Below are 56,668 nucleotides of genomic sequence, written 5' to 3'. Positions count from 1 at the left end.
TTCAGACGATCAAAGCTTCTTTGTAACGCCTGCTTGACGGCGTCAGACGTTTTCAGACTCATCACCGCCCATAAACGCCCTGACAGCTCATCGATCCTGAACAGCTTTTCAAAGTTGGAAGGATTGAGGTTCACCTCTTTCAGACGAATGGGGAAACTGACTTCAACCTGCATCATCAAGTCAGTGAACCCTCGATACTCCCGCATAATGTTCTGGGAGTTATGCACGACGGTCTCCACCTCCGTGTTGTCCGGCGGAAAGCCAATTCCCTTACGCTTCAACAGCTCCTCGAAATTACTGCCGCTCTGCACGCTGATGCTGTAACCCTTGCCGTAGATATCCTCCCAGCTTTTCGCCTGTATATCCTCCCGAGCGCTGAGTTTATAGAGATATACGTCATAGGGGGCCACCCAGCCCAGCCAGTGGAATCTGGCTTCCCGCTCCGGGGTGCGCGACAGCGAAAAAAACACCACGTTCGGTTCACTCTCCGCCAATAACATGGCCCGTTTCCAAGGCGCGAACATGATGCTGCTCTCTATGTCATTGTCTTTGGCGACATCCGCCATCACCTCTTTCATAAAGTCGATGACAAATCCGGTGTACTCGCCGTGGCCGGTCATCACCTGCAAGGGCGGAAACTCCTGGGTCACCAGCAATACCTTTTCTTTCGCCATCGCGACGCCCATCATTGCGGCCAAAGCCAACACCAAAAGTAATCGTTCAATTAGACGCCTCATCAGGAATCCTTAAATAGAATGTAAGCCGCGCAGGGCTACGCTTTACTGAGTATAGCCTCCGTCGCCGTCCTCCACTGCGTCTCTTACTCCCGTTTGCGAACTGCGGCAATTCGCATACACTTAATCTATTAGCGGATTGTCATGATGACATAACGGGAGAGGCTCAAAGTCTCTTGCAGGATATGTTTTTCACTCGCACGGCCGTCTAACCATGAATACCTTTCTCTGGCGCTTCTTGATTCTCTGGTGGGCCTTGAGCCTGCCGCCCTCCGTTCACGCCGCCGACGCCAAGCGCATCGTTCGCCTCACCAATGGCGAATGGCCGCCCTATGTATCTCAGGAACTCAAGTATGACGGCGTGGTGTCGTTGATCGTCAAAGAGGCCTTCGCCAGTGAAGGCTATGAGGTCAAATTCACGTTTCTTCCCTGGAAACGCGCTCTGCAAAGCGCACAGGACGGCGAGTGGGACGGCACCATCCTGTGGGCCTATCGCGAAGAGCGCACCCAGCATTTTCTATACAGCGACCCTATCTCCAGCACTCAATATGTGTTTTTTCATCTGCGTAACGCAGAGTTTGACTGGAATGATTTCAACGATCTGAAAAAATATCGGTTCGGTCTGACGCTGGGCTACAACTATAACGATCAATTCATGGACATGGTGCGCAACGAGGAAATCCCCCATGACTACGCCAGCGACATCGTCAGCAGCTTCAAAATGATGTTCAAACACCGGGTGGATGTGGTGCCGGAAGATGTCGAAGTGGGTTACTTCATCTTGTCCAGCGAATTCGCCCCTGGCGTCGACCGTATGGTCACCAGTCATTTGAAGCCGCTGTCCGAGGAAAAGCACTATCTCCTGATGTCCCGGCGCATTCCTGACGCCAATGAACTCATTGAGGCCTTCAATCGCGGACTAAAGAAGATGCGCTCAAGCGGACGTCTGGAGTCTCTGTTTGAGAAATCCCGCATGGGCGACTTCATTCAGAAAAAATAGTCTTACTGCACGGTTTCCTTACAGATCTCTCCCAGCCTGCGCACCGCCGCCAGGGCTCGCTCATCAAAAGGCCAGCCTGCGTTCAGTCTGATGCAGTTACGATAACGCTCTGTAATAGAAAAAACCGTCCCCGGAGAAATACTCACGCCTTCCTGCGCCGCCTGTTGAAACACTCGCCAACCATCGTACTGCGGCGGTAACGCCACCCACAGCACATAGCCGCCTTCCGGCTGCGTCACTGTTGAGCCGTCGGGAAACGCCTGCAGCACCGCCTGACTCATGGCGTCCACCTGACGCGCGAGACTCAACCGCAGCGTACGCAAATGGCTACGATACTCACCGCAATATATGAAGTCCGCCAACGCCGCCTGCAATGGCAGATTAATACTGATCGTGAGCGCCCGGCGTCGTTGCAGCGCCGCCTCCCGCCAACGTCCAGGCGCGCACCAACCCAGCCGGTACGCTGGCGTCAGCGTTTTCGATACGGAGCCGCACCAAAACACCCAGCCCTTTTCATCCCAGGATTTAACCGGCAGCGGTCGCTGACGGCCGAAGCCGCATTCGCCGAAAATATCATCTTCTATCACGGGACATTGGTACGCCGCCGCCCAGGCGGCAATGTCCTTTTTATCCTGCGCCGACAGGGTAAAGCCGAGCGGATTATGGTTATTAGCGCTTAGCAAACAGGCTTTCACATCCGGTCGCGCCATCGCCGCCCGCAGTCGTTCAGGGTAAACGCCTCGGTAATGCAACGGTATCTCCAGCACCTTGCGTCCCAGGCTTTCTATCACTTGCAACAGTCCACTGAAACAAGGGGTCAAAACCGCCACCGTTTCTCCAGGTTGCGTACACAACTGTAACCCCAAACTCACCGCATCCATGCCGCCATTGCAAATCATCAGGTCGTCCGGCGAGAAAACCATGCCGTCTTCTTTGAAATGCCCCGCCAAGGCCTCCCGCAACCCCACGTCGCCTTGCGCGGGACCATAATGGAACAAACGCTCGCCCAGGCGCCGGGAAGCCCGGACCAGACTGCGCTGCAGCAAGTCGGAAGGAACCAGTGAAGGCGCTAACAGGGAAACCCCGAAAGGCGTAGAATCCCGACGGCCGGACACAGCCTGCACTTCTTCGATCGCCCCAATGTTAGCGACCCGCGCAGCGCGCCCGGTGAAAACCGGCAGTTCCGGCCCCACCGGAGGCGTTTCTTTGCGCCTCACGTAAAAACCGGATTGCGGCCTGGCTTGTACAAAACCTCCCGCCTCAAGCAAACGATAACATTGCAGCGCCGTCGTCAGACTGACTTCTCGCTGACGGCTGAAACGTCGCACCGAAGGCAGCCGTTCTCCCGGCTGCAGGCGACCGCTATGGATATCTTGCATCAGGCTTTCCGCCAGGGCTTGGTATAGCGCCGCCAAATTGTACTCTTTTTGGTGAAATTAATTGTCACTGTTATGCTTCCACGGTCGCTCCGATAATGCAATCCGCATCAAGCACGAATACAAGGAGCGCCGCCATGCCGCAACTACATGACGACTTTCACGACCTGGACAGACTAAGCGCGGACGTTCGCCAATGGTGTCTGGACTTCATCCGTTCGGCCGATGACCGCCCAGCGGCCATGATCACTGACATAACTCCCCCTGCACTGGACGCGCCAGAGTTTGGAGAGGGCGCGGAAGCGGCCGTCGCGCGCTTTATCAAGGAGGTCAGCCCTCACCTCTCCGCCGCCATTGGGCCCAAGTATTGGGGCTTCGTCACCGGCGGGGTGACTCCAGCCGCGCTGCTGGGAGACTGGATCGCAGCAGCGGTGGACCAGAACCTCTCCACGCCAGGAGATTCCATTGCATCTGCGCTGGAAGTACAGACCATTGAGTGGCTGCTTGACCTTTGCGATCTGCCGGACAGCTTTTCCGGTTGCCTGACCACCGGCGCCACGGCTTCCAATCTGTTGGGGATTCTCTGTGGCCGCCAGTTTGCGGGTCAAAGACAAGGTGTGGATATCGCGGCGGAGGGATTATCCGGCGTCGCGGTGGACGTGTTTTCCGCCACGCCCCACGCCAGCGCCTTGAAAGGCCTGGCCATCGCCGGACTGGGACGCAACAGCCTGATCCAGATAGCGCGGCTCGCTGACAGCGAGGCCATGGATGTGGGGAATCTGCGTATCGCTCTGGAAAACAGCGACAGCGCGGGAAAAATCGTGCTCGCCAGCGCGGGCACCGTAACTGGTACGGATTTTGACGACCTCGACGCCATCGCGGACCTGTGTGAGCAGCATGGAGCCTGGCTGCATGTGGATGCTGCTTTCGGATTATTCTCACGCTGGCTGGAGGACCGTCGCGATTGGACCAGAGGGCTGGAGCGCGCTGACTCTATCACCTCCGATGCGCATAAATGGCTGAATACGCCTTACGATTGCGGTATTTTCTTCTGTCGCCACCTTTCACTTTTACAGGCCAGTCTTGAAGTGCCTGCGCCTTATCTAGCGGTAGACAGCACCACGCCATCGTTCATGAATCTGGGTATCGAGAATTCGCGACGCTTCCGCGCTCTGCCCTTGTGGATCAGCCTGCTGGCTTACGGCAAGGCCGGTTTCCGGCGCATTGTGGAAGATAATTGTTCGCAGGCGGAGCAACTGGCGCAGTGGTTACAGCAATCACCCGACTATGAATTACTCAAGCCGGCCAAGCTCAATGTAGTCGTATTTCGCCCACGGGGAATGAATGACGCCGACGTCCCAGACTTTTTGCAGCACTTAAACGCCACTGGCGAAGTCTTCATGACGCCGGGACAGTGGCGGGGACGCAGCGCTATCCGCGCCGCTTTCAGTAACTGGCGCACTACGTCGGCTGACGTCGATTGTGTCTGCGCCTTGCTGGAAAGGATCGTCCAGCGGTAATAGAAGTCCTAGACGCCTATGGCCCTTAAACCTGATAGCGGGTCATACGTTTGACGAAGGGCGCCAGGGAAAAGCCCAGCTGCGGCGATAACCTTTTCGCCGCGGAGGTCAGTTGTTTTTCCGCAAAAGCCACGGCGGGCTTGCCCGCCAGGATAATCCAGTTACCTTCCTGAGTGGCGCATAAGTAGACACTGCGAAAGCGTCGCCCCAGCTCCGCCAGCATGACTTTCTCCAGACGATGGTCCACCCAGCAGTTCATCACCAGCCAGCCGTCGTCGCTCAGAAGGCGGTCGCTCTGCTCAAGGAAGGCCGGCTGCAGCAGACGGCCGTCCAGTCCATCCCCAGTAAATACGTCGCATAGAAGTAAGTCCGCAGAATGCGCCGGCGCCGTCTCCATGTATGAAGCGAAATCAGCAATGAGGATCTGCAGCCGTTCATCCCGCGGCAATTGGAAGAAACGTTGTGCGACCCGCACCACTTCCCCCCTTAGCTCCACCGCCTGCAAATGCAGGTCTGGAAGACGGTGATACAGGCTGTTGATCAAGCTTCCTCCCCCCAGCCCCAACATGACCGCTCGCCTTGGTTCATGCAGCAGCAGGCACAACAGCATGGCGCGGGTGTAGCCGTGCGCCAGCAAAGAGGGGTTGTCTTTCAACAGGCAACTCTGCTCGTCATTCGAACCAAACCCGAGGTAACGCTTCTGGCCATCATCAAAAACCTGGATGCAGCCGAATTCATCATGAGTGCGGAATATTTCTTTACCGGGAATCGCCATAAAAGCCTGCCTGGCGCTATTTCTATCTAAAAAATCGCGCAAAGTGTAAGGCGCGCCGGGGACAAAAAACAGTAGTCAGCGCCCTGCGCGAGCACAGCCCAACGGGAGATTACCTGTAGCGTTATCTCCCTGTAACGCCTTTCGCCCCGTTTTGATACGCCCAGCACGGCTGGCGCCCCACATCAATACGTAGATATACAAAAAGTACATATAGGTATACGGCATTTCGATTGACCAAGTTCGCGCCTCTCTCCACACTCGTTGTCCAATGACTGGCATGATGCGTAATAAACAACAACTTAAAACTGATGCTGTACCATCACAGAGGCCTTCTGCGCTCTGAAAACGGGTCAGCCTCGTAACCAGTCCGCTATGGAAAAAAGAATAAAACCATTGAGGACATCAACATTAAGACGAGAGGATTTTATGAGTTTTAAATCTCGCACAGGGAAAATTTTTTCCGCCTTAACGCTGACACTTTCTCTGCTGGGAGCGCCCATCGCTCAAGCTGACACAACACTTCGAATCGGCAACCAGGGTGAGCCGGCGTCACTGGACCCTCATTTCCTCAGCGGTGACTGGGAGAACCGCATCGCTGGGGATCTTTTTATGGGCCTGACGACCGAAGACCCTGAAGGCAACGCCATCCCCGGCGCAGCAGAAAGCTGGACCATCAGCGACGACGGACTGGTTTACACATTTAAAATTCGCGATCACAAATGGAGCGACGGTCAACCCGTCACCGCACAGGATTTCGAGTACGCCATGCGTCGCATTCTGCTGCCGGAAACCGCCGCGGAATACGCATCCCTGCTGTACATCATCAAGAACGGCGAAGAGCTGAACACCGGCAAGGCCAAACCGGAAGATCTGGGCGTGCGCGCACTGGACGACAAAACGCTGGAAATCACGCTGAAAGGGCCTGCGCCCTTCCTGATCAGCATGCTGACCCACTACACCGCCTTCCCTGTGCCCATGCATATCGTTGAGAAGTACGGCAAGGACTGGACTAAGAAAGAACATATCGCCACCAATGGCCCCTACAAGTTAGTGGAATGGTTGCCGAACACACACGTCAAAGTCACCAAAAGCGAAAACTTCTGGGATGCGGCGAACGTCAAAATCGACAACGTCATTTTCTACCCTCAGGAAGACGCAGCGGCGCTGATCAAGCGTATGCGCGCTGGCGAGATCGACTGCATCTATAAGTTCCCTTCCGGTCAGATCGACTGGCTGCGTGAGAACATGCCGGAAGAGACCAAAATCGCGCCATACCTCGGCACTTACTATTACCCTATCAATACCCAGCGCGCGCCGTTCACGGATAAACGCATCCGTCAGGCGCTATCCATGGCTATCGACCGCGAAATCATCATGGACAAGGTGCTGAAAACCGGCGAGCTGCCCGCCTACAGCATGGTTCCTCCCGGCACCAGCAACTACAAAGAGCCTTCCTACGTCAGTTGGAAGAGCATGCCAATGGCTGACCGCATCACCAAAGCTAAAGAACTGATGAAGGAAGCGGGTTACGGCGACGGCAAGAACCTGAAAGTACAGTTACGCTATAACACCGACGACAACCACAAGCGTATCGCTATCGCTGTCGCGCAAATGTGGAAAAAAATCGGCGTTGAGACGGAATTGTTCAACAGCGAAGTCAAAGTCCACTACGCAGAACTGAAACAGGGCAACTTCGAAGTGGCTCGCGCCGGCTGGGTCGCCGACTACAACGATCCGCAAAACTTCCTGTTCCTGCTGGAGAGCACCTCCAAGTCTCTCAACTACGGCAATTACGACAAACCTGAATACGATAAGCTGATGGAAGAAGCTTATCTTGAGTCCGACCTGAAGAAACGCGCGCAGATCATGGGCCAAGCGGAAGCGATCGCCATGGAAGACACGCCTATCATTCCTATCTACTACTACGTGTCCAAAAACCTGGTCTCCACCAAGATCAAAGGCTGGAAAGACGCTATCAACGATACCCACCGCACTCGCTGGTTAAGTATCGAGAATTAATCGCTAAACCTTTTCGCGGAGGCGCCCCTGCGGGCGGCCTCCGCTCAGCCTATTCTGCGAAACCGTTATGTTGAACTATTTCATTCGGCGGGTGTTGGCGTCTATTCCAACCCTGCTTATCGTTATTACTATCGCTTTTTTCATGATGCGGATCGCACCCGGCGGTCCCTGGGACAAAGAACGTTCGCTGCCTCCTGAGATCGAGGCGAACATTATGAAAGCCTATGACATGGACAAGCCCCTGGTGGAGCAATATTTCATCTACCTCGGCAAGATCCTGGTGGGCGATTTCGGCCCCTCCTACAAGTTTCGCGACTTCAGCGTCACCGACCTGCTAATGAGCGGCTTCCCGGCGAGTCTGCAAATAGGCGGTATGGCGATCATCCTCGCGGTCATATTCGGCACTTTATTCGGAGCGATGGCCGCCTTGCGCAAAAACAGCGCAGCCGATTACTCCGTGATGACCATGGCCATGACCGGCATCGCCATTCCCAATTTCGTCATGGCGCCGGTGCTTACCCTGATTTTTGGCGTGTACCTGTCCTGGTTGCCCGTCGCAGGCTGGGGCGACGGTTCATTCCAATACAAAATTCTACCGGTGCTCGCCCTGGCGTTGCCGCAAATCGCTTACATTGCGCGACTGACCCGCGGCAGTATGATTGAAGTCCTGCACTCCAACTATATTCGCACCGCCCGCGCCAAAGGTCTGCGCGAGCGTCTGGTGCTGCTGCGCCATGCTCTGAAAGGCGCCATGTTGCCCGTGGTTTCTTACCTTGGTCCCGCCACCGCCGCCGTCATCACCGGTTCAGTCGTCATCGAAACAATCTTCGATATCCCCGGCATCGGTCGCTACTTCATCCAGGGCGCTCTTAACCGGGACTACCCCCTGGTAATGGGAACCGTCATTTTCTACGGCGTGCTCATTATCGTTCTGAACCTCATTGTCGACATGCTGTATGGCCTGCTCGACCCCAAAGTCCGTCTTCACGACTGATGGGAGGCGCAGATGAATCAATCCCAGGATCAAGCAATGTACAGTCAGAAAAGTAAACTCGCCGCCATGATGCCCAATGCGGAAAACGCCATTGAGGGCCGCAGTTTGTGGCAGGACGCCAGACGCCGTTTGTTTCAGAACAAAGCGGCTGTGGTGTCTATGGTGATTCTCGCCATCATCGCATTCATGGCCATTTTCGCGCCTTACCTGAGTCCGCACCCACTCGATGAAATCTATTGGGACAGCATTCAGGCCGCCCCGGATTACGCCAACGCGCACTGGTTCGGCACCGACAGCAGCGGACGCGACCTGTTTATCCGCGTTCTCTACGGCGCCCGCGTGTCTTTGATGGTGGGCATTCTCGCCACCGGCGTGAGTCTGATTATCGGCGTTACCTATGGCGCCATATCCGGTTATTTCGGCGGCAAGGTGGATAACCTGATGATGCGCTTCGTCGACATCATGTATTCCCTCCCGTTCATGTTCTTCGTCATCCTGTTGATGGTGGTGTTCGGCCGCAACATATTCCTTATTTTCGTCGCCCTGGGGGCGGTGGAATGGCTGACCATGGCGCGTATCGTGCGCGGCCAGACGCTGTCCATCAAACGCAAGGAATACGTGGAAGCGGCGCACGCCGGCGGCGTCAGCAACCTGAAGATTATCTTCCGTCATATCATTCCGAATGTTCTGGGCCCGGTGATCGTCTATGTGACTCTGACGGTTCCCCAGGTCATTCTGACCGAAAGTTTCCTGTCGTTCCTGGGCTTAGGGGTGCAGGAGCCGTTGACCAGCTGGGGCGTGCTGATTTCCGAAGGCGCCAAGCTGATGGAAATGGCTCCCTGGATGCTGATTTACCCGGCTATCTTCCTGGCCACCACCCTGTTTTGCTTCAACTTCATCGGCGACGGGCTGCGTGACGCGCTCGATCCCAAAGACAGATAACGACGGAGACTTTAAACATGCATCCCTTATTGGACGTAAGCTATCTCTCAACCAAGTTCAGCACCCCCGACGGGCAAGTGAACGCGGTTAATGAGGTCAGCTTTCAATTGTTTCCCGGGGAAAGTCTGGGAATAGTGGGAGAGTCCGGTTCCGGCAAGACCCAGGTCTTCATGTCCATCATGGGACTGTTGGCGGAAAACGGTAAAACCTCCGGCAGCGTCCGCTTTAAAGGACAGGAACTTCTCCTAATGTCCAAAGAAAGGCTCAATGAGGTTCGCGGGAGCGATATGTCATTGATATTTCAAGACCCAATGACGTCACTGAACCCTTTCTTAAAAGTATCTAAGCAGCTTACGGAAGTACTGATTGAGCACACCGGAATTTCCATGCAGGAAGCACGGGAACGTTGCATCGAAATGCTGAGCAAAGTGGGAATACCTGAACCTATCAAGCGATTCGATATGTACCCACATGAGTTCTCTGGTGGGATGCGTCAACGGGTGATGATCGCCATGGCGCTGTTATGCCAGCCGGATCTTTTGATTGCGGACGAGCCCACAACGGCGCTGGACGTCACTATACAGGCGCAAATTCTCAAATTAATGAATGACCTAAAGCGAGAAATGAACACCGCCATCGTTATGATTACCCATGATCTGGGCGTTGTGGCGGGTTTGTGTGATCGCGTGTTGGTCATGTATGGCGGCCGCATCGTAGAGTCTGGAACCGTTCGGGAAATCTTTTATAACCCCAAACACCCTTACACCATGGGGCTGCTGGCTTCTATGCCACGGCTGGATGGCGCAGGACATACCTCCTTACAAGCCATACCCGGACAGCCGCCTAACCTGCAGAATCTCCCTAGGGGATGTTCTTTCCACCCACGCTGTCCATACGCTCAAGACCGCTGCAAGCTTGACCATCCACCACTACGTAAAGTAGGGGATAATCGATTAAGCGCCTGCCTTCTGGAGTCGTTTTCATGACACAAGTATCTTCTATTCAAACAAACTCCGAGGCTAACGCAGTCTCCAGTGGCAAAACGATCCTGACCGTTAACAACCTGAAAGTGCATTTCCCTCTCGGCAGCGACGGTTTTTTCAAGAAAAACGACCGCTTTGTCAAAGCGGTCGACGGCGTATCCTTTGATGTGCGCGAAGGGGAAACACTGGGCATTGTGGGCGAATCCGGCTGCGGCAAGTCCACACTGGGGCGGGCCGTGTTGCAGTTAATCTCGCCCACGGACGGCAAGGTCGTCTGGCTGGGACAGGACATCGCGGGACTGGACAGCAAAACCATGCGTCCCCACCGCAAGTCCATGCAGATCATTTTTCAGGACCCGCTGGCCAGCCTTAACCCCCGTCGCACCATCGGCGATATCATCGCCGAGCCGTTGATGACTTTTTATCCGAAGCTCAGCAAGCAAGAGCGTCGCGACAAAGTCAAAGCAATGATGGACAAAGTGGGCCTGCTGCCGCAGATGATCAACCGCTATCCGCACGAGTTTTCCGGCGGACAATGTCAGCGCATCGGCATTGCGCGGGCGATGATTCTGCAACCCAAGTTGATTGTTTGCGATGAACCGGTTTCGGCGCTGGACGTGTCAATTCAGGCGCAGATCATCAACCTGCTGACAGAACTGCAAAATGAATTCGGCATGTCGCTGCTGTTCATCAGCCACGATCTGTCGGTCGTGCGCCACGTGAGCCATCGGGTGATGGTGCTATATCTGGGCAAAGTAATGGAGCTCGCGGACAAGGACTCGATCTATCGAGACCCCAAACACCCCTACACCAAAGCCCTGATTTCCGCCGTGCCCATTCCCGACCCGGATATCGAACGCCAGAAAGAACAGGTCGTTTTGAAGGGCGACCTGCCCTCGCCGATCAACCCACCCAGCGGCTGCGTCTTCCGCACCCGTTGCAACTACGCCGAGAGCCGCTGCGCGGAAAAGATCCCGGTGCTTGAACATACCGGCGCGGACCATCAGGTCTCGTGCCTGAAATGGAAGGAAATCACCGACTAATCTTGTGGTCCCCGCTTCCACTTCCCCAAGCAGAAGCGGGATTTCCAACAAGTCCTGCAACAAAAGTTTATTCCACTCTCGCCGGCGTCGTAGTTTGACCGCCGGCTCTTTTTTTCAGGCGTCCCACTCAGAACCGCCACCTTAGCTGCACAGAATTCATCCCCCCACCCCATACCGCGCCATTTTCTTTAATAACCCCTGTCTTGTAAGTCCTAATTGCGCGGCGGCCCGGGTTTTGTTGCCTTGTTGTTCGCTCAGGGCCTGTTGGATCAGGTGGATCTCCAGTGAGCTGACTTGTTCATCCAGCGTGTCGCCTTTGATTGGGGCCGCAGGGGCGGAGGCGGTTCCGCTGATCAGGTTGACTTCCTGCATGGTCAGTACGTCTCCCATACAAATAGCGGCGGCGCTTTCCAGGGTATTCTTCAGTTCACGAACGGCGCCAGGCCAGGGTTGCGCGCAGAACCAGCGCATGGTTTCTCCATCCACTTGTAACTCGCGCCCACTCTTGCGCGCCACTCCCTGCAGAAAGTGTCGCACCAGCAAAGGAATATCAGAGCGCCGTTCCTGCAATGGCGGCGTCATCAAGGTGAGGCCCTTGATGCGATAGTACAGATCGTCGCGGAAGCCGCCCTCCTCCACCGCTCTGGGCAGGTTTCGGTTAGTAGCGCTGACCAGACGCACGTCTATATGCTCCACTTCCCGACTGCCAACCGGGTAATAACACCCCTCCTGCAGCACCCGCAACAGCTTCACCTGCATGGGCAGAGGCATTTCCCCTATCTCGTCGAGAAATAGCGTGCCTTTATCCGCCAGAAACAGCAGTCCTTTGCGATCTTTATCAGCGCCAGTAAAAGCGCCTTTTTTATAACCGAATAGCTCACTTTCCAGCAGCTCGCCGGGAATCGCGCCACAGTGGACGGAAATAAACGCCTCTCCCGAACGTTGACTGAGTCGGTGCAGCGCTTGAGCGATCACTTCTTTACCGGTGCCGCTGGGGCCTTGAATCAGCACCGGCACGTCGGTGGGAGCGATACGCCGGACCAACTCGCGCAAAGAGTCCATGCTGGCGCTGGCGCCGATCAGCCCCAAGTCATCGGATTCAGTCGGACGCCTCACCGCCCGTCGCAAGCGCTCGACCTCTTTCGCCAGCCGCCGCCGCTCAATGGCCCGTTGCACCACTACCCGCAACATATCCGGGTCGACGGGTTTGCCTATAAAGTCCCAGGCGCCCGCCTGCATCGCTTTAATCGCCAGTTCCTTTTCGTCATGCCCCGTCAGCACCACCACAGGCGTATCCGCGTACAAAGCAATCAGTTGCAGCCCCTCTTCCGGCAGGAATGTCGGCGGTAGCGCCAAGTCCTGCAGCACCAGATCAAAATCCTGCTCGCTGAACACTCGCCGCGCGGACTCCGCATCGCCACAACTGCTGACCTCATATCCTGCTTGCTCCAACCATAATGCGCACAGCTCGCAAAATGCGCTTTCGTCATCCACTATCAAAATTTTCGCTGCGCTCATGCTGTTTCCTTTTCATTGTGTTCAAGAGGGAGCTGGATCATAAAGCTCACCGGCCACCCTTCCTCATCGCTATGCCAGACATCGCCGCCGTGAGCATCAACAATACGCCGGACGATCGCCAACCCCAGCCCGCTACCACCGGCTCGTTTACTGACGAAGGCCTGAAACAGGCGCGGTTTCATCTCGTCAGGCACCGCTGGACCATTATTATGAATCGCAATCAGCGCCCCGCGCTCATCCTGTGCAAGCGCCACCAAAATCTTGCCTTGCGGCGACTGCCTGACAAAGGCCGCGGCGTTATCCAACAGGTTGATCAGCACTTGCTGCAAACGTTGCGGATCAACGGACAGCCAGATTTCATCGGCGGCCTGCAGCGCTATTTCCACCTCATGCAGTTGCCGAATCTGCGCCACGGTGGCGGCAGTCAATGCACACAGGTTGGTTGGTTTCAGGTCCAGGCGAATCTGTCCGGCGTAGGTGAGCACGTCCTTGATCAGCAGTTCCGCCCGCTCCACCTGCTTAGAGATGTGTTCGCGGATACGCGGGTCGGTCTGCGCCGCCGCCATGGTGATGATGTTAAGAGGGTTGCGGAGTTCGTGGGCGATCGCCGCCGTCAGCCCGCCCAACTCCACCAGGTGCTGCTGTTCCAAACGTTTGCGCTCCGCTTCAGCGAGCAGCAATGAACGTTCCAGCGTGGCGCAGGCGGACGGCAACAGCTTCGCCATAAATTCCGCCAGGCGCTGATGAGACGGAGCCACATCCTCCCACCCCTGCAAATGGCAATCCCACTGATCGCGTTTTTCACAGACAAACACAGGCCCCTGCGGGCAATCAATACGGTCGTCAATGTTTACACTGACCGCCACACCGCTCTTTTTTAACCAGAGCTGCTCCGCGGTCTGACGCAGCTCTCCCCAGCCCCTGACCCCATTGAGCCGGGTAACCCATTGATCCAACGTGGACTTATCCAGCACCGCCCCCGGATATACGAGGCGATCAGCAAACTCTTTGGCGGGACCGTACGCCAACCAGGCGAATACCAGCAAAATGCCGGAGTACACCACTAACTGACTCAAGGGCGCCTGCGCCAGTTCCGCCAGCCCCAAAGGGGCCAGAAGCGCCAGAATCAGCGACATGGCCAACATGCTGGTGGCGAGCAGCGCCAGCCAGATTACCGCCTGATTCACCCAGCGATTCACCTCCACCAGACGATAGCGCACCACGCTATACACCACCAACACAGCGTAACTGGGCAACGCCAGCATGGCGTAGGGGAACAGGTTGATATCCAAAGAGGGGAAAATAAAACTGGTGGACAGCGTAAACCCCCAACCGCCGGTAATGAACATGGCGGTGATGGAGCGCCGTAAATTACCTTTGCTGCGACGAAACGCCATTAACAGAAGCAAATGCCCGACAACGCCGATCGCCACGGTATACGCCAGATTCAGCCATCCCGTGAAAGCCAGATGAAAAAAGCTGTCGAACTGCATCCAGGGGGAGATATAGCCGCCGCCCGTCAACCAGCTGGCCAGCACAACCGCCACCGCCGTGAAATAAAATAAAGGGGCCAGTTTTCTGAGCTGTTGCGGCAACCCCAAAGGATCGCCCAGCCACAGCAGCACGAAATGCAGGAAGGCGGTCGGCATCAATGGGTTGCCCAACAGGATCAGAACGCCTGCCGCCTGATGATCTTCCAGCACCAGAATATGCCCAAAACACCAGATTGCCATCGACAGGCAAAACCCGGACAATGCTTTTAGCGCGGGTTCTTGCCGGCGCCGCGACCATAACCATAGTGAAACGCCTCCGGCGGACAACACCGTGGTCCACATGGAAACGGAAAACAGTTGAATCGTATTCATTTCCCCAAGCGTAAACTTCGTTTACGCCAGCCTCCCCAAAAACAGTAAACGAAGTTTACACCCACAACGATAAATTAGAAAAAAATTGCCGCATATCAAGGCGTCCCGGGCCGTTTTGTGATTGGCGCGTATGTTGCTCTTACTTCTGCATAGCGAAATTCATTCCCAAACCACGCCCCTGCAACAAATGCAGTCCGCGTCAGAAAGCGTGGCGAAATCAAAGTTGTGAAGTCATAAAACATTTGAAGTAATAAGAGTTAGGAGTATTCGTATGAGCGCCTGGTTAATCGATCTGCTTTCCGTTTCCGCCGTCATTCTGTTAGCTTGTGGCATGACCCTCGCCCCAGTGCTGCAACGCAATCGACGTTCCCGCAAAGCCGCGCTCAGAACCTCACGCCTACAATTCGAGGGAGGAGAGCAAAATGCCTGATCCCGCGTTACTGTCACGCATCCAGTTCGCATTCACCATTAGTTATCACATCATATTTCCCACTATCACCATCGGGCTTTCATTGTATTTGGCCTTGATGGAAGGGCTTTGGCTCAAGACTCGCCGTCAGGTGTACCTGCAACAGGCGCGTTTTTGGCAGAAGCCCTTCGCCATCACCTTCGGCATGGGCGTCGTTTCCGGCGTCGTGCTTTCTTATGAATTCGGAACCAACTTCAGCCGTTTTTCAGAAATTGTCGGTCCGGTATTGAGCCCCCTGTTGACCTATGAAGTACTCACCGCCTTCTTTCTGGAAGCGGGCTTCCTCGGCATCATGCTGTTCGGCTGGAAGAGGGTCTCGCCTCGGGTGCACTTCATGGCGACCTGTGTCGTCTGCGTCGGAACCATGATTTCCGCCTTCTGGATACTCGCGGCCAACTCCTGGATGCACACCCCGGCTGGCTATGAAATCGTTGACGGCGTGTTCCATCCGACCGACTGGTGGGCAGTGATATTCAACCCCTCTTTCCCCTATCGTCTGACCCATATGCTGCTGGCCAGCTTCCTGTCCGCCTCCTTGCTGTACGCCGGCGTCAACGCTATTTATCTACTACGGAAACAACACACCGAATTCGCCAAAAGCGGTTTTTCCGTCGCCATGTGGGCGATTCTGGTTCTGGCGCCGCTGCAGATTCTGGCCGGCGACATGCACGGATTGAACGTACATGAGCATCAGCCAGTAAAAGTCGCGGCGATGGAAGCAGTATGGGAAACCGAACAGGGCGCGGGGTTCAGGCTATTCGCCCTGCCAAACCAAAAAGAAGCCAAGAATGACTTCGAGATCGTCATCCCCAAGGCCGCCAGCCTGATTCTGACTCATGACATCAACGGCGAAATCGCCGGACTGGATCAAGTGGCGCCGGAAAACCGGCCGCCCGTCGCCGTGGTGTTCTTTTCCTTCCGCATCATGCTGGCGCTGGGCGGTCTCATGCTATTGTTGGGCGTATTGGGCTTTTGGGCCCGCCGTAAGGGCCGTCTGTTCGATCACCGCCTGCTGCTGAACTTCTCTCGTCTAATGATTCCCGCGGGCGTCATCGCCACCTTGGCGGGCTGGTACGTGGTCGAGGTCGGTCGTCAGCCCTGGCTGGTGCAGGGACTGGTGCGCACCATGGATGTGACGTCGCCGCTGCCTGCCTCGCAAGTCTTGTCTACGCTGATTCTGTTTGTTGTTGTGTACTCTCTGCTGTTCGGCGTCTATCTGTACTTCATGCGCAAATTGATCCGCCAGGGGCCCCCTGACGTCACCAGCGCAGCTCAGGACGAAGATCTGCCCACTACGCTAAACCCCGCACATTAAGGAGGATCGCCATGGACTTTGCGCTTATCTACCTGTTACTTATCGCCATCGGCGTTTTGATGTATGTATTGCTGGACGGCTTCTCCCTGGGCGTAGGCATCCTCTCCCCTTGGCTTAGCAAAGCGGAAGACCGCGCTATCGCCATGAAAAGCCTCTCCCATCTCTGGGACAGCAACCAGACCTGGCTGGTGTTCGGCGGCGTCGTTTTGTTCGCAGGTTTTCCGAAAGCCTATGCGACAGTGCTGTCACAGTTATACCTGCCCATCATTCTCATGCTGATCGCGCTGATCTTCCGCGGCGTAGCGTTTGAATTTTACTTTAAGTCCCATACCAGTCGCGGTTGGTGGGATTTCAGTTTCAGCTTTGGCTCCACCTTGGCGACGTTGAGTCAGGGCATTATTCTCGGATCTTTGGTGCAGGGTTTCTCCCTCACGCCTCAGCCCTCCGAGCAAATCGCCTGGTTTACGCCATTTTCACTGATGACCGCCGTCGCGCTGGTCTGCGGCTACGCCCTGCTCGGCAGTTGTTGGCTGGTGCGTAAAAGCTCCGGGCGCTTGCAAAGTTCCGCAAGGCGCATTGGCGTCCTCAGCCTGCTTGCAGTCATGTTCTTTCTGGCGCTGGTCAGCGTCTGGATGCTGCTCGCCCAGCCGCAAGTATTCCAGCGCTGGTTGACCTGGCCCACTGGCCTCCTGCTGGCTCCGGTGCCTTTGCTAAGCGCCTATGTGGGGCTCCGTCTATGGCAAATGCTGCGCAGCGGCGCAGGCAGCGACCTGAAGCCTTTAGGACTGGCCATGGCGCTGTTCGGGCTAGCCTTCATCGGTCTGGCCGCTGGCATGTTCCCCTACATCATTCCAGGCCAGCTCACTATTTGGGAGGCCATCGCCCCTGAGCGCACCACCAGCTTCACTCTGGTAGGCATCATGCTGTTCCTGCCTATTATCATCGCTTACAACATCTACAACTATCGGGTGTTCAGCGGGAAGACCAACACACAGGATGGCTACTGATGAAAAAATGGCGTCAGGCGCGCAACGCCATACTGCTCTATCTGGCGGGAGTCGCCGTTCTGACGCTCGCCGCCGGCGTAGTGCGCATGGCTATGCAGACATTGTTTACTTAAAAACTGAGTATTTGGCGGAGCTGAACGATGAATGAGTCTGAGTGACTCTAAATACGACAGCATGGTTGCAGTCATCGCTTTTTTCGGTTTTTCCTGCGCCCTCGCCGGCACTGCCTGCAGCGCTCTGACCATGCTATTGCTCAGATTAATGAAACGTTAGCCCCCCATTCAGGCCTTATCCGACACAGCCGTGAGCCCGGCTCGCTCATGGCTTTCTTACTACGACAAACTCCTCCGAAACCCGCCGCTTTTCCATGTAAGCCTTACAAATCATTGGAATAATTACCCCAATACACCCTCAATCAATACTGCTTATTCCCCCGTCAACTTTCCCTGATTCGAAGTGCGCCAAGGGCTTCGACAAATCGGCACGCGTTCTGCAATCCAGTTTCAGGCAGCCGCGCAAAATTGTTAGCGCGGCGTTGAACGCAATCTGTGAGTTAATAGAACTAAAAAGGAAAAGTAGCCATGAAACACTTAATTACCGCCATCAGTCTAATCGCCATCGCTCCCGCCGCTTACTCCGCGCCGGATGTAGGCGTCCAGGAGTTCTCCATTTCCGGATCAGGGTCCAGCGACAAAGACTTTGACAGCAATATCTTCTCCATGGACGGCTCCTACGGACAGTACCTGTCCCCAGAGGCCGAAATAGGCGTGCGTCAGTCGGTCAGCGTCTCTGACACAGAGGGAGAAGAAAGCGTCTGGAACGGCTCAACCCGTTTCTTCTACGACTACCACTTTGGCAAAGACAACCTGAGACCTTACCTCGGCGCCAACCTCGGGTACATCTACGGAGAATCTGTGGATGAAAGTTTTATCGCCGCCCCTGAAGCTGGCTTGAAGTACTACGTGGCGGAGAATACTTTCATCGTCGGACAGGTGGAGTATCAGTTCTTATTTGAGGACGCAGATGAGGCGGACAACCGCTTTAGCGATGGCGTTTTCGTCTATGGCGTCGGTATGGGCTATAACTTCTAATTACCGTTATGGAAGTATTTCTCACCGAATATCAAGGGCAGTTGTGGGTGCTGATGCATGTCTGCATCGCCCTTGTCCTAGGCGGCGCCATTGGCTTTGAGCGGGAAATGAAAAAGCGTCCCGCCGGGTTTCGCACCCACATGCTGGTGGCCGCCACCGCGGCCCTGTTTACGGACTTAGCGACGCTGCTGACGTCATCCATAGACGACAGTCTCACCTCCACGGTCAATGCGGACCCAACCCGGGTGATCGTCGCTATCGCCACGGGCATCAGCTTTCTCGGCGCCGGCACTATCTTCCGCAGTGAGGATGGCGTCACCGGCCTCACCACCGCAGCCACGTTACTGATGGCCAGCGCGCTGGGGGTAGCGGCGGCGCTGGAGCAATACGTGCTGGCCGTTGGCCTGACTATTATTGTACTGATTGTCCTACGGACTCTGGGATGTCTCAGCGATCGTTTGACGAACAACAACAATGGTAAAGGACACTGACGTGAGCGATCAGTTCGCAAGGAGGATATGATGAACAGCAATATGCGCAGTGGCGTCATTTAAACGCCACTGCGACGTCGCTATGCCCGCGCCTTGGCGACTGCATAGGTTTCACTGAAACCGAGCAGAATACTGCCGCCCTCTCCTATATCAATCTGCAGAGAAGCGCTGCTTGGGCCATGTGGCGCTTCGGCCAGGCGCTTTGGGCAAAAAATAGAGATGTCATGAGGTTTGCCGGTATCCAGCACGCTGAGCTGGAAAACATCGTCGCGTTCATCATAGTCCAGACTCTGCAAAGGCAAATTCTGGAACTTCATTTCCCTGTGTCCCCGCGTCGTCGCCTGCTCCAGCCCTTCCTCACGAAAAGACACCAACCAGCCATGATGCTCATGACTGAATTGCCGACAGTATTCAGCCCAATTGGTTTTCTCCAAGGGATGGGGCTCTCCGTCTGGGCTTGTCGCTTCCTGCGCCCAAGCAGCCTTTAAGATTTCGATGACTTCCTTATCCGATGTCTGTCCAAAATCCGTATAACAACCGCCAATAGCGTAAAACGGGTCCGGCGTCGCCAGACACACGACCTCATCGACGATGGTTTTTAACTCCTCAACTGTTTCTCGGGGCGAAACAGGTATCACCGCCACGATAGATTCAGGCTGCATCAGTCGTAACGCTGCGACGCCGGCTTTCATAGTGGCTCCGGTGGCCATACCATCATCCACGACAATCACACAGCGGCCTTTAATCTCCGGCATCGGTCTGTCGCCGCGATAGGCTTGTTCTCGCCGGTGCAACTCCTTCTGTTCTCTTTTCCGAACACTGGTAATTTCTTCTTCACTGATTTGATGGACGTTTACGACATCTTCGTTCATGACAATTGCCCCGCCGCTGGCGATAGCGCCCATCGCTAACTCCGGATACCTGGGGGCGCCAAGCTTCCGCACCAGTAACAGATCCAGCGGCGCCGCCAACGCAGCGGCGATTTCCCGGGCGACAGGCGCTCCGCCTCTGGGTAGAGCCAATATCAGCAGGTTATTACGGGAGCGATAGGAATTAAGGGACTGCGCCAGCATCCGGCCGGCGGTAGAGCGATTCTTGATCGGGAGTTCCATGCTTATCCCCCTCGTGTATGGATAGACTGTATGCCGATAAACCAAGAAAGCGAGCTACGCCTGCGGCCCAGCCGCTTCTGACAATAACTGTAACTCTCTCAAGCATAGTCTGCACAAGGTAAGGACAATTTTTTATCAGTGTTCCTTCGCAACGGACGCCAACAGGGCCTGCAATTGCTCTCGATCATTGGCGGAGAATCCGGCGGCGAATGCAATCGTCACCGACTCCAATGGATATTTCTTTACTAACTTAGCTGCGCCGGTATAAGGGTCATGGGAGTCCTCCTCACTTGCTACAGCCGCGGTCTGACGTCGCGCATTTCTACGCAAGCCGCCCCAAATCAACAGACAGGGAACCGCCAACGTCAGAAAGCAGGCCAGACCCGTCAGGGAATACGCCGCCGCCGATCCCAACATCGGCTGCAACACCGTGACCAGCGCCTTAAACTGAAAAGCCAGACCGCCAAGAATCAGAGCTAAAACCAGCAACCATATTCCCAAAGCAGTCAGCACATAGAACAGCAGCCATCGCACAGCGTCTTTCATGGTAGGTTCCTCCATGCCGAAAATAACAAGGCCGCCAATGCGGCCTCACTACACTCGCTCAATGTGAGCAGGGGGTCCTGGTATTCAGGAGTGCTTTCTTGAATCCAGCACCTTCGCCATCACCAATCCCAGTACAAAGCTCATCAGCAGGCTCAAAAACGGACGCTCGCCGATTTTTTCCTCCGCCGCGTGCACCGCTTTATTCGACTTCTCACTGACAGCGTTGACTGCTTCGCCTGCGCGCGCCTTAGTGTCGTTGTATACGCCCGCAGACAGTTTAGCGATGTCTTTGCGTAACGCGTCCAAGTCACGTTTGAGGTTGGCGTAATCGGGATTTTCAGTTCTATCGCGAGCAAATGCTTCTTCTCTGACACTCATTTTCGGTCTCCTTGTTGGTTAGCAGGCGCCGCCTTGATGGTCGCCTGTCTGCAACAGGGAGTTGGCAATTATCATGCCGACCGCTGAAACACCGCTTTCATCGGGGGATCGCTGCAATAAGCTCACTGGTATGAACAAACCAGCTCGCTGAACAAGGTAATTTTTGCAAAGCCGTTCGGTAAAATTGCATATTTTGCAAAGCCGATTGCCTATAACGTCGTATTAGAGCGAAAGTTTATTGCCACTACGCCGCTCTTCGACCAAGCTTAGGGTATTCCCGAGCCTTTTCTGGACCCGTCCAAGAGGGCGCAGTGGAAACTTCCGGTTGCCTTCACATGCATTCATATCGGGGGGGTGAAATCATGGTTGATACTATCCACGACAACACCAGCATTTCTTCTATTGTTCGGGAGGCTCCCGCCACTGAACAACCCGCCAGATTTAAAGAGCTCACGGAAATCGCCTTCGCCAGGCCATTGGAAACGCTCAGTTCCGAACAGCTTCGTGAGCTGCAGATCGCTTTGCACAGACTGGGCTATCCAGTCGGAGAAATCGATGGCCTCTATGGCCCCAAAACACGCAGCGCCTGGGCGGAGTTCAAAGTTGACGTGTTTCCCGGCAATCCAGCGCTGGTCGGCCCCCAATCCCTGGCTGAGCTGATCCGACGCGCCACGGAGTGCTACGAGTCCGCACGCTACGACTTTTCCAGTACGCAGCACGTCAAACATGCCATTTGTGACGAATGTAAAAAACAAGGCATAGGACTGCCGCAACAAATCGCCTACGTGCTGGCGACGGTGCAATGGGAAACGGCGCAAACCTTCGAGCCTGTCAAGGAAGCCTTCTGGTTAAGCGAGGAATGGCGCAAACATAACCTGCGCTATTACCCCTATTACGGCCGCGGCTATGTTCAACTCACCTGGGAGAATAACTACCGTAAATATCAGCAGCTCCTGGGCGCGCCGCTGGTGCAGGAACCCGACCTCGCCATGCAGCCGGAAATCGCCCTGTTTATACTAACTCATGGCTTCATGACCGGCGCTTTCACCGGCCACAAAATCTCGGACTACATCAACGAGAACAAGAAAGACTTCCTCAACGCCCGCCGCTGCATCAACGGACGCGACCGCGCCCATGAGATAGCGGAAATAGCGCGGGGGTATTTAGCTGGCGAGACGGTAAGTGGCGGCGGATAGCTGGAGAAAACCGTATCAAACCGCTGCGCGTAACTGTTTTTTCAATATGGCGCGGGCTCGAATAATCCAGCGCCACTCTTTAAAAGGGCCGTTGATATCATCAGGACAACAAAAGCTGAAATACTCACACAAGGAAAAGTGTGGGTTAAGGTTCGGGTTTGGGATATGTCTTGCGAAAATGGCTTTCGCCAGTTTATTAAGATCAGATGAAACTCGTAATCCATGAGGGACGAAAAAAAGAACCAAACCCGCCAGTAGCCATCCGCTATAGTGACCGGAATACAGCTTGTACCCAGTGGAGAAAAGCAAAACAAATACAATTAGCAGCAATAGGTTCGCAATCACTTTGCGCTCATGCAAAGCTTTGAGCCTCAAGCAAAATGCCGCCCCCTGGAATTCTGCGCCAAAAGCCTCAATCTCCCTTAGAATTTTGTTCCGATTGAAGAAACGATTGTCGGCAGAGAATACGTCATATTTATGATAACTGAGCACCTCTCCAAACAACTTCATTCCCAGGCTACGCATCAGAGGGAGCAGTGTCGTGAGATCCTGAGTCGGCGCTATAAACCGCACATACTGTTTATCCAACTCAGTCCCGTCAATTCTTTGCAGTGCTTCAAAAAACAATCGGGAACCATCGCCATGAAGGGTCCATTCAATCTCTTGTCCTTTTTCTTGCGCATCAAGAATCGCATCGGCAAGCAGTGCTGACGCCTTTTCAATAAAGGCCTCTTGAGATGTTTTGAGCTTTCCCTCCGACTTCGCATACAAAAAAGGCGGCAGGTAAAACAACTCATAGTCAGGGCCTATGACGTCCTCGCCTTTGGCCCTCCAATTGAAAGGGGCGCAGGTTCTTGGCGCCTGTTGACTGATAACCATGTCCATTCCCATGTTCATGCCATTTATCAGCACAGAGGAACCGCGAACTTTATCCACACGCTCTCCTGCAATGCGGCCCTCTTTCGCTTGATGGATGAGATAAAAGCCTGGCGTGGCGTTAATCAAATCAAAGGAGTCAGCTTCTCTATCCAACATCTCTCTTTCCGTTTAGACAAATGACGAATAACGCCATACAACACACCATACAATACGAGAGGAGCCACAAAACCACCAACCCCCATGGCGAAAAAAGACCATTTATCATTTGATTGGTCCATACTGTCGTCAAAGAGTTCGGTGAGAGGCAGACTAAAGGCGACCCCTAAGAAAATCAGTATGCTATACGCCAACACCAGTGCGTCAAAACCAAGTTGACGCAGCTTCAGGTAAAGTTGACGCACACCCTTCAAAAACGGTTTACTCCTGATCTCAATCTGACTTAACAATTCCACAGCGTCAGCACTTTTTCTATTCGCCGCAAGCATCCAGAATATATGGCTTCGCGCTTCTTCATACTTATTCAACTGAATACAAATTCGCGCCATCAACATCAGCGCCCGCTGATTAGTCCCTTCCAGACGTAATGCGCGCTCGCCATAGAAATAAGCCTGCTCCCATTCTGAGCTGTCGCAATAACACTCCGCCAGGGCGTAAATGAGAGCAAAATCATTTGGGCGCTCAGACAACAGCGCCTTCAACGGCGCCAGAATATCTGCCCCCTGCTGCAGGCGATCCAGCCGAAGAGAAGCAATTTGATAGGCGGTAGTTTGAGGCTCTAATTCCAAAGCCAGCTCAATATGCCTGCGAGCGGCGTCATAGTGTTTGCCAGCTTCAGAAGCGGCCGCAGCAGCGTAATGGCAAAATGCGCTGCGACGATCTTCCGCTACGCCACGCTGGGCTTCCACTCGCGCCGCCAATATCCGGTTTTGCGGAATAAGGCATAACGCCAAAAGTGCATGTCCTTCAGCCGATAGCGCTGAATCCAGTATATCTTTCAGCTGCCAAGTAGCTTTTTCATAATCCAGATAGCAATAGCTGCGCCATGCTTTGCTGAGGCTTCTATCGAGCTTCATATTATCCCCATGAGAACAAGGCGCCCTATTTCTGAGAAGTGGTCAGGCGCGTCCAAAGCCCCCACAACCATAGCAAGAACTCCAGCGGCGACTAAATCAAACTCATTGTCTTTGTCCTTGTACTTCGATCTATCGCACCATTGATTTCGCGACACAAAGAGATAAACAGTAATGCACAACTTCCATGTAACCAACGCTAAAAGACATCCCTCATACCCTCGAGAATCTGGAGCAAGCAGGGGCAACAGCAACCCTGCAAGCAGGTAGCTACCTATAACGCCTATCACCACAGCAGCCAGTTCCCTGATATAGCGCGGATTACCTGCGATCCATCCCCCTAGAATAAACAAGGGCCAGCCAAGCCACACGCCATTCACAAGAAAAGCAATCAAGGGAGTTATCGGGTTAGCGATCAAATACGCAAAATAGTACTTGTGGGCCCCGTGACCTTCATCCGCAAGTTTATAGTCGCTCATTGTCGTCCCCTGCCTTTGTTCCGGTCATTGTCGCCGGCCAATCAGTCTTTCGCAGGAGCGGAAATCTTCCCGATTCTGTCTCACTGGGTTGGTAATAAACGCTGTCGAAAAACTCCGCCATATTTTGTTTGACCAGTTCCATAAAATTGGTGTCTTTGGTATCACTGGGACCTTTTTGAGAAGAAAGCTCCACCGAAACCTGAAGCAGATGCTCACTTGTCAGCGGAAGCAGATAGAAAAGTCGCCGATAGGCGCCTGGAATACGCACCTCATAGTGAAACCACGTCAGCCCGTTAGCCTCTTTTTCCATCAGTTCATCCATGGTCATGGGGTACTGAAGCTGCTGTCCCGAATACACCTTGCCCGCTTCAAAGCGTATTACCTTATGCATAGATTTTTTCGGTAAATAGACAGTCGCATACAGCTCCCGCCAATCATCCGCACACCTTCTTAGTAACCACCGCTTCAGCGACTCAGCGCTACGAAAGTCAGTGTCGCTATTCCTGCAGGGCAACCGACATAGCTTCATCTCCAGCAGCGCCTCTCCCACAACGCCTTCATGATCGCAATAGCCCCACCCGGCATAAACAATGGACAGCCTTCTGACCGGAACATCGTCCAGCCTCGTCAGTAAAGTATCGTTGTAAATATCCGCTTGCCTGGAGATAAAGTACGATTTTCGCTGCTCGCCCCGCGGGTTCGTCTGAGAGGCCGAGCTTACTGGCAGCGAAAAGCTCATTGTGCTCCGAGACAGCAGGATTTCATGCACTGGCGCAGACTTGAAATCAGGCCCCGACAGACTGGATCGGGATCCTAAACGCAGAACAGATTCGCTTTGCCGGGGTGCGCCTTTTCGCCGTGCGCGGTTAAACCACTTCATCCGCCCTCCTGTCCGCAACATGGGCGTCCGTTCTGGCGTATGGGGAATATATGACCCGCATTTCGCGCATCAGATTTCGGATATCGAGAGGGATGATATCTTCAAAGTTCAGGTTGGGGTTGAAATAGTCAGGGGTTTGGTCGTCGAGATAAAAAGTAAAGGAGACAACATGACTGGGTGTAATTGCCGCGTGAGCGACAACGTGGCCATGATCATGAGGTTTATAGGCTTCATATATCAGCCAGGGAACGCCATTGATTAGACAAGTAAGCAGTTCCTCTGGTCGTCTGGGACGTCGCCAAAGCCTCAGGTCTTCGACAATACTCTGTCCCGCAAGCTCTCTTCCGTAAACAGCCTTAACCAGTTTGCCAAACGCTTTTTCCGGGCTTTTGTGACTATTCCGCGCCCCTAGATTCAGTTCCTCAAGGCGTTCGGCAATGATCTGCTTATCTTTCGCCCCATACTCCTTCTGCACAGAGGTTAACAGCCACTCCGCCAACTGCTCGATGTCGCGCAAGTCCAATCCATCGCAGTCTTGCGCCCACACCAACTTGGCGAATACACGTAATTCCGCCACAGGATTCGCTTTCTTTGATGCGCCGGATAAATGATAGGGAAGGACGAACTTCAGAAGATCGATATACGGGAGCCGGTTCCACACCTCATAACTCAACTCCTGATAGATATCGTACACACCACACAAGCCCAGAGAGATATGACGAACCTGCGCCGGATAAGGAACGCTAAGAACGATGCCGGAAAGATTGATCAGATAACGAGGCATCGCGGCGAAGTCATAGCGGACAACGGCGCTCTGAGCTGGCTGTAATGTGGACATGAAATACCTTAATCTATTGACGCCGTGTTTTCAGTTTGGCGTATTCGCGACGAATGCCGCGCCAATTGCCAAAAAAGCCTCTGAAGTCATCGGTGTAGGGAAAACGAAAGTCATCCTTCCAGCAAAAATGGGGATTCATCTCGGATTGGGGAAGCTTTCTTGCGTAAAACGCCTTAAGGGAATTATTCATATTGACAAGACTTAACACCCCCATGAAAAAAATCACGATGCCAAAAACAGCCATCATCCCCCAGTTTATTGTCTCGTCGCCGAATCTTGTCGCATAGAACAAAAGTCCCAGACAGACCAGCATAATCACTGTATCCAAGCGCCATTTGCGCTCTTTTCTCATTCGTTCCTTCAGATTATATGCAGCGCCTTCATACTCGGGACCATAATCTCTTACTTTCTTAACAATCCGCCCGTACTTAAAGACGCGATTGGTCAGGCTCTGATAATCCAAAGGGTTATACCAAAACACATCGCCAAATAAGTTTATGTCGTGCTTGCGCATTTTCGGCAACAGCTTTGTCAAATCATAAGTTGGCCCGATGAATGTCATGTAGTGTTTATCCAAACGCTTATCTTCGATTTTACTCAGCGCCTCGTATATCAACCTGGAGCCCTCGCCATGAACGGTCCACTCCACCTCAACATCTCTACCCTGGGCCTCCTCCAACGCCGCCGCCAGCATCTTAGGGGCCGGATCTGCCGACAGAGCCGCTAAGACGCTGTTGCGTCCCTTCCTTGCCTGTGTCCACGCCTCAGCGGGAAAGTAAAAAAAATCAAAGCCGACGACGGCTAAATCCGCGCCTTCTGGATCACACTGCAACGTCTTCCGCGCCAATTCCGGCAAAATGGACTCCGCCTCCATCTCCCTGCTTACCTGGAACCCAATAACAGCAATATTCTTCTTGGTCACGAATGGATTAGGACCCGAAGCGACCCACTTCCCATCCTTCCAATCCGCTGTGTAAAAACCTGCCTCAGAGATACTCATTGTCTTAGTTGTAAATGTTTAAGTAGGGTTGCTTTATCGCTGATTTGTGCGCCTCTGAGCACCCCGTAGGCTGCAGCAAATATTGAAAATGCTCCAATGAACACGGGGAATACCGAATTCTGAGGATCTTCTTCAAAGATCTCTGGCCATCCCTGATTGATTAACATGACCACCAAAAAGCTGAAAGGAACCAAAAGCGCCGCGGTCATATACACGGCATCCAGACCTAACCCCTTCACCTTTTCGTAGATGCGCCATTTCAGTTTCGACTTCAACGAGTTCCTGGATGCCAACGCTGCTAAAAGGGCTATTGCTTCACGATTTTTTTGGTTCGAGCTTAACGCCCAGAGTAAATGCGTTTCCGCTTCCGCGTACTCTTCCCGTTGGATGCAAATTCTCGCCATAGCTAGCAGCGCATTGACGTTGACGGGCTCCAATCTCATGGCCATGGACAGGTATTTATTGGCCTGCCCCCAATCTTCCCTTTGCTCATATAAACGTCCCATTTCCATAAAAATGGGAAAAGGGTCTGTCACAGTCCTTGCCAACTGAGACAGTTGGGTCAAGCATTCCTCCTCACCCTGCGCCGTCAAACGCATCATGGCGACATGATATTCCGCGTTATTCGGCGCCAACTTCAGCGCCGTCTGCAAATGCTTTTTCGCCGCCTCAAATCGACTCTCTTCCGCGGCGATCTCCGCCATTACGTAGTGACAGTAGGGGTTGTTTCTATTACCCGCAATCCCTTTTTGAGCCTCAATTTTACCCGCGACCTTTCTTCCTTCCCGCCACAGTATAAGCCCCAGAAAGGCGTTAGCTTCTGGAAACGCCCCACGACTCACATACTTTTTGAGTTCATCAATCGCAATTGTTATGTCGCCAGAGCGGTAATAGCACTGCACGTCCCATAGTTTTTCCTTGCTGTTCATATCAATACCCCCGCCAGCGCATAACGCCAGAAGTCATTCAGGTAGGCGTCTACCTGAATTTGCTTGATAAAGATGAGAGCGATTGAAAAGAAGATAAGAGGAAATTGTCTCCTCTTTTGTCGATCACAGGAGGCTTGTCGCCAACGGCTTTGCCAATGATAAACGCCCACCGCTATCAGCGTTTTCCAAGCCAACAGCGCCAGCAACCATTCATTATCGACATACCCCGCTCCGCCGCCCTGAATAGCGTCAAAGTTATACTCAACAAACAGGTATACCCCAAGAAAGCCAGTGAGAATTAGTAAGGCTTCCCGTTTCAGGGTAGGACTTCCGGCCGCGATGCCACTGAGAAGAAATAGCGGCCAGCTTATCCACAAGCCCAGCACGACAAAGGCAATCAGAGGGACAAGAGGATTGGCGATGGACTCTATATAGTAAGGATGCACCAGATTTTCATGCTCGTTCTCATCCGTTAAAAAATAACGAGACATTATTCTCTCCTGCTTCTTACGCCAGTCATTGCCGTTGGCCACTGACTGACGTAAAACATCTTGATGTCGCTTTTTTCCAGAGCGAAAAGATTCGTATCCCTGGCGTCGCCAGGCGCTGCTTCCAGGTCACAAAACCCAAGTGTGTCGTGAATATCCAAACGCCTTTTTACGCCGAACTGGATTTCATGGGCGCCCCAAAGAAAGAGTTCGGCTGCGCTGGGCTCCGGCAGAGGGGAGGTCAGGCCGCTTCCATCTAATATCAGTTTGTGACTCGGCGCAGAGGCTATATACGGCCCCAGCAAGTTAAAGCGTCCAGCCTGCTCAATTCTTTGTTTGAACGCCATCTGCTCCTGATGAAGACGCCTCTTTTCAGCCCATCCCATCAGTCTCTCCCATTTTCGGGCGCTCAGACAGCTTGGCGTAGCTTGAATAGGTCACAGACACCTTGCTCATGTAAGTGCGAATATCGGTCTGCACAATTTCATCCATGCCCAGTGAATGATCGAAGAGGCTTTCTTTTGCCTCATTCACACTAAACTCAATGCTTAATATGTGCTCTGGAGTAATCGCCGCACACGCAGTTACTTCAACGTCTCCATCAACTTGAAAAGACTCAAGCACCAACCATGGAATATCGTTGATAAGGCAGGTGGTAAAATCGGATTTGGTAGAAGGAAAGCGCCACAGTCTTGGGTCTTTTAGTGGGTCTCCCTTACGGGGTCCAGGTGGCTGTTCCTCATAAAGAAGCCAATCATCAACAACTTCGTCATGATAAACGACTTCTTCATGTGAAGGCGGCGCTTGGTATTCCGACAAAACGCTCTGGTTGGATGTCTCGTACCTTGCGCAGATATTGTCCAGCACCCACTCCGACAGCAATTCGATATCTCTCAAATCAGCGCATTCCCCCCTGCAAACACGACGGTAGACGCCAAGTCTTACGTTCAGTTTTCCCAGACAAGTCTCATTATCCGTGGAATCTTTCCAGTTATAGGGCCAGACGCTTCCTCCCAATCCAAGACGCCTCAACTCACCCCACTCCGAATAAGCCTGGGGCTGATATAGGTCATGGGTGCTGCATAAATCTACAACATTGCAGTTATTGCTATAGCTCGCAGGAGCGCTCAGATAGATGCCGGACAAGTTAAACAAAAGCCGAGGGGTTTCCGCGAGATCGCGCCTGACAATGGCGTTTTGAGGCGACTGCGGTGCAGGTGATGTGGACATGTACTCCCTTAACTTCGCTTTGTCATCCAGAGGATGGGATGCCGTCCGCTTCGAGCGGGCAGGAAAATTAGGGAGAAAAGTTTAAAGAATCGGGCAGTGAGATAAATAATCCATTCAGACTATTCCGCCCGATCCCTTTGCCTCTGCTGGAGACAGCTCCAAGATGTTTAGCGCGTCGCCCCACGCAATATGGCGACCCAGCGCCACAAGCGAAACATGTCCGCCAGGGTATTGGCGACATAGGTGAAGGATTCCGCCCTCAGGATACGACGCACGGCGGCCTCCTGCCGGGGCGTGATGTATTCGCCGTCGACAAGAATTGGCAGCGCCTTGTTAAAGCTGGCGTCCCATTCCAGCGGCAATACAATCATCTGCGCCGCCACGGAGGCCAGCAAGGCGATCAAGCCCGTGGCGATGGTCAGCAAGGCCAGCTGTGGAACGTGCAGCACGGCCAGGATGACGGGAGAGAACATAAAGATTGTCAGGGCGAGTTTTTCCGCAGATTGGGCTGCCGGAGAATATTTGGCCCTCAATTTGGTGATGTTCTCGCCGCGAGCGTACTGAATAGCGTGCCCGACTTCATGGGCGGCGACAGCGACGGCAGTCAGAGACTTGCCACGGAATGTCTCAGGACTCAAACGAATGGTTTTCTCTTCTGTCGAGTAGTGGTCGCCGCCGGATTGCGCCATGACAACTCTGACACCCTCCAGTCCAAAACGTTGAACCAGATGCAAGGCCAACTCGCCGCCGGTGCCCGGCATATCGGCGATGTCAGCGCCATACTTTTTCTTCACATGGCGGACCCAAAGATGTGGACCAGCAATAACGATGACTAATACGGATGCAATTATTATTATCAGGTGCATACTAATACGCTCTCACAAAAACCAAGCCTACATTCACTACATCCGCACCGTTTTCCCGGTGCATTTCGTGCAGCAGTTTCTGCTTCGCCTGGGAGCCCTCCGAGCCAGACGAGTTTAGGTCTGTCTTCGCCAAACCGGCTTCCTGCCGCTTTCTTATTAATTGGCATGTTAATAAGAAAGCGTATGGATGCGCCTGTGAGCCGCGGAAATCGAAAGTTATTTCAATCGATATTTTTATTCCTTAGACAGGGATAGAGTGTAGCGTCAATATTCAGCTTAGGCAAAAAAGACTATACGCAAAGGAATTATGGGCTAATCCTCTCTTATTAAGGCATAGCGTCAACCCATCGGAATAAACCTCAATGAAATATTATTCATTCTTGCTCCGCTTCCTTTTCTGGCTGGGTCACCGGAAGCCAGATAGTAAATGTCGTGCCTTCTCCGGGCTTGCTGACGACCTCCATACGGCCATGATGTTTCTGCACGATACTGTAGGACACCGATAACCCCAGACCTGTTCCTTTGCCAACCGGTTTGGTGGTAAAAAAAGGTTCAAAAATGCGATTGAGATTTTCCGTCGAGATTCCCGCGCCAGAGTCAGACACCCGGATGAACACCATGTCGCCCTCGCAACCTGTGGCGATTTTGATAACCCCTTGCTTTTCAATAGCGTGCGCCGCATTGACGATCAAGTTCATAAACACTTGATTGATCTGGGACGGAATACATTGCACCCGGGGAATATCCCCATATTCTTTCTGCACTTCCGCTTTGAACTTCACTTCATTCCAGACAACGTTCAAGGTGCTGTCCATACCGTTATGCAGATCCGCCTGTTGCCAGTCGGACTCGCCAACGTGGGAGAACCCTTTGAGATCCTGCACGATGCGCTTGACGCGCTCGATGCCATCCTTGGACTCATTGACCAGAGTGACCAGATCTTCTTTCAGGTAGTCAAAGTCATATTCTTCTTTGGCTTTGTTGACGGTTTCACGAATTGCAGCGTCGCCGACCTTTTCAAATTGCTGCTCGTAAACTTCGATGACCGCCAGCAAGTCATTCACCATATGTCCCAATGAGCCCATGTTGGAATAGACATAACCAGTAGGGTTATTGATCTCATGGGCGACGCCCGCCGCTAACTGACCGATCGCAGCCATCTTCTCTGACTGCAACAGTTGATTCTGGGCCTCTTCCAGTTTCGCGATCAGTTTTTTCTGCTCCTGTTTCTCATGCTCCAGACGGGCGGTGAGCTGCTCCAGCTGCAACGTTTGCTCCGCCACTTCAGTAACATCGGTGATCATGATCAACACGCCAGTGACTTCACCCTTTTCATCCGTTAGCGCGGAAAAAGTAGCGTTCTGATACATCACGTCAAGACCACCCGTCATCGGGCGGCTGGTAGGGAACCGAAATACGTAGGGGCGTTTTTTCCAGTCCGTAAACGCCATGTTCTGAATGGTGTATACGGTATCGATTTTCTTCTTAAACCAGCTTTGCGGAAGATCGGGAAATACGTCAAAGATGCTTTTATCCATGGCGTTCGCTTCGCCGCTGTTGATCTGCATGAACTCATTCCAGAAACAGACCCGGCAGTCCTGATCCAGAATCACAATGCCCATGCTGATTTGCTGCAGCACGCTCTCCAACAGCTTTTGTTCGAACGACATCCCCTCTCCTTCCAGCGATTCCTTCACTTCTGCGCGCCTTTCGCCACAAGCGCGCCGCCATGGGTCAAACGCCTTTAAGCAACTTATCCACCGCCGTGATGACGACCGGGATAGATTCATTCGCAATACAGATCAACAGCTCGCAGAAAAAGGCGTGTGCTTCTATCTTGAACTGGATCTCCACCAGAAGCGCTTCAGAGTCGTGCGGAAAACGTTGATTATCGAGCGCTTCTGCGACGGTTTTCCCCTCCACCAGCAGGCCTGGGGTGGAGAACGATGATTTACTTAAATTCAACTGCTGCGTCATTCCGGTAATACAGGCGCCGACCAGAATATTAGTAACGTCGAGAATCAGTTCTTCCTTGACCCGCTGGGCGTCGTCTTCCTGTTGATAGCCCATCAGTTCCGCAAGCTCATTGGCGCCGTTCATTCCGAAAAATATCACCACTTCGCCGCGCAACGGGCCGACATACGACTGCCGAGTGGCGATGATGGGCGTAGAACCCAATCGTTTAACCAGTTCCGGGTCGGATTGTGACTTGAAGGAATAGAGCTTGGGGGCTGACAAAACAACGAAGGTTTCAATCAGACGAGCAAGTCTGTTAGCGCCCTGCCCCATGGCGATATTGAATATTTCCTGCAGCGCGTCTAACTGATCTCGTGTAAACATCTTTAAAGCAAACCGATATCGTGAATACGCTTTCTCAACAATTCTGTGGTGACGGGTTTACCAATAAAGCAGGCCGCCCCCAGAGCCAGCACTCTCTGCTGCGCCTCAGGCTGGATATCAGCGCTGATGACGCAGACAATCGTGTTGGCCTCTTCTTCCTTCAGCTTTTGCAGAACGGTATAACCATCCATTTCCGGCATCGTCAAATCCAGAAACATAACATCCGCTTTACCGGCATAGTAAGCGTCAAGGGCCTCTTTGCCATTGCGGGCGAATGTAATCTCCACATCGCTGAGCTGCGGAGGCAGGGCGTTCATCACCATTTTCCGTGACAGTGACGAGTCGTCTGCAATAACAATATTCATTGTCATAGGCATTCTCCATTGCGAGCCGTACCGTTTAAGTATAGACAATGAAAACCAGCCGGGGCGGAATCTGCTCAGGTCAGGAAAAATAACAGCTTGCAGTGGCTACAAAGAGTCTGGGTCGATGTGTGCGACGTATGTCAGCAACTGAGGATAAAACTCAAGGAAACAGGCCTCCAGCGCTTGATAGCGCAGCTCCACTTCTTCACCGGCGCCGTACAGCGTCGTCTTCCGGCTCAGCCTGGCGGCGATATTGTCGAGCGAACGATAGATATTCGGCAGATGCTCATACCCATTCAGCCAGTCATGTTCGCTCATATGCCGCAGGGTGCGCTGCGCCCTCGGCGGCATCAGTTCATACTCCGCCTGTAACGCCCCATAGACGCCGTCAGCAAAGTCCGGCAGAGGTTGGACCCGCCAATCACGCCAGCGGCGAGCCAGAAAATGATCGAACGCCACATCCACGATAATGCCGGCGAAACGACGCCTGGAAGGGGAAATAAGCGCTATCGCCTCTTTCACTGACGCATGGCTATCCGTATAGAGGTCTACGGCGCGATGCAGACGTATCCCCGTCGCCACAGGGACGGGCAGATGACTTAGTTCCGCGCCTTTCACAAAGTCGCCGAGAAAATTACCTGTCAAGGAAGTTGCGGAGACATCCGCCAGATGAAAGTGCGCGAGAAAGTTCATAAAGAGAGTGGGACGACAGTCTTCTGGAAGCCCTCCCTGGCTTCAAAGCAGTTAGCAAAAGTAGTTAGCGATAACGGGCGATAATCTCGTCGACTTTACCTTCGCTGCGCATCTTCGCCAGCGTTTCGTTGAGCAGATCGACGTACTGCTGCGGCGTATCCACATTCAACGCCAGATACATCTCCGCCTGGTTAAAAACATAAGCCGGCTGCGGCGAGGGATAGCCCGCCTGCTTCGCGTAGTAGGGACCGGAATAAGGACCAGAAATCCACAGGTCAATATATTTACCATACAGGCGCTTCAGGTTCAGGGTATCATCATCGATCAGACTGACATTCACGCCTTTATCGATCAGATACTCGCTGGCGATATCGCCTTTATATCCGCCTACCCGGTATTTCTTCAAATCGTCAATGCTGGTGATGCTCATGGATTCATTGGGACGACTGAACGCAACCCAAGAGTCCTCCACTAAAGGCCCCACCCACTGGAACATACTCTCGCGTTCTTCGGTACGGGTGGTGGAGAAGACGCCGCGATAAGCTTTGCGCTGCGCGTGTTCAAAGGCGTAATGCCAGGCCCGCAGCTTCATGTTGTAGGGCAGTTTCGCACGCTTGAACAACATTTTGACGATATCCGCGGAGACTCCGTAGATCTGCTCGCCAGAGTGTTCATACTCGCTATTGTTCATGCTCATGTTGTAGGGCGGGTAGTTTTCCGTAACCAGAAGAAACGTCTCTACTTTTTCCGCCGCAGAGGCGGCGCCAGCGCCTAAAAGCAGCGCCAGCAATAGAGTATGGAAAGAGTGTGCGATCAAATATTTAAAGACCCGCATTTCGAACAGATGCTCCCCTTTTGAAAAAAGTTTTGCTCAAACTAGTTTGGTTCTTGTTTGGAAGATTCGCCAGTATATCAGCTAATTAGCATAGGAATGCGGAAATAGCGCTGACGCGCCGCATTTTCGGCGTTATGATTACGCTCGGAAGGCCCTTGAATCGCCGAATCCCTTCGCCATGCAAAGACAAGGCGAAAATGAATTTAATCATGTAAAATTAATTAGCCCAAAGTTGATAAGTACAGCCACATGGGCTATTTACGATAAAGGGAAAGCAGAGCAAACTACTCGGAAATAAAATGGATTTAAGGTGATGGACATGCCGACTCTGGTGCAAGCAATATTCGGAAGGGGACAAGCCAAACTAAAACGGCTGCTGAAGGACTACCCGCCCTATCAGGCCCCACATTCACAGGAACCGTTTTCCTTAACGATTGAGCAAGCCTACGCCAATCTCAACTATCTGATCTCGGAAAAAGCCAACCGTCTCGTTATCTACGGCGAACTGCTGCGCAAGTTCGGTCTGGATCTGGATGAGGGGCTGCATAACGCCTCTCCCGAGCCGTTCCTTCGCGATCTTCACGCTTGGGCCTATAAGCACTGGCCTGAAGTCTACGAGCCGCATCTGGCGCGCAAGGACATATGGCTGAACTCGAAACGGGATGACGATCATATTGTCTTCTCCATGTTGATGGACACCGCCATCGCTCTAGGTGAAATTGTCGTCAAACATCGTCCACGCACGTACTGGGGCCTGGACCTCAGCAACAGCAGCTGGCGTCTGCGTTACGTCAGCTATCAGCGGCCGGTGTTGCTGGGCGTTCCTGACCCATACCAGAACAACGCGTTCATGGCGCTGGATTTCGAGAACACCGCGTTTTTCCATTACTCCAATATTCTGGCCACGCCGCAGCCGGCGCAACCGCTGGGCGTCAAAGTGCTGTACGCGCTACGCGAAGAAGAAACCTTGACCCAGGACCCTGCCGGCCTGTTAGGCAGACGGGCGTAAGCTGCGCCGTACGCCCGCAGCGTAGGGGGCTAATAGCTTTTCAAGGTTTTCTCAAGGCCAATAACATACAGGGTGTTGGCGTCTACACGCCCTGTAGCCGGCAGTATTTTTTGCGCCACGTCGCCGTTCTGCTCCGCCACTGCAAAATCGTCAACATTGATCACCGCTACCTTATCGACGTCCATAATCCACAATCTCTCCAGCTTATCGTGCGGGTAATCCATCTGCATACCAAACTCCGAGTCAAAGTCTCCGCTAACGTCCGTCTCTCCCCGCTCCAAACGGGTTAATACACCCCACCTCAGCGATGCGGGGCGAGTAACCTGGCGCAGGAAACTTCTTACCTTTTCCTTCAGCCCCGTCAAAGCCCACATTGGGGCCACGGTCCGTCATAACGTAAAAGTGATTGGGCTTCAGCGGATGCGCTGTCATTGCCGAGCCGAGTCCACCGCTACGCACCTCAACGCCATTGTCTAGTTTTTTCAATACCGAGTAGGCGAGCGCGCCTGGGATTTCCTCCTGGGCAGACGCCGTGGCGACGATTGCGCTCAAACAGAACGCGAATGCGCCCTTGCTGAGAACTGTCCGCATAGTGATTCCTTAAGAAAGCCGTTAAGCCCTCTTCTGAAATCAAGCTTCCATGACAAATTCATGAATATTTATCATTTTTTGAACAAGCCACTGAAAAATAAGCAATAAACTCTCACGGTTTCACAAAAACATGAACTATAGTTAATGCGCGCGTAGAGGTCATTCATTCTGCGTGCGGCCGTTCAGAGCCACGTTATTAGCATGGCGGCGCTATTGGCATGTTAATAATACGACGCATGGATGCGCCTGCGCGGCGGCCAGCCGCGGGAGACAGGGCCTGATATGTGAAGGCCCTGCCTGCTTAATAGCTAACTGGCGGCGATAACAATTAAAGACACTCATCTGCTTTTCAGGGACATCCAGGACTGTACACAATGCTTTGCTGTTCAACCGGCCGCGGCTTATTACGCGCCTTGCCCAGACTTTCCTCATTACGCGGCGACGCTATGTCGCCACTTTCCTATCCGCCCTCGCCCCGTACGCGGCGCCTGGTCCTGGCGGTATGCGCGCCGGCGCTGCTGCTCGGCGTTTCAGCCTGTCGCCAGACCGACGAAGGGACAGATAAAACACCAGCTCCGCCTAAAACCGCCCCCGTCAGCGCGGGCGATATTCTCCATCTGGAGCAGGGCTGGTCGAGCGCTGAGCGGGATCAGGCGCAATTCGCGTCTTTCGGTTCGCGCATCATTCCCTACGACTGGCTTCTGAATTTGGAGCAGACGGATAGTAACGCGCCCTTTCTGGCCAACGCGTATATGAACCAATTGGGTTTTCTAAGCGCGCCCAGATCGCCGCACAACCCCGACGCCTTGCCAGTGGGATTCGCCAAGGATATAGACGCTGACGGTCTCGCCTGGGCGGGGCTGGGATGCGCAGCATGCCATACGGCGGAAGTGCGCTATCGAGGAAAGAGCGTCCGTATTGACGGCGGTTCAGCGTTGATCAACTACAGTGGCCTTGAGTTCGCCATACGCGACAGCCTACAGGCGACTTTGGCGCAGCCCGACAAGTTCTCCCGCTTCTCAAAAGCGTTATCGACTAAGTCAGAAGCGAAATTGAAAGCGGCCCTGCAGCGACGACTAGCCTATTTCACCGAGCGCTTCGCCATGAATAGCACAGAGGTTCCCTATGGTCGCGGGCGGCTGGATGCGTTCGGACAAATCTTTAATGTGATCACCTCAGAAATCACTCATCAGCCGGAAAATCGACGTTCCCCCGACGCGCCTGTCAGCTTCCCCGTATTGTGGGGCGCCCCGCGCATGGATCTGGTGCAATGGAACGGCTCCGCCAGCAATGCAGCTCCAGGGCCTCTGGCGCAGAACGTCACGACAGCGTTGGCGGTATACGGCTCGGCGTCTGTTGATGGTCATAGTGACGTTCCCGGCTACCCCAGCAGCGTCAACTTCAGCAATCTGGGCGATATCCAAAAGCGTAACGAAGCCTTGCAGGCGCCAGTATGGCCGACGCCTATTTTCGGTGAACTGAACCCGGATCTCGTTGCACAGGGGCGCAATCTGTATGCCGAGCGTTGTCAGTCCTGTCACACCCTGACGGACCATAGCAAACCCAATGCAAAGATCAGCGTCGCTCTAACGCCGCTTGACGAAATCGGCACAGATCCCAGGATGGCCATGAACTTTCTGCGCGCCACTGCGCAAAGCGGCCCATATCAGGGGCGCAAGCTGATGGTGTTCGGCGGCGCAGCTATCGGGACAACGGAGCCCAGCATTAAGCTGGTCATTCACGCCGCAATCGGCGCCATACTGAGACATCCAATCGCCGCCACTCTGGATGTGGCGGAGGCGTCTCACCCCAGCGGAAAGCCCGCCGCCGCGGCGATTCCACGCTACTACAAGGCGCGCCCGCTGGATGGCGTCTGGTCGTCCGCTCCGTATCTGCATAATGGCTCCGTACCCAATCTGCGATCCCTACTGCTATCGCCCGAACAGCGCCCGCAAACATTCTATGTCGGCGACCGCGAATTCGACCCTGTGAATGTCGGCCTCAGCACTCAGCAGATACCCGGCGCTACGCTGTTCGACACACGTCTTCCCGGCAATAGCAATGCGGGACATTTATTTGGCGTGGACCTGAGCGCCAACGACAAGCAAGCGCTGCTCGAATATCTGAAATCTCTATAACAACGCAATAAGAAATGAAAAGGTGCGAAAGGAACGGATATGACATCCAAGGGAAGTATGAAGTTTGTCCAGCAAAAGCGCAGCGTTCCGCTGCGACTCTTTAAATGGCTGATCCTCGCCGTTGTGGCGTTGATCGCCGCCGCCTGCGCCGGATTCGCCTGGTTTGTGCTGTATCCCAATAAGCACCAGCCAGCGGCGGAGCCTGTCGATGAGTATGTTTACCTGGACCAGGGCTGGGAGAAAGATAATGCATCGCTGCGGGAGCTTTACTACTACACGCCTCAGGGCGTTTCCATGCCGCAGGGCGCGTCCGCTGGCGCAGTGCGTTATGACTGGTTCGTACACTTGGAAGAACCGTTCAGCGAACAACGTCTGGCGGACCCGGAGCGGATGCGTCGCCTCCGCTTTGTCGTCGACCCTGCCCCCAGCTCCGCCAATCCCGACCAGCTGCCGGTAGGCTTCAGCAAGCATCTCGATCCTGCGATCGGCGAAGAGGTTTTAGACATAACCTGCGCCGCCTGCCACAGCGGCGAACTCCACTATCAACGAGATGGCGTACGTTACGCTGTGCGGGTTGACGGCGGCCCCGCCATGCACGCTCTCACCAGCATGGGGCGCGGAGCTTTTGCGCCGACCCTGGTCGCTTCTCTGTTCTACACAGCAGTCAATCCCTGGAAGTTCGACCGCTTTGCGCAAAAGGTGCTGAGCGATCGCTATCCTGAGGGCAAGGATGAGCTACGCGCCGCCCTCTGGCGTAGTGTCGGCGGTTTTGTCGGCGCAGGTCAGAATAACCCACTACGTAGACTCTATCCTATGGACGAGGGCTACGGACGCACCGACGCCCTGGGGCGAATCGGCAACACGCTGTTCGGCGACCATTTAGACGCATCCAACTACCAGGTCGGCGCGGCGCCAGTGAGTTACCCGTACTTGTGGGATATCTGGAAGTTTAACTGGGTGCAGTATAACGGATCAGTAGCCCAGCCTCTGGCGCGCAATATCGGAGAGGCGCTTGGCGTGGGGGCTCGCATAGACCTGCTCAACGCCGACGGTTCCCCCCTCCCCCCTGGGCGCCGCTTTCACAGTGCCGTGCGCATCGAAGACCTCGCCCGTATCGAGAGCGCGCTTCAGATGCTCAAAGCGCCAGCTTGGCCTGAGCATGTATTCGGGCAGGTTGATCAGGCGCTCGCCGCCGAAGGCGAAGGCTTATTCAAACGTTACTGTCAGGGCTGCCATGGCCCCCATCCAGCTTCTTCCGTCGAGCTGGAGATCAACGCGCCCTTGAAACCCGCCCCCTGGTCTGAGTGGATGATCTCCATCGCGCCGCTCAGCGTTATCGGCACTGATCCAAGCGCCGCCGAGGCCTTTATCGACAAACATTATGATTTATCTGCGACCGGACTGAATAACCAGGACATTGACGACGCTCTGCGCCCTTTGTTTACACAGCGTCTTGTCCGCGAGGTGCGCGGCAGGCTACGCCAGATTATCGAGCTGCGTCAGACGCAGGAGCTTGCGTTGGGCGACCTGCCTGAACTGCTGAGCGCTTACCCTGCGGTGGACGTCAACCCGGTCGTCGCGCCCATCGGCGATTTCGCCGTCATCGCCGCCGCACTGGAGAACCTGCCCCCCCCGTCTGACTCCGCTTCGCCTGAAAGCCTCTATCGCCCTCACTATACGAAGCATTGCGATCTGGCCTGCCTCAGTGACGAGTTGATCAGGTTAACCCGGACTGGCGTCAGAGACATCGATAACCTGCTGGCGCGACAAGACATTCATAAACTGTCTGAAGGACTGGCCCTGAACCTCATTGGCGTCCTGGTTAAAAACCGTTACTACGCAGATAACAACATCGACTACGCGCAACGCCAGTGCCTGGAGGGCTTCGGCACCCTTGACCTCCCTCAGGAAGTCGCAGGATATAAGCCGCGCCCCCTGGAGGGCGTCTGGGCGACGCCGCCATTTCTGCACAATGGCTCCGTACCGAACCTCTATCAATTGTTATCGCCGCCGGAGCAGCGCGACAGCCAGTTCCAGGTCGGGTACAGAGACTTCGACCCCCTGCATATAGGCTTCATCACCCAGCCGCCACAAGGGATGGAAGGCAACGTTTCTTGGTTCGATACCCGTTTATCCGGCAACAGTAACAGCGGCCACGCCTTCTCGGCTTCCACGAGTGACTGGCGTGCGTTCCTGCGCGACTCTGGAGCAAATCCACTGCCTAAGGGCGTCATCGGTCCCACGCTGACAGAGAAACAACGCATGGCGATTATCGAGTATCTGAAAATACACCGAGATGAGCCTGAAACACCGGTGGAATATAGGCCTCCGCATTGCGTGACAGCGTCGTTGGAGTGAGGCCGCAAGGGCGTTTTAAACGTCTGACGGTAAAGGAAAGAGGCTGACAAAGGGGGCTTGCAACAGCCTCCTGTTAAGTCGACAATGCGGCCTTTATTGGTAATACTAACAGACTATTGCGCCTTTCCTCCGGCGTGAGCTAGGAGAGGGCATGGAAGCTATTTCTTCCAAAGGAACATAAGTTAGTCAACTTTTTGGAGATGGCCAAATGCCTCGCCATAGCTATACGCTAGCTTGCTTAGTGTTTGTGTTGCTTTTTGCCCGAAGTTTGGAGGCCGCCGACGGCGTCGCTCCACTCAACGTGGACAAAGGCCTCGACATGGCGGGGCTGACGCCGCATCTGGCGTTATTGGAAGACCCTACGCAAACCCTGCGTTTTGAAGAGGTCAGCTCCGATGAGTTCGCTCGCCGGTTCAAACCCACGGGAGGCCAATCCCCTAACTTCGGCTTCTCAGAGTCCGCCTGGTGGGTCAGGTTCACACTGAAAAACACCACAGCGGAAGAGCTGGCGGTGACGCTGCGTCAGGACTATCCCCTGATCGATCATCTGACGCTCTGGGAACCGCTTGCTGACGGCTCCTGGAAACGTCACGCCACAGGCGATCGCCTCTCGTTTTACTCCCGGGATGTAGAGCACAGGGACTACTTGTTCCCTTTGGAGCTGCCGGCCCACACCTCCCAAACCTACTACATGCGTTTCAGCAGCGACGGCGCCATGAACATCGGACTGTCCTTGTATGCGCCGGAATCTCTGCTGGAGCGCATCGGCAAGGAACAATTGGCTTACGGCGCTTACTACGGCGGGTTTCTGGTTCTCGTCATCTATAACTTTTTCATGTTTATCGCCGTTCGCGACCGCACCTTCGCCCATTATCTGCTATACGTCACCAGTTACGGCTTGTATATGGCGGTGCATAACGGCCTGACGTTCCAGTTCCTGTGGCCGAACTTCCCCTGGTTCGCCAATCACAGTCTGCTGATCCTGCTGATTCTGTCTCTGCTGGGAGCGCTGCAGTTCGCCCGTTCGATTCTGGTGACGCAGCAAATCGCGCCGCGGACTGACTTCGCCGCCCGCGTGCTGGAATGGCTGATGCTCATCAGCCTCGCCTGTACGCCGTTTTTCAGTTATCACACCATGATCGTGCCGATCTCCCTGCTGACGTTCGTCATCGCGGCGCAACTGCTGCTGATGGGCGTGCTCGCGCTGATGGCGGGTTCGCGACCGGCGCGATATTACATGACCGCCTGGACGGCGTTATTGATCGGCGTGCTGGCGTACATGCTGAAAACCTTTGGCCTGCTGCCGCACAATGTGCTCACTCAGAACGGTTTCCAGATCGGCTCACTGACGGAAATGGTGTTGCTGTCTCTCGCACTGAGCAGCCGGGTAAATGAGTTGCAACGCAAAACCTACACAGACGCCCTGACTGGCCTGTTCAACCGTCGCCATTTTGACGACAAGTTCGCGACGGAGTTTCATCGCGCGCAGCAAAGCAAGCAGCCGCTGACGCTACTGGTGATCGATATCGATTGCTTCAAACAGTTCAACGATACTTACGGCCATAATGTCGGCGACCATGCGTTAAAGGAGGTCGCCCGCATACTGGCGAAAGGCGTGCGTAAACCAAATTGTCCATGCCGTTATGGCGGCGAGGAATTCGTTGTCATCCTGCCCAACACCGACCACGATGCTGCAATGAGTCTGGCGAATCGTTTAAGAGTCAAGGTGGAAGAAGAAACGGAGTCCGGCTACAAGTTGTCGATCAGCGTAGGCGTTGCGAGCATGGATCACGACGAGTTCGACTGCCCCAATAAGCTATTCGAACGCGCGGACTATGCGCTATACACCGCCAAACAACAAGGCCGCAACCGGGTTATCGATTATCGTTCCTGCGCCCCGCGCAGGGAGTCGGACATATCGAAAGAAGCTCTGGTCGGCGCGGAAAGCTGACTGCTGACATAGCTAGATCAGACACAACTAAAGCCTCTCGATAAACTGACTGATTGCGCGCCAGTATTCAGGATACATACTGATGTCGTTGTGATCCGCCGCGTCCAGGGTAACCGTGTTTTGCGGACCGCCCCAAGCCTGCATCAAGCGCCGCCCATGCTCCACTGGCACAATCCTGTCTCTCCCCGCCAACAATGCCAGCGCAGGCGTTTTGATCGTCGCCGCATGAGTCAGTGAATTGAAGGGATGACGCACCAGTAAACCGACCGGCAACCAGGGATAATGCCGTTTGCCGACAGCGGCCAGGCTGTCGAATGGCGTCGTCAGCACCAACGCTCGCACCGGACGCCGACTGGCCAACTGCACCGCCACGCCGGAGCCCAGGCTACGACCCAGCAGAACAATATGCTGAGGATCGATTTTCAACTTACGGGTGAGATGATCGTATAGCGCAACAGCGTCTCCCACCAACGCTTCCTCGCCCGGAGAGCCCTCGCTGTCGCCATAGCCCCGGTAATTCATCAACAAGTAAGAGTCCACCGGCAGCTTGTCCATCTCCCAGGCGTTCCATGAGACTTCTTCGCCATTGCCGCCAAAGTACATCAACAAGGGCTTGCGCGCAGAAATTTCACCGTGCTGGAACCATCCGGACAACGTCACGCCTTCATGCTCAAATTTATATTCAATGGACTTCAGTCTGCTGCGGTTGGCGGCGTCAACGGGCTGGGGAAAAAAAATCATCCGGTCCTGATATAACCAGAAAAACACCGCGCCAGAGAAGCAGATGAGCAACAGAGTGCTGACTAAAGCCCACATAAAGGTTCGCGCCTTTGCCCAGGATTGTCTCATGTTCGAATCGTCATACCGTCCGCCAGGGAGTAGCGATAGGCCCGATAGGCCGGCGCCGCGCCGATTAATACGCCCGCCAGGATGATGCCGCCCAGTACGGCCAAATTATCCAGGGTCAGCGGGTCCACGCCGATAAACAGACCGAAGTAATTTTCCAGCGCCGGCTGGGCGGCTAACAGTGTCAGAAACAGTAATCCGACGCCGACTATCACCCCGCAGACCGCCATCAATCCGGCCTCAATCATCAGCAGAACGAAGATATGCCGCGGCTTGGCGCCCACGGAGCGAAGTATGGCCATTTCCCGGCGACGTTCGTTCAACCCAGACCAGATTACCGTCAACATGCCAATCAAGCCAGTCACGACAACAAACGCCGACACTGCAAGCAAGGCCACCTCCGCCACGCCCATCATGCTCCACAGCTCCTGTAGCGCCACGCCCGGTAAAATCGCCAGCAACGGCTCGCCGCGATAGTTATTAATCGCGCGCTGTAAGGTGAAGGTGGCGATTTTGGAATCCAGCCCAACCAGAAAGGCTGTTATCAGCTTGGGTTGCAAATCCGCATGCCGCGCCTGCTCCGCACTGATTGAACCGCTGGGCGCGCCGCTGTCCCATCCCAGATGAATGGCCTCTATTCCCTGCAGGGAAACATGCACTGTGCGATCCACCGGCGTGCCGGTCTTTTTCAAGATACCAACAACTTTGAAAGGCTTGTCATCGTGATTAGCAAAGCTGACTTCGCCGGCGCCGTGGGAAATAACGATGGACTGCCCAAGTTGATAGCCCAGCTTCTCCGCCACTTCCGCTCCCAAGACCGCGTCGTAGACATCATCAAAGCGAGCGCCTTCGTCAAAAGCCAACTGGCGTTTGGCGCCATAGCGGAAGTGCTCAAAATAATCCGTATTGGTGCCCAGCACGCGATAACCGCGATGGGAATCGCCTAATGACAGAGGGATGGTCCACTTCACCCGCTTCATGCCAGCCACTTCCTGATAGTTGTTCCAGGAGATATTGTTGGTCGCATTGCCAATGCGAAATACCGAGTACAACAACAGTTGCACGGACCCGCTGCGGGCGCCGACGATCAGGTCAGCGCCGGAAACAGTATTGGCGAAGCCCGCTTTGGCTTCTCTGCGAATATTGTCTACCCCCAACAGCAGCATGACGCTGACGGCGATAGAGAAAATAGTCAGCAGCGCCGTCGTCTTGCGGTTCAGCAGGCTGCGCAAAGTCAAACTGTAAATAGACATCGAATGCGGCTCCCGCTGATCAAGATTCCGGTGGCTGATAGGCGCGGTTGACTTCCGCCAGGCTGATAGTGCGGTCAAACAGGCTTTGCAACGCAGGGTCATGGCTGACAAACACCAGCGTGGAGCCACTGGCGGCCACTTCCTGGAACAACAGTTCGATAAACGCCACCCGGGCGTCCGCATCCAAGGCTGAGGTAGGCTCATCGGCGATTATGAGCCCAGGCGAACCAATCAGCGCCCGCGCCACAGCAACCCGCTGTTGCTGCCCCACACTGAGGTCGGTGACGGGTCTGCGCCCGAGCTTGCCGACATCCAGGCGCAAATGAGACAACAAACGCTCCGCTTCCTCGGTCAGACTCACTCCTCGGACGCTGACTCTTTGCCGTCGCGCCCTGGAAAAGCGACAGGACAAGGTCACATTATCCACCAGCGAAAGGTAGGGAATGAGGTTAAACATCTGGAAAATGAAGCCGATGTTATCCGCCCTGAATCCATCCCTGTGTGAGGCGCTGAGCGCGCTTAGCGCCGTGTCCATGACCTTGACGCTTCCCTCCCTGGGCTGAATCACCCCTCCAAGAAGGCTTAGCAGCGTCGTTTTACCACTGCCGCTGGCGCCGCGCAGAAAGATTCGTTCGCCCTCCCTCACCTGCAGCTCGGGAATATCCAACACATCGCCATCGCTTCCAGGCCAACGAAATTTCAACCCATCCAACTGCACTAATACGCGCCCCAGCGCCGAATTCGACGCGGCGGCCGTCGCCCTTACGGAGGCTGTGGCGGGTTCGCTTAGTTTCTGCATGACGCCATTCTCACTACTTACAGATTAATCAGATGTTTTTCCGGGCTCAGCTCCATGGCGTTCTGCCCCTTAGGCCCAATCATCTGAACATCAAGATCTTTCAGACCAGGGAAATGTTTGAACAGCAATACGTCCACTGCGGTGAGCTTGCTCGCGTCGCTACATTCGAAAATGTACGAGACGTCGACATCAGAGTGACCTTGCTCATGATGATCATGCTCGTCTTCCTCATCACCGTGTTCATGCTCTTCGTGTTCATGATCCTTGTGACCCGCCTCCTCATGCTTGGCGTCACTCTCGTCGTGCTCGAAAACATCGCCGTCCACCTCCACCGACACCAGCTTGCAGCCCGCAGCCGCAGTCAGAGCGAACAGTTCTTCACCGCGATGCAGCAAAGCCGCCGCCTTTTCCACTTGCTGGCGCTCCTCGTCGGTTGCAGGCGCATGCTCAAAGCCCACCAGATTCATCGCAGGGCTCTCCAGCTCCACCACCAGACTGCCGCCTTCCAGCGCCAGATTCATAGTTGCTGCGCCATGCACATGCGCCCCGTGCTGCTCGAAATCTTCAGCCTGCGCGAACTGACTCGCCGCCAGCAACATCATACCCGCCCACAGACGATTTCTATAACTCATAAATTTCATGCTCCTGAACTTTGAGAGTGATTTTTCCAACTGGTTTTTTATGTTATAACATAACGCATCAAATTTGTTATAGGGCGAATTCAGATCAAAAGAGTTAATCTTTGAACACGCGACTCTTTACAATGAGCTACGCCGCCCTGGCTTGGGAGCGGCTATCGACGGACTGGATCGCCTTTCCCCGTTATGAAGACACTACTGATTCCATAGGATATTTATGAACAGATTGTTCTCGACACTGGTCGCAATCGCACTTTCGTCCCTGGTCTCCGGCGGGGCGCTTGCGGAGGATTTTAAAACCGTCCAATGGCAGGACTTGATTCCTAAAACTGCGCAGCAACAAACCCTCAGCGGAACCGTGGAGCACGGCCAGATTGCGATGGAGCCGCCGCCTCAGGGCAATGCGCCTATCGTGCCGGAGCTGAACAAACAGAAAGTTCGCATCGCGGGCTTTGCGGTGCCTTTGGAAGGCGATGAGAGCGGAGTCACCGAGTTTTTGCTGGTGCCGTACATGGGGGCCTGCATCCACGTGCCGCCGCCGCCCTCTAACCAGATCGTCTACGTGAAAGCCAACAAGAAGCCTCTGCCGTTGGATTATCTCTATGACGCATTCTGGGTATCCGGCGCCATCAGCGTAGAAACCGTCAGCAGTGAGTTGGCTGAGAGCGGCTACAGCATGCAGGCGGACGCCTTCGAGCCTTATCAGTACAACTAAGCGGCCCGAGGCAGATCCAGAGCCATACTCCTGATCTCGACTACACTTTAAATATCCGCGCTCCAACGGCGCGTTAAAGGAAGTAGCAACGACAGACCGGGAGAATGTTTGTGGCCAGCGAGTATCAGCCGGATTCTCTGGATATTCTTAATCATCAAGGCAGCGTGCAGCAAAAGCTGGAGTATCTGCTGGATAACCTCCAGCAGACCTATCCTTTTATCTGCCGCATCGCCGTCGCCATTTACGACGCCCTGCAGGACCAGCTCAAGACTTTCGCCTCCGCCGGCGTCAGTCACCCTTTATTGGAGCACTACCAGACCGCTCTGCACGAAGTGGCCTCCCTGCAGCATATGAAAGACAACAGGTTCATCCGCGTCATCAATGATATTGGCGGTGAACTTGGCGGCGGGGACAGTCCAACCCAGCACACAAACGCCCTGCTGAAAGCGGGATTTCACGCCTCCTATACGTTTCCCATGCGCTATAACGAGCGTTTTCTCGGCTTTGTTTTCTTCAATGGCGCGGAAAAAGACTGTTTCCAAGGGCGGACGCCGGCGGACATGGATATGATCGGACACATGATCACTCTGATCGTGTACAACGAGCGCAGCAACATCCGCACACTGATCGCCACCGTCAAATCGGCCATGCTGCTGACCCACTCCCGCGATCCCGAAACCGGCGGCCATCTTGAGCGTATGGCGCGCTACTCCAGACTGATCGCCGCGCGCCTGGCGCCCCAGCATGGTTTCTCTGATGAGTACGTGGAGCACATTTGCCTGTTCGCGCCCTTGCATGATCTCGGCAAAATCAAAGTGCCGGACAGCATTCTGCTAAAACCCGGACGCCTGGAGGAAAAAGAGCTGGATGAAATGCGCCGACACCCTATGTACGGACATGAACTGGTGGACGCCCTGATCGATAACTACGGCCTCAATGGCGTCAGTCATGTGAACATGCTGCGCAACATTGTGCTGTATCACCATGAAACTCTGGATGGAGCGGGCTATCCCGAGCATCTGCGCGGCGAGGAGATCCCCATTGAATCCCGAATCGTCAGCGTCGCCGACGTCTTCGACGCCCTCACCAGCGCCCGCCCTTACAAACCCGCCTGGGACAATGACAAAGCCTTCGCCGAACTCAAGCGTATGGCGGGAACCAAATTAGACAGGGAGTGCGTCGTCGCGCTGATGGATTGCCGCAAACATATTGAAGAAATCCAGCAGCGCTTTCGTGAAAACGAATACGGTTAAAGCGGGCGATACACCAGCACTTTACGCCCGTTTCCGTTGAGGTGGCTGGCGTGTAACTGACTCATCACCCCTTTGTCGCAGAACAGCAGATAACGGGCTTCGCCGTCCATTTCTCCTATCCGGCTTTCCAGCTCGTAGAAAGGAATCTGCAGAATTTTGTTATTGGTCAGCATCAGCGGCGCCTTTTCCTGCTCGTTGGGGTGGCGGATATCGATAATCACGTCATCCAGAGAAGGCGTCGACACGACTTCTACTTCATCCACGGTCAGTTCCGACTGCATGATTTCGTCAATATTAATCGCCCGGCGATTAGCCAGCGCCTGTTCCAGCACCTGCATATCGAAACGCTTCTCATCGTTCTCTATGCGATAGTCCCGCGCTTTAGTCGTAGGGCGATCCGAAATAACGCCACAGTATTCCGGCATATTGCGGGCGAACTCTTCCACGCCAATCTGGCCGGCCATGCGGATGATGTCCTGCTTGTCAGTGACGATCAGCGGACGCAGCACCAGCATGTCAGTGGCGGAGTCGATCACGTTCAGATTGGTCAGCGTCTGACTGGACACCTGCGCCACACATTCGCCGGTAACCAGCGCCGTGGCGGACAGGTCCCGCGCAACCTGGGTCGCCGCCCGCAGCATCATGCGTTTCAGCACCACGCCCATGTTGGAGTGATAGATCTTGTCCAGGATCTCAGCTACAACGCCTTCAAACGGCACCGTAATGAACTTCACCCGCTGTCCGCCGCCGTACTTCTCCCACAAATACAGCGCCGCTTGCTTTACTCCCACTTCGTGAGCGGTTCCACCCATATTGAAGAAGCAGAAGTGCGTGCGCATGCCCCGCTTCATGGTCAGATAACTCGCTACGCCGGAGTCGTAGCCGCCGGACATCAGAGAGACCACTGGCTCCAGGCCGCCGACGGGGTACCCGCCCAGGCCTTCGTAGCGCTTCTCCACCAGATAATATTTATCGTCGCGCACTTCGATGGAAATAATCACTTCCGGATTCGACAGGTCCACCCCCGCCGCCTTGGTGTGCTGACGCAGTCCGCCGCCGACGTAACGCTCCAGATCCATGGAAGTGAAGTCATGTTTGCCGGCGCGCTTGACTCGCACCTGGAAACGCTTGCCTTCCAGTTGCTCCTCGTATAGCGATTTCGCATTCAAATAGATGGTATGAAAGTCCGCCAGGGGATATTCATGCACCACCAGGAAGTTGGTGATCCCCGACACACGTTGCAGCGCTTCAATCGCCCGTTTGCTGGTGCGCTCATCCGCATCCGGCAACCAGACTTCAATTTTGTCCCAAGATCCTTCCACCACCACGTTTTCGTCGATCTGACGCAATACGCGGCGAATATTTATGCGTAACTGCTTGACCAGATCCTTACGCACCGGTTTACTTTTAATTGTGATTTCGGGAAATAATTTGACGAGAAACTTCATAATCTGGCCTGATCCAAATCTCAGCGGGGGCGGTATTCTACTACCATTCCCCCGGTCATGCATGGGCCGATCGCCAAAAATACCCTTGTGCGGAGAACGCCTGGGAGTAATGGCTAACTTCGCCCATACGACTTACTATTTAGATTCCATCCGGAAAACCCGCTTACCTGCGCCGCTTCGGTCATCCTTACATAACCCTGCTCCCGGATGGGGTCTTATAAATGATAACAATAGCAGATTAGGCTCTACTGGCGTTTCAGCGTCGTCACAATTATGTCTGCAATCGCCATCAGGCTCTGGCTCGCCCCCAAAGCCGTCCGCCGGAATCGGAACCGCCGGCCTTGCCGGCAAGTAGAAGTATTTGAAAAGGAAAGATATAGATATGAGTAACAAAATAACCGCACGCATCGCCCCGGAGGGCAGCCTCGATCTGGTCTCGCAACACGAAGTCAACCTGTTGAGGGATCGCAGCAATCGCGGCGTCTATCGCCTGTTCCGGCAATGCGCCCTGGCCGTATTGAATTGCGGCAACGAGTCCGACGACCCCAACACCATTCTGGCCGAATTCGCCGATTTCGATATTCAATTGATCCAGCAGGCCCGCGGCATCAAGCTGGAGGTGATCAATGCGCCTCACAATGCTTTCGTCGACGGCAAGATGATCAAAGGGATTCAAGAACATCTCTACGCCGTGCTGCGCGACATCATCTACGCCAACAATGTGCTGTCCCACCACACACAGTTGAATCTGAACAACGGCGAGGACATCACCAACTTTATTTTCCATATGCTGCGTAACGCAGGCGTGCTGATTCCGCGTCGCTACCCCAACATCGTGGTGTGCTGGGGCGGCCATTCCATCAGTCGCGACGAGTATGATTTCACCAAAGAAGTCGGACACTCTCTGGGACTGCGCGGGCTCGACATCTGCACCGGTTGCGGCCCCGGCGCCATGAAAGGCCCAATGAAAGGCGCCACCATCGCTCACGCCAAACAGCGCATTCAAAGCGGACGTTATATCGGCCTGACCGAACCGGGCATCATCGCGGCGGAGTCGCCGAACCCTATCGTCAATGAGCTGGTGATCCTGCCGGACATCGAAAAGCGCCTGGAAGCTTTCGTGCGCCTGGGCCATGGCATTGTGGTCTTCCCCGGCGGAGCCGGCACGGCGGAGGAGATTCTTTACCTGCTGGGCATTCTGCTCAATCCGGAGAACGATTCACTGCCCTTCCCGGTGATTTTCGCCGGGGCCAAGAAAAACGAAGAGTATTTTGGGCAGATCAACGAATTTATTGGCCTGACCCTGGGGAAAGCCGCTCAGCGTCGTTATCGCATTATCATTGACGACCCGGAGCTGGTCGCGCTGGAAATGAAAAAAGGCATCCAGGACGTCACTTACCACCGCAAAGGCTCCAGCGACGCTTACTATTACAACTGGCTATTGAAGGTTCAGCCCGAGTTCCAACATCCCTTCCAGCCCACTCATGAAACCATGCGCGCGCTTGCATTACACCGGGAGCAGCCGATCCACGATCTGGCGGCGAACCTGCGGCGGGCGTTCTCCGGTATTGTGTCCGGCAACGTAAAAGAAGATGGCGTGCAGTTAGTCGAGCGTTTGGGGCCATTCGAAATCAGCGGCGACAAAACCATCGTCGGCTCTTTTGGATCATTGCTGGAGTCTTTCGTGAAACAGCAGCGGATGAAATTACCGGGCAGCAAATACGTGCCCAGCTATCGCATTGTGGATTAAGAAAACGTTCTTGCTAGAAAGGAAAGCACTGGCGGCGGTGAGCCGCCAGGGATCAAGGACAGAAATCAGGTTTCCTGCAGCCAGCGCGCCGCGTCCAGAGCGTGATAACTGATAATCATATCCGCGCCTGCCCGCTTCATGCTCAGTAAGGTTTCCAACACCACGCTGCGTTCATCGATCCAGCCGTTGGCGGCTGCGGCTTTCACCATGGCGTATTCGCCGCTGACGTTATAAGCCGCCATCGGCAGATCCAATCGATCGCGAAGCTTGCGCAGCACATCCAAGTACACCATCGCCGGCTTCACCATCAGAAAGTCCGCGCCTTCCGCTGCGTCCAGCTCCGCCTCCCGCATTGCTTCCCGCAAGTTGGCCGGGTCCATCTGATACTGCTTGCGGTCGCCGCCCGCGGGCGCGGAATCCGCCGCATCCCGGAAGGGTCCGTAGAAAGCGGACGCGAATTTTACCGCGTAGGACATGACGGAAACGTGCTGGAATCCGTCAGCGTCCAGCGCGCGCCGAATCGCCGCCACCTGACCGTCCATCATGGCGGCGGGAGCGACGACGTCCGCCCCTGCTCGCGCGTGACTCAACGCCACCTTGGCCAACAGCGCCAGGGTGCGATCGTTATCCACGGCATCGCCGCAAAGCACGCCACAATGGCCGTGCTCCGCATACTGGCATAGACACACATCCGTAATCAGCGTCAGCCCTGGCGCCGCCTGCCGGATCAGACGCAACGCCTGCTGCACCGGCCCGTCTTCCCATGCACTGCGTCCCTGCGGGTCTTTATGCTCAGGCAGCCCGAACAACAGCACCGCTTTCACGCCGTTACGCCTGGCGCCGACGCAAAGCTCCACCGCCAGATCCGGCGACAAACGCTCAACCCCGGGCATGGAGTCGACCGTCTCGCGCTGCTGAATACCGGGGATGACAAACAGGGGATACACTAAATCCTCCACCCGCAACGCGGTTTCCCGCACCAGGTCGCGTATTGAGTTATTGCGACGTAGACGTCGGGGACGCGCCACGGGAAAAGAAGCCTGCGCCATGTTCCGTTTTCCTCTATTCGGTTATTTCACACCAGAGCGGGTCAAACCCGCTCCAGCACCATTGCAACGCCTTGCCCTACACCCACACACATGGCGCACAATGCATAGCGCAAGTTATGCGCCTGCAAATAGTGGGCGGCGGTTCCCACGATGCGCGCGCCGCTCATGCCCAATGGATGGCCAAGAGCGATAGCGCCGCCATTCGGGTTCACATGTTCGGCGTCTTCCTTCACGCCCAGCTCCCTCAGCACAGCAATGCCCTGGGAAGCGAACGCTTCATTCAGCTCAATCACGTCCATGTCTTCGATGCTCAGCCCAGCCAGCGCCAATGCTTTATTTACCGCTGGAACCGGACCTATTCCCATTACCTTGGGCTCCACGCCCGCGCTGGCGAACGCCACGACTCTGGCCAATGGCCGCAAGTGCTGGCGATCCGCCATCGCGCCTGAAGCAAGCAGGATGGCCGCCGCGCCATCGTTGACGCCGGACGCATTGCCAGCAGTGACCGCACCGCCCTCGCCAAACAGCGGCCTCAATTGCGCCAGTTTTTCCAACGACGTCGCACGGGGATGTTCGTCGCTGTCCACAATTAACGTCGGCTGCTTACGGCGCTCCACCATCACCGGGACAATTTCACGATCAAAAGCCCCGCGCGCCTTGGCGTCGGCATAACGTTCCTGGCTGCGCAACGCAAACGCGTCCTGATCCTCCCTGCCGACGCCATACTGCACCGCGACGTTTTCCGCGGTCTCAGGCATGGAGTCGACGCCGTATTGCGCTTTCATCAACGGGTTCACAAAACGCCAGCCGATGGTGGTGTCGTACACCTCCATGTGACGGCCGAACCCTTGCTCAGACTTGGGCACAACAAAAGGCGCCCGCGACATGGACTCAACGCCGCCGGCGATCCCCAGCCCTAACTCTCCGCATTTGATCGCCCGCGCTACGCTGGCCACGGCCTCCATACCCGAACCACAAAGGCGGTTAACCGTCATGGCCGGCGTCGTAACGGGGAATCCAGCCAGCAGTGCGCTCATTCTGGCGACATTGCGGTTGTCTTCCCCCGCCTGGTTGGCGCAGCCGAATACAATTTCTTCGACAGCGCCTTCGTCCAGGCCCGCATTTCTTTCCAGGATGGCGCGCAAGGGAATCGCGCCAAGGTCATCCGCCCTGACTCCGGATAAAGCGCCCGCGTATCTTCCAATCGGCGTACGTACGGCGTCACAGATATAGGCTTCGCTCATTATGCGCACTCCACCGCCGCTTCCCCGACGATCATCTTTGACAGCATCGCCCTTGCAGCCTCCAGTTCATCCCGATTGACCTTGTGCTCCATACCTGGATAGACGCGCATATCAACACTCGCTCTCATATTCAGGAAGACCTCCGCAGAGTCCCGCACGCGATCCAAAGGCACCCAGCTGTCAACATCGCTGGTTCCCAGGAATACGGGCATCCCGTCAAAGCTTCCCGCGCCTTCCCAACCCATGCCTTTAGGTCCGAACAGGCCGCCGGTAAACGCCGCCAGTCCACCCCAGCGATCAGGATTGCGATACACGAACTCCGCCGCCAGACAGGCGCCTTGCGAAAACCCCATAAATCCGATGTTACGGCGAGCGAATCCCCGTTCCTCCAAGGCGGAGACCGTCTCGGCCACCGTCTCCAATGCGTAATTCAGCCAGGGCTGGTTATCTTCCAGCGCCGCCATGAAGCCATGTGGATACCAGGTTCTTTCCTGCGCGGAAGGCAAGGCGTACAGCACTTTGTCCAGGCCGATGCGTTCACCGACGCGAAACGTTTCCTCTTCGGTTTGCCGACGCCCGTGCAGCAAAACCACTGCGACTTCCGCCTGTCCGGATACGTCGCCCAAAAAACTGACTGGATTTTTCATATGTGGGTTCATTGTTTACTCCCTTAATCTTGCGTTAGGCGACAGAAGCCGCGACGGTTTGCGGCGCCTCAAGGCCCAGCATCATTCTTGTCTCATCCGGGGTGGCGATCTGTCTGCCGACCTCTAAAGAGAAGCGGGCTATGCGCTCCACCAGTTGAGCGTTATTCCGGGCCAGCTCTTTATACCGGTAGTAAACGTTATCCTCCATGCCGGTGCGGACATGCCCGCCCAGCAGAATGGTGTGCAGATTGACTGCGAGCTGATCCTTGCCGATTCCCAGGGCGCTCCAGACGCTGTCTTCCGGGACGCTTTCCGCAAAGTGCAGCAGATTCTTGCAGGTTGCGGCGGCTCCGCCGCGAATGCCCAGGGCGAAGGTGAAATAAAGGGGGCCCGACAAAAAGCCTTCATTGCGCAGTAACAGCGATTCGTTGATCACACCGCTGTGGTATACCTCAATCTCTGGCTTCACGTCGTATTCACGCATGTCCAGCGCCAGCTCGCGAACCAAAGCTGGGGGATTGATAAAGGGTTTATCGCCATGGTTGACGGAACCGCAATTGAAAGACGCGATCTCCGGCCTGTAACGCAGGTGATTCCAGGCTTCGTTCTTCGCCTTATCGGCAGGCAGATTCAACCCTGAGGTGCTCAGGTTTATAAGAATGTCGCAGCGATCCCGAATGCGCTGTACGATTTCTCCATAGACCTCCGCGCTGTAACTGGGACTGCCGTCATCGTTACGCGCATGAATGTGAGCGATTGCAGCGCCTGCGTTCCAGCAGTCGTACACCGCTTGAGCGATTTCTTCCGGAGTGTAAGGCACTCCAGGGTTTTTCTGGCGGCTGGTGATGCCGCCGTTAACCGCAGCAGTAATAATCAGCTTGTTCACTTTTCAGATTCCATACAAAGCAATGATTAATCAGGTACAGGATGCCGACGCCTCGCCGCGTTGCGGCAGTGAGGCCAGATAAATGCCGGCTCCAATTAACACGCCTCCTGCGATTTCCCGCATTGTTAGCAGGTTTCCTGTAAGAGCGAAGGTAATTAACGTGGCGAATAACGGTGACAGGAATAGAAATCCGCTGGCGTGCACGGCACTGCCCAGTCGTAAAGCCTGAAACCAGAATCCCATCGCTCCAGTGGTCGCCGGAATAGCGAGCCACGCAAACGCGCCCCAGACAGACAGGCTGACGGGTGCGCCGAAAGGTTCTCCATTGATCAGGGCGATCAGCGCCAGCGCCATCGCGCCTATCAGCATCTGCCAGAATGACAGCGCCCAGGCGTCAAGCTCCGGCGCGAATTTCTTGATCGCCACTGTCGCCGCGGCCCAACAAAACGCGCCGCATATGACCAGCAGCTCGCCAACGCCCAGTACGCCGTTTACTACGGAATCAATTCCCAGACACAGGACCACTCCAAACAGCGCAACGCCCATTCCAGCGTATGCCAGGGCAAAAACGGTTTCCCTCAGTATGAGCCTGGCCATGACAGCGACCATCAGCGGGGCGCACGCCATCAATATCGCCGCCTTGGGAGGGGCGACGGATTGCAGACCTAAATTGAGAAACGCCATAGAACCCGTGGTCTGTAGCAAACCGATAACGATGATTTGCGCCCACGCCACCCGTTTCAGCCTTAAATGTCCTCCAAAGTCGCCACGCCAGACCAGCAATGGGGCGATGGACAAGGCCGCCGTCAAAAACCGCAGGCACACCG

57 protein-coding genes (2 of these 57 cut by a window edge) are annotated in these 56,668 nt (G+C 54.7%); 20 read left to right on the top strand and 37 right to left on the bottom strand.

Annotated features, from left to right (window positions below; genetic code table 11):
- A protein-coding gene (locus AC2IBB_RS04710; RefSeq protein WP_486331749.1) for a substrate-binding periplasmic protein crosses the window boundary here: on the bottom strand, positions 1-737 show its 5' portion. The gene continues 109 nt to the left of window position 1, outside the view; the window shows 737 of its 846 coding nt (coding positions 1-737); its start codon is at positions 735-737; the stop codon falls past the left edge of the window.
- Positions 738-948: 211 nt separating this feature from the next.
- On the opposite strand from AC2IBB_RS04710, the gene AC2IBB_RS04705 reads away from it, so the two are divergent.
- On the top strand, positions 949-1,734 hold the full coding sequence (locus tag AC2IBB_RS04705) for a substrate-binding periplasmic protein (RefSeq protein WP_486331748.1): 786 nt from the start codon (positions 949-951) through the stop codon (positions 1,732-1,734).
- Positions 1,735-1,736: 2 nt separating this feature from the next.
- On the opposite strand, the gene AC2IBB_RS04700 is transcribed toward AC2IBB_RS04705, so the two are convergent.
- On the bottom strand, positions 1,737-3,149 hold the full coding sequence (locus AC2IBB_RS04700) for an aminotransferase-like domain-containing protein (RefSeq protein ID WP_486331747.1): 1,413 nt from the start codon (positions 3,147-3,149) through the stop codon (positions 1,737-1,739).
- Between the two features lie 98 nt (positions 3,150-3,247).
- Between AC2IBB_RS04700 and AC2IBB_RS04695 the strand changes: the two genes are divergently transcribed.
- Entirely contained in the window at positions 3,248-4,630 is a 1,383-nt protein-coding gene (locus AC2IBB_RS04695; protein ID WP_486331746.1) for a pyridoxal phosphate-dependent decarboxylase family protein, read from the top strand.
- A 25-nt stretch (positions 4,631-4,655) separates the two neighbouring features.
- Here AC2IBB_RS04695 and AC2IBB_RS04690 read toward each other — a convergent pair whose 3' ends face one another.
- Positions 4,656-5,405, bottom strand: coding sequence for a spermidine synthase (locus AC2IBB_RS04690; RefSeq protein ID WP_486331745.1), 750 nt, complete (start codon positions 5,403-5,405; stop codon positions 4,656-4,658).
- A 426-nt stretch (positions 5,406-5,831) separates the two neighbouring features.
- On the opposite strand from AC2IBB_RS04690, the gene AC2IBB_RS04685 reads away from it, so the two are divergent.
- From AC2IBB_RS04685 to AC2IBB_RS04665, 5 genes are all read left to right on the top strand, one after another.
- The gene (locus AC2IBB_RS04685; protein WP_486331744.1) at positions 5,832-7,424 is read left to right on the top strand and encodes a peptide ABC transporter substrate-binding protein; all 1,593 of its coding nucleotides are present in this window, start codon (positions 5,832-5,834) and stop codon (positions 7,422-7,424) included.
- A gap of 67 nt (positions 7,425-7,491) precedes the next feature.
- Complete coding sequence (gene oppB, locus AC2IBB_RS04680) at positions 7,492-8,418, top strand: oligopeptide ABC transporter permease OppB (RefSeq protein WP_486331743.1); 927 nt, start codon at positions 7,492-7,494, stop codon at positions 8,416-8,418.
- Between the two features lie 36 nt (positions 8,419-8,454).
- The gene (oppC, locus tag AC2IBB_RS04675; protein ID WP_486333922.1) at positions 8,455-9,360 is read left to right on the top strand and encodes an oligopeptide ABC transporter permease OppC; all 906 of its coding nucleotides are present in this window, start codon (positions 8,455-8,457) and stop codon (positions 9,358-9,360) included.
- 17 nt (positions 9,361-9,377) lie between these two features.
- On the top strand, positions 9,378-10,346 hold the full coding sequence (locus AC2IBB_RS04670) for an ABC transporter ATP-binding protein (protein ID WP_486331742.1): 969 nt from the start codon (positions 9,378-9,380) through the stop codon (positions 10,344-10,346).
- On the top strand, positions 10,343-11,386 hold the full coding sequence (locus tag AC2IBB_RS04665; protein WP_486331741.1) for an ABC transporter ATP-binding protein: 1,044 nt from the start codon (positions 10,343-10,345) through the stop codon (positions 11,384-11,386). The genes AC2IBB_RS04670 and AC2IBB_RS04665 overlap by 4 nt, the downstream gene beginning before the upstream one ends.
- Positions 11,387-11,542: 156 nt before the next feature.
- Here AC2IBB_RS04665 and AC2IBB_RS04660 read toward each other — a convergent pair whose 3' ends face one another.
- On the bottom strand, positions 11,543-12,904 hold the full coding sequence (locus AC2IBB_RS04660; protein WP_486331740.1) for a sigma-54-dependent transcriptional regulator: 1,362 nt from the start codon (positions 12,902-12,904) through the stop codon (positions 11,543-11,545).
- Positions 12,901-14,769 (bottom strand): sensor histidine kinase, encoded by a 1,869-nt coding sequence (locus AC2IBB_RS04655; protein ID WP_486331739.1) that lies wholly within the window; start codon positions 14,767-14,769, stop codon positions 12,901-12,903. Before AC2IBB_RS04655 ends, AC2IBB_RS04660 begins: the two co-directional genes overlap by 4 nt.
- 271 nt (positions 14,770-15,040) lie before the next feature.
- On the opposite strand from AC2IBB_RS04655, the gene AC2IBB_RS04650 reads away from it, so the two are divergent.
- From AC2IBB_RS04650 to AC2IBB_RS04630, 5 genes are all read left to right on the top strand, one after another.
- The gene (locus tag AC2IBB_RS04650; RefSeq protein ID WP_011394670.1) at positions 15,041-15,199 is read left to right on the top strand and encodes a hypothetical protein; all 159 of its coding nucleotides are present in this window, start codon (positions 15,041-15,043) and stop codon (positions 15,197-15,199) included.
- Positions 15,192-16,553, top strand: a complete 1,362-nt coding sequence (locus tag AC2IBB_RS04645; protein ID WP_486331738.1) for a cytochrome ubiquinol oxidase subunit I — start codon at positions 15,192-15,194, stop codon at positions 16,551-16,553. The genes AC2IBB_RS04650 and AC2IBB_RS04645 overlap by 8 nt, the downstream gene beginning before the upstream one ends.
- An 11-nt stretch (positions 16,554-16,564) precedes the next feature.
- Complete coding sequence (gene cydB / locus AC2IBB_RS04640; RefSeq protein WP_486331737.1) at positions 16,565-17,560, top strand: cytochrome d ubiquinol oxidase subunit II; 996 nt, start codon at positions 16,565-16,567, stop codon at positions 17,558-17,560.
- 581 nt (positions 17,561-18,141) lie between these two features.
- Positions 18,142-18,651 carry an OmpA family protein gene (locus AC2IBB_RS04635; RefSeq protein WP_486331736.1) on the top strand — a complete coding sequence of 170 codons (510 nt, stop codon included), beginning with the start codon at positions 18,142-18,144 and terminating at the stop codon, positions 18,649-18,651.
- Positions 18,652-18,659: 8 nt separating this feature from the next.
- A complete protein-coding gene (locus tag AC2IBB_RS04630) occupies positions 18,660-19,142 on the top strand; it encodes an MgtC/SapB family protein (protein WP_486331735.1) in 483 nt (160 codons plus the stop codon).
- An 80-nt stretch (positions 19,143-19,222) separates the two neighbouring features.
- Here the strand turns inward: AC2IBB_RS04630 and AC2IBB_RS04625 are convergent, their stop codons facing one another.
- The 3 genes from AC2IBB_RS04625 to AC2IBB_RS04615 form a co-directional block, all read right to left on the bottom strand.
- A complete protein-coding gene (locus tag AC2IBB_RS04625; protein ID WP_486331734.1) occupies positions 19,223-20,254 on the bottom strand; it encodes a phosphoribosyltransferase family protein in 1,032 nt (343 codons plus the stop codon).
- A 135-nt stretch (positions 20,255-20,389) separates the two neighbouring features.
- Positions 20,390-20,800, bottom strand: a complete 411-nt coding sequence (locus tag AC2IBB_RS04620; protein ID WP_486331733.1) for a hypothetical protein — start codon at positions 20,798-20,800, stop codon at positions 20,390-20,392.
- Positions 20,801-20,884: 84 nt separating this feature from the next.
- Positions 20,885-21,178, bottom strand: a complete 294-nt coding sequence (locus AC2IBB_RS04615) for a hypothetical protein (protein ID WP_486331732.1) — start codon at positions 21,176-21,178, stop codon at positions 20,885-20,887.
- A gap of 362 nt (positions 21,179-21,540) precedes the next feature.
- On the opposite strand from AC2IBB_RS04615, the gene AC2IBB_RS04610 reads away from it, so the two are divergent.
- A complete protein-coding gene (locus AC2IBB_RS04610) occupies positions 21,541-22,374 on the top strand; it encodes a peptidoglycan-binding protein (RefSeq protein WP_486331731.1) in 834 nt (277 codons plus the stop codon).
- Between the two features lie 15 nt (positions 22,375-22,389).
- On the opposite strand, the gene AC2IBB_RS04605 is transcribed toward AC2IBB_RS04610, so the two are convergent.
- The 17 genes from AC2IBB_RS04605 to AC2IBB_RS04525 form a co-directional block, all read right to left on the bottom strand.
- Complete coding sequence (locus tag AC2IBB_RS04605; RefSeq protein WP_486331730.1) at positions 22,390-23,409, bottom strand: hypothetical protein; 1,020 nt, start codon at positions 23,407-23,409, stop codon at positions 22,390-22,392.
- Positions 23,376-24,326, bottom strand: a complete 951-nt coding sequence (locus AC2IBB_RS04600; RefSeq protein WP_486331729.1) for a tetratricopeptide repeat protein — start codon at positions 24,324-24,326, stop codon at positions 23,376-23,378. Before AC2IBB_RS04600 ends, AC2IBB_RS04605 begins: the two co-directional genes overlap by 34 nt.
- Positions 24,323-24,802: a hypothetical protein gene (locus AC2IBB_RS04595; RefSeq protein ID WP_486331728.1), complete on the bottom strand. Its 480-nt coding sequence runs from the start codon at positions 24,800-24,802 to the stop codon at positions 24,323-24,325. Before AC2IBB_RS04595 ends, AC2IBB_RS04600 begins: the two co-directional genes overlap by 4 nt.
- Positions 24,789-25,682: a hypothetical protein gene (locus AC2IBB_RS04590; protein WP_486331727.1), complete on the bottom strand. Its 894-nt coding sequence runs from the start codon at positions 25,680-25,682 to the stop codon at positions 24,789-24,791. The genes AC2IBB_RS04595 and AC2IBB_RS04590 overlap by 14 nt, the downstream gene beginning before the upstream one ends.
- Positions 25,669-26,520, bottom strand: coding sequence for a hypothetical protein (locus AC2IBB_RS04585; RefSeq protein WP_486331726.1), 852 nt, complete (start codon positions 26,518-26,520; stop codon positions 25,669-25,671). Before AC2IBB_RS04585 ends, AC2IBB_RS04590 begins: the two co-directional genes overlap by 14 nt.
- A 13-nt stretch (positions 26,521-26,533) precedes the next feature.
- Positions 26,534-27,520 (bottom strand): hypothetical protein, encoded by a 987-nt coding sequence (locus tag AC2IBB_RS04580; protein WP_486331725.1) that lies wholly within the window; start codon positions 27,518-27,520, stop codon positions 26,534-26,536.
- The gene (locus AC2IBB_RS04575) at positions 27,517-28,449 is read right to left on the bottom strand and encodes a tetratricopeptide repeat protein (protein WP_486331724.1); all 933 of its coding nucleotides are present in this window, start codon (positions 28,447-28,449) and stop codon (positions 27,517-27,519) included. Before AC2IBB_RS04575 ends, AC2IBB_RS04580 begins: the two co-directional genes overlap by 4 nt.
- Positions 28,446-28,940 (bottom strand): hypothetical protein, encoded by a 495-nt coding sequence (locus tag AC2IBB_RS04570; protein WP_486331723.1) that lies wholly within the window; start codon positions 28,938-28,940, stop codon positions 28,446-28,448. Before AC2IBB_RS04570 ends, AC2IBB_RS04575 begins: the two co-directional genes overlap by 4 nt.
- Positions 28,940-29,323 carry a hypothetical protein gene (locus AC2IBB_RS04565; RefSeq protein ID WP_486331722.1) on the bottom strand — a complete coding sequence of 128 codons (384 nt, stop codon included), beginning with the start codon at positions 29,321-29,323 and terminating at the stop codon, positions 28,940-28,942. Before AC2IBB_RS04565 ends, AC2IBB_RS04570 begins: the two co-directional genes overlap by 1 nt.
- The gene (locus AC2IBB_RS04560) at positions 29,310-30,167 is read right to left on the bottom strand and encodes a hypothetical protein (RefSeq protein WP_486331721.1); all 858 of its coding nucleotides are present in this window, start codon (positions 30,165-30,167) and stop codon (positions 29,310-29,312) included. The genes AC2IBB_RS04565 and AC2IBB_RS04560 overlap by 14 nt, the downstream gene beginning before the upstream one ends.
- A gap of 167 nt (positions 30,168-30,334) precedes the next feature.
- A complete protein-coding gene (locus AC2IBB_RS04555; protein ID WP_486331720.1) occupies positions 30,335-30,961 on the bottom strand; it encodes a zinc metallopeptidase in 627 nt (208 codons plus the stop codon).
- Between the two features lie 73 nt (positions 30,962-31,034).
- Positions 31,035-31,166 carry a hypothetical protein gene (locus AC2IBB_RS04550; RefSeq protein ID WP_486331719.1) on the bottom strand — a complete coding sequence of 44 codons (132 nt, stop codon included), beginning with the start codon at positions 31,164-31,166 and terminating at the stop codon, positions 31,035-31,037.
- 241 nt (positions 31,167-31,407) lie between these two features.
- Complete coding sequence (locus AC2IBB_RS04545; protein ID WP_486331718.1) at positions 31,408-32,703, bottom strand: ATP-binding protein; 1,296 nt, start codon at positions 32,701-32,703, stop codon at positions 31,408-31,410.
- A gap of 64 nt (positions 32,704-32,767) precedes the next feature.
- On the bottom strand, positions 32,768-33,373 hold the full coding sequence (locus AC2IBB_RS04540) for a chemotaxis protein CheC (protein ID WP_486331717.1): 606 nt from the start codon (positions 33,371-33,373) through the stop codon (positions 32,768-32,770).
- Between the two features lie 2 nt (positions 33,374-33,375).
- Positions 33,376-33,744 (bottom strand): response regulator, encoded by a 369-nt coding sequence (locus tag AC2IBB_RS04535; protein ID WP_486331716.1) that lies wholly within the window; start codon positions 33,742-33,744, stop codon positions 33,376-33,378.
- A gap of 99 nt (positions 33,745-33,843) precedes the next feature.
- A complete protein-coding gene (locus tag AC2IBB_RS04530) occupies positions 33,844-34,431 on the bottom strand; it encodes an acyl carrier protein phosphodiesterase (RefSeq protein ID WP_486331715.1) in 588 nt (195 codons plus the stop codon).
- A gap of 64 nt (positions 34,432-34,495) precedes the next feature.
- Entirely contained in the window at positions 34,496-35,266 is a 771-nt protein-coding gene (locus AC2IBB_RS04525; protein WP_486331714.1) for a substrate-binding periplasmic protein, read from the bottom strand.
- Between the two features lie 319 nt (positions 35,267-35,585).
- Between AC2IBB_RS04525 and AC2IBB_RS04520 the strand changes: the two genes are divergently transcribed.
- On the top strand, positions 35,586-36,275 hold the full coding sequence (locus tag AC2IBB_RS04520) for a hypothetical protein (RefSeq protein WP_486331713.1): 690 nt from the start codon (positions 35,586-35,588) through the stop codon (positions 36,273-36,275).
- 29 nt (positions 36,276-36,304) lie between these two features.
- Here the strand turns inward: AC2IBB_RS04520 and AC2IBB_RS04515 are convergent, their stop codons facing one another.
- Together AC2IBB_RS04515 and AC2IBB_RS04510 are read right to left on the bottom strand one after the other, a co-directional pair.
- Entirely contained in the window at positions 36,305-36,505 is a 201-nt protein-coding gene (locus tag AC2IBB_RS04515; RefSeq protein ID WP_486331712.1) for a hypothetical protein, read from the bottom strand.
- Positions 36,506-36,530: 25 nt separating this feature from the next.
- Complete coding sequence (locus AC2IBB_RS04510; protein WP_486331711.1) at positions 36,531-36,866, bottom strand: hypothetical protein; 336 nt, start codon at positions 36,864-36,866, stop codon at positions 36,531-36,533.
- A gap of 374 nt (positions 36,867-37,240) precedes the next feature.
- Here AC2IBB_RS04510 and AC2IBB_RS04505 point away from each other — a divergent pair, with 374 nt between their 5' ends.
- The 3 genes from AC2IBB_RS04505 to AC2IBB_RS04495 all read left to right on the top strand — a co-directional run bounded on the left by AC2IBB_RS04505 (position 37,241) and on the right by AC2IBB_RS04495 (position 43,313).
- A complete protein-coding gene (locus AC2IBB_RS04505; RefSeq protein WP_486331710.1) occupies positions 37,241-39,004 on the top strand; it encodes a di-heme-cytochrome C peroxidase in 1,764 nt (587 codons plus the stop codon).
- A gap of 39 nt (positions 39,005-39,043) precedes the next feature.
- The gene (locus AC2IBB_RS04500) at positions 39,044-41,362 is read left to right on the top strand and encodes a di-heme-cytochrome C peroxidase (RefSeq protein ID WP_486331709.1); all 2,319 of its coding nucleotides are present in this window, start codon (positions 39,044-39,046) and stop codon (positions 41,360-41,362) included.
- A 208-nt stretch (positions 41,363-41,570) separates the two neighbouring features.
- A complete protein-coding gene (locus AC2IBB_RS04495) occupies positions 41,571-43,313 on the top strand; it encodes a diguanylate cyclase (RefSeq protein ID WP_486331708.1) in 1,743 nt (580 codons plus the stop codon).
- Positions 43,314-43,340: 27 nt separating this feature from the next.
- Here AC2IBB_RS04495 and AC2IBB_RS04490 read toward each other — a convergent pair whose 3' ends face one another.
- The 4 genes from AC2IBB_RS04490 to AC2IBB_RS04475 are packed head-to-tail and all read right to left on the bottom strand — an operon-like array spanning position 43,341 to position 46,843.
- Positions 43,341-44,129 carry an alpha/beta hydrolase gene (locus AC2IBB_RS04490; protein WP_486331707.1) on the bottom strand — a complete coding sequence of 263 codons (789 nt, stop codon included), beginning with the start codon at positions 44,127-44,129 and terminating at the stop codon, positions 43,341-43,343.
- Positions 44,130-44,158: 29 nt separating this feature from the next.
- Positions 44,159-45,412 (bottom strand): ABC transporter permease, encoded by a 1,254-nt coding sequence (locus AC2IBB_RS04485; protein WP_486331706.1) that lies wholly within the window; start codon positions 45,410-45,412, stop codon positions 44,159-44,161.
- 19 nt (positions 45,413-45,431) lie between these two features.
- Positions 45,432-46,211: an ABC transporter ATP-binding protein gene (locus tag AC2IBB_RS04480; RefSeq protein ID WP_486331705.1), complete on the bottom strand. Its 780-nt coding sequence runs from the start codon at positions 46,209-46,211 to the stop codon at positions 45,432-45,434.
- A 17-nt stretch (positions 46,212-46,228) separates the two neighbouring features.
- Entirely contained in the window at positions 46,229-46,843 is a 615-nt protein-coding gene (locus tag AC2IBB_RS04475; protein WP_486331704.1) for a DUF2796 domain-containing protein, read from the bottom strand.
- A gap of 223 nt (positions 46,844-47,066) precedes the next feature.
- Here AC2IBB_RS04475 and AC2IBB_RS04470 point away from each other — a divergent pair, with 223 nt between their 5' ends.
- Together AC2IBB_RS04470 and AC2IBB_RS04465 are read left to right on the top strand one after the other, a co-directional pair.
- The gene (locus tag AC2IBB_RS04470) at positions 47,067-47,564 is read left to right on the top strand and encodes a DUF3299 domain-containing protein (RefSeq protein WP_486331703.1); all 498 of its coding nucleotides are present in this window, start codon (positions 47,067-47,069) and stop codon (positions 47,562-47,564) included.
- Between the two features lie 110 nt (positions 47,565-47,674).
- Positions 47,675-48,817: an HD-GYP domain-containing protein gene (locus AC2IBB_RS04465; protein ID WP_486331702.1), complete on the top strand. Its 1,143-nt coding sequence runs from the start codon at positions 47,675-47,677 to the stop codon at positions 48,815-48,817.
- On the opposite strand, the gene thiI is transcribed toward AC2IBB_RS04465, so the two are convergent.
- Positions 48,814-50,265 carry a tRNA uracil 4-sulfurtransferase ThiI gene (thiI, locus tag AC2IBB_RS04460; RefSeq protein WP_486331701.1) on the bottom strand — a complete coding sequence of 484 codons (1,452 nt, stop codon included), beginning with the start codon at positions 50,263-50,265 and terminating at the stop codon, positions 48,814-48,816. The genes AC2IBB_RS04465 and thiI overlap by 4 nt on opposite strands.
- A 382-nt stretch (positions 50,266-50,647) precedes the next feature.
- Between thiI and ppnN the strand changes: the two genes are divergently transcribed.
- Positions 50,648-52,015 (top strand): nucleotide 5'-monophosphate nucleosidase PpnN, encoded by a 1,368-nt coding sequence (ppnN, locus tag AC2IBB_RS04455; protein WP_486331700.1) that lies wholly within the window; start codon positions 50,648-50,650, stop codon positions 52,013-52,015.
- Positions 52,016-52,080: 65 nt separating this feature from the next.
- Here ppnN and hemB read toward each other — a convergent pair whose 3' ends face one another.
- The 5 genes in view from hemB to AC2IBB_RS04430 are tightly spaced (at most 41 nt apart) and all read right to left on the bottom strand, a layout consistent with a single transcriptional unit that may run on beyond the window.
- Positions 52,081-53,064, bottom strand: coding sequence for a porphobilinogen synthase (gene hemB, locus AC2IBB_RS04450; protein WP_486331699.1), 984 nt, complete (start codon positions 53,062-53,064; stop codon positions 52,081-52,083).
- Positions 53,065-53,105: 41 nt separating this feature from the next.
- Positions 53,106-54,308 carry a 3-oxoadipyl-CoA thiolase gene (gene pcaF, locus AC2IBB_RS04445; protein WP_486331698.1) on the bottom strand — a complete coding sequence of 401 codons (1,203 nt, stop codon included), beginning with the start codon at positions 54,306-54,308 and terminating at the stop codon, positions 53,106-53,108.
- Entirely contained in the window at positions 54,308-54,967 is a 660-nt protein-coding gene (locus tag AC2IBB_RS04440; RefSeq protein WP_486331697.1) for an alpha/beta hydrolase, read from the bottom strand. The genes pcaF and AC2IBB_RS04440 overlap by 1 nt, the downstream gene beginning before the upstream one ends.
- Before the next feature lie 22 nt (positions 54,968-54,989).
- Positions 54,990-55,841 carry a beta-keto acid cleavage family enzyme gene (locus tag AC2IBB_RS04435; RefSeq protein WP_486331696.1) on the bottom strand — a complete coding sequence of 284 codons (852 nt, stop codon included), beginning with the start codon at positions 55,839-55,841 and terminating at the stop codon, positions 54,990-54,992.
- A 30-nt stretch (positions 55,842-55,871) separates the two neighbouring features.
- Positions 55,872-56,668, bottom strand: the 3' portion of a protein-coding gene (locus AC2IBB_RS04430) for a DMT family transporter (protein ID WP_486331695.1). Its footprint extends 124 nt past the window's final position; 797 of the gene's 921 nt are visible here — the last part of the coding sequence; the start codon falls outside the window, past its right edge — the gene reads right to left on this strand; it ends in the stop codon at positions 55,872-55,874.

It is taken from the genome of Hahella sp. NS-SX17 (assembly GCF_057367735.1).
Note: the sequence above shows the minus strand (reverse complement) of the source record. Positions and strands in the feature narration are given on the sequence as shown.

Coding starts and splice junctions, on each gene's coding strand:
- AC2IBB_RS04440 (WP_486331697.1), bottom strand. CDS start 54,967: ATGAACCCACATATGAAAAATCCAGTCAGTTTTTTGGGCGACGTATCC.
- AC2IBB_RS04525 (WP_486331714.1), bottom strand. CDS start 35,266: ATGCGGGTCTTTAAATATTTGATCGCACACTCTTTCCATACTCTATTG.
- AC2IBB_RS04625 (WP_486331734.1), bottom strand. CDS start 20,254: ATGGAACTCCCGATCAAGAATCGCTCTACCGCCGGCCGGATGCTGGCG.
- AC2IBB_RS04535 (WP_486331716.1), bottom strand. CDS start 33,744: ATGACAATGAATATTGTTATTGCAGACGACTCGTCACTGTCACGGAAA.
- oppC (WP_486333922.1), top strand. CDS start 8,455: ATGTACAGTCAGAAAAGTAAACTCGCCGCCATGATGCCCAATGCGGAA.
- AC2IBB_RS04495 (WP_486331708.1), top strand. CDS start 41,571: ATGCCTCGCCATAGCTATACGCTAGCTTGCTTAGTGTTTGTGTTGCTT.
- AC2IBB_RS04590 (WP_486331727.1), bottom strand. CDS start 25,682: ATGAAGTGGTTTAACCGCGCACGGCGAAAAGGCGCACCCCGGCAAAGC.
- AC2IBB_RS04685 (WP_486331744.1), top strand. CDS start 5,832: ATGAGTTTTAAATCTCGCACAGGGAAAATTTTTTCCGCCTTAACGCTG.
- AC2IBB_RS04510 (WP_486331711.1), bottom strand. CDS start 36,866: ATGCGGACAGTTCTCAGCAAGGGCGCATTCGCGTTCTGTTTGAGCGCA.
- cydB (WP_486331737.1), top strand. CDS start 16,565: ATGGACTTTGCGCTTATCTACCTGTTACTTATCGCCATCGGCGTTTTG.
- pcaF (WP_486331698.1), bottom strand. CDS start 54,308: ATGAGCGAAGCCTATATCTGTGACGCCGTACGTACGCCGATTGGAAGA.
- AC2IBB_RS04515 (WP_486331712.1), bottom strand. CDS start 36,505: ATGCAGATGGATTACCCGCACGATAAGCTGGAGAGATTGTGGATTATG.
- AC2IBB_RS04545 (WP_486331718.1), bottom strand. CDS start 32,703: ATGTCGTTCGAACAAAAGCTGTTGGAGAGCGTGCTGCAGCAAATCAGC.
- AC2IBB_RS04630 (WP_486331735.1), top strand. CDS start 18,660: ATGGAAGTATTTCTCACCGAATATCAAGGGCAGTTGTGGGTGCTGATG.
- AC2IBB_RS04650 (WP_011394670.1), top strand. CDS start 15,041: ATGAGCGCCTGGTTAATCGATCTGCTTTCCGTTTCCGCCGTCATTCTG.
- ppnN (WP_486331700.1), top strand. CDS start 50,648: ATGAGTAACAAAATAACCGCACGCATCGCCCCGGAGGGCAGCCTCGAT.
- AC2IBB_RS04665 (WP_486331741.1), top strand. CDS start 10,343: ATGACACAAGTATCTTCTATTCAAACAAACTCCGAGGCTAACGCAGTC.
- AC2IBB_RS04470 (WP_486331703.1), top strand. CDS start 47,067: ATGAACAGATTGTTCTCGACACTGGTCGCAATCGCACTTTCGTCCCTG.
- AC2IBB_RS04575 (WP_486331724.1), bottom strand. CDS start 28,449: ATGAACAGCAAGGAAAAACTATGGGACGTGCAGTGCTATTACCGCTCT.
- AC2IBB_RS04620 (WP_486331733.1), bottom strand. CDS start 20,800: ATGAAAGACGCTGTGCGATGGCTGCTGTTCTATGTGCTGACTGCTTTG.
- AC2IBB_RS04615 (WP_486331732.1), bottom strand. CDS start 21,178: ATGAGTGTCAGAGAAGAAGCATTTGCTCGCGATAGAACTGAAAATCCC.
- AC2IBB_RS04480 (WP_486331705.1), bottom strand. CDS start 46,211: ATGCAGAAACTAAGCGAACCCGCCACAGCCTCCGTAAGGGCGACGGCC.
- AC2IBB_RS04635 (WP_486331736.1), top strand. CDS start 18,142: ATGAAACACTTAATTACCGCCATCAGTCTAATCGCCATCGCTCCCGCC.
- AC2IBB_RS04490 (WP_486331707.1), bottom strand. CDS start 44,129: ATGTGGGCTTTAGTCAGCACTCTGTTGCTCATCTGCTTCTCTGGCGCG.
- oppB (WP_486331743.1), top strand. CDS start 7,492: ATGTTGAACTATTTCATTCGGCGGGTGTTGGCGTCTATTCCAACCCTG.
- AC2IBB_RS04505 (WP_486331710.1), top strand. CDS start 37,241: ATGCTTTGCTGTTCAACCGGCCGCGGCTTATTACGCGCCTTGCCCAGA.
- AC2IBB_RS04660 (WP_486331740.1), bottom strand. CDS start 12,904: ATGAGCGCAGCGAAAATTTTGATAGTGGATGACGAAAGCGCATTTTGC.
- AC2IBB_RS04500 (WP_486331709.1), top strand. CDS start 39,044: ATGACATCCAAGGGAAGTATGAAGTTTGTCCAGCAAAAGCGCAGCGTT.
- AC2IBB_RS04520 (WP_486331713.1), top strand. CDS start 35,586: ATGCCGACTCTGGTGCAAGCAATATTCGGAAGGGGACAAGCCAAACTA.
- AC2IBB_RS04695 (WP_486331746.1), top strand. CDS start 3,248: ATGCCGCAACTACATGACGACTTTCACGACCTGGACAGACTAAGCGCG.
- AC2IBB_RS04655 (WP_486331739.1), bottom strand. CDS start 14,769: ATGAATACGATTCAACTGTTTTCCGTTTCCATGTGGACCACGGTGTTG.
- AC2IBB_RS04585 (WP_486331726.1), bottom strand. CDS start 26,520: ATGTCCACATTACAGCCAGCTCAGAGCGCCGTTGTCCGCTATGACTTC.
- AC2IBB_RS04475 (WP_486331704.1), bottom strand. CDS start 46,843: ATGAGTTATAGAAATCGTCTGTGGGCGGGTATGATGTTGCTGGCGGCG.
- AC2IBB_RS04600 (WP_486331729.1), bottom strand. CDS start 24,326: ATGAAGCTCGATAGAAGCCTCAGCAAAGCATGGCGCAGCTATTGCTAT.
- AC2IBB_RS04540 (WP_486331717.1), bottom strand. CDS start 33,373: ATGTTTACACGAGATCAGTTAGACGCGCTGCAGGAAATATTCAATATC.
- hemB (WP_486331699.1), bottom strand. CDS start 53,064: ATGGCGCAGGCTTCTTTTCCCGTGGCGCGTCCCCGACGTCTACGTCGC.
- AC2IBB_RS04690 (WP_486331745.1), bottom strand. CDS start 5,405: ATGGCGATTCCCGGTAAAGAAATATTCCGCACTCATGATGAATTCGGC.
- AC2IBB_RS04670 (WP_486331742.1), top strand. CDS start 9,378: ATGCATCCCTTATTGGACGTAAGCTATCTCTCAACCAAGTTCAGCACC.
- AC2IBB_RS04610 (WP_486331731.1), top strand. CDS start 21,541: ATGGTTGATACTATCCACGACAACACCAGCATTTCTTCTATTGTTCGG.
- AC2IBB_RS04645 (WP_486331738.1), top strand. CDS start 15,192: ATGCCTGATCCCGCGTTACTGTCACGCATCCAGTTCGCATTCACCATT.
- AC2IBB_RS04705 (WP_486331748.1), top strand. CDS start 949: ATGAATACCTTTCTCTGGCGCTTCTTGATTCTCTGGTGGGCCTTGAGC.
- AC2IBB_RS04565 (WP_486331722.1), bottom strand. CDS start 29,323: ATGGGATGGGCTGAAAAGAGGCGTCTTCATCAGGAGCAGATGGCGTTC.
- AC2IBB_RS04605 (WP_486331730.1), bottom strand. CDS start 23,409: ATGTTGGATAGAGAAGCTGACTCCTTTGATTTGATTAACGCCACGCCA.
- AC2IBB_RS04560 (WP_486331721.1), bottom strand. CDS start 30,167: ATGTCCACATCACCTGCACCGCAGTCGCCTCAAAACGCCATTGTCAGG.
- thiI (WP_486331701.1), bottom strand. CDS start 50,265: ATGAAGTTTCTCGTCAAATTATTTCCCGAAATCACAATTAAAAGTAAA.
- AC2IBB_RS04570 (WP_486331723.1), bottom strand. CDS start 28,940: ATGTCTCGTTATTTTTTAACGGATGAGAACGAGCATGAAAATCTGGTG.
- AC2IBB_RS04530 (WP_486331715.1), bottom strand. CDS start 34,431: ATGAACTTTCTCGCGCACTTTCATCTGGCGGATGTCTCCGCAACTTCC.
- AC2IBB_RS04580 (WP_486331725.1), bottom strand. CDS start 27,520: ATGAGTATCTCTGAGGCAGGTTTTTACACAGCGGATTGGAAGGATGGG.
- AC2IBB_RS04485 (WP_486331706.1), bottom strand. CDS start 45,412: ATGTCTATTTACAGTTTGACTTTGCGCAGCCTGCTGAACCGCAAGACG.
- AC2IBB_RS04595 (WP_486331728.1), bottom strand. CDS start 24,802: ATGAGCGACTATAAACTTGCGGATGAAGGTCACGGGGCCCACAAGTAC.